This is a genomic window from Brevibacillus halotolerans (assembly GCF_026891775.1).
GTDB lineage: Bacteria > Bacillota > Bacilli > Brevibacillales > Brevibacillaceae > Brevibacillus_B > Brevibacillus_B halotolerans.
Window position 1 is genome coordinate 115,343 of sequence record NZ_JAPTNK010000006.1, and the last position, 57,671, is coordinate 173,013.

The 57,671-nt window shown below is 38.9% G+C and carries 57 protein-coding genes (2 of these 57 running past the window's edge); 20 read left to right on the plus strand and 37 right to left on the minus strand.

What is annotated here, in order from left to right; genetic code table 11:
- The 9 genes from O0550_RS10380 to O0550_RS10420 all read right to left on the minus strand — a co-directional run.
- Window positions 1–669, minus strand: the 5' portion of a protein-coding gene (locus O0550_RS10380; RefSeq protein WP_003337365.1) for a GTP pyrophosphokinase. 165 nt of this gene lie to the left of the window's left edge; the window shows 669 of its 834 coding nt (coding positions 1–669); the start codon lies at window positions 667–669; its stop codon lies beyond the left edge, outside the window.
- 140 nt (window positions 670–809) lie between these two features.
- The gene (cbiB, locus tag O0550_RS10385; RefSeq protein WP_258426251.1) at window positions 810–1,796 is read right to left on the minus strand and encodes an adenosylcobinamide-phosphate synthase CbiB; all 987 of its coding nucleotides are present in this window, start codon (window positions 1,794–1,796) and stop codon (window positions 810–812) included.
- A 2-nt stretch (window positions 1,797–1,798) separates the two neighbouring features.
- The gene (locus tag O0550_RS10390; protein WP_003337363.1) at window positions 1,799–2,494 is read right to left on the minus strand and encodes an adenosylcobinamide amidohydrolase; all 696 of its coding nucleotides are present in this window, start codon (window positions 2,492–2,494) and stop codon (window positions 1,799–1,801) included.
- Entirely contained in the window at window positions 2,482–3,120 is a 639-nt protein-coding gene (locus tag O0550_RS10395) for a histidine phosphatase family protein (RefSeq protein ID WP_068793378.1), read from the minus strand. The genes O0550_RS10390 and O0550_RS10395 overlap by 13 nt, the downstream gene beginning before the upstream one ends.
- Window positions 3,114–3,884 (minus strand): adenosylcobinamide-GDP ribazoletransferase, encoded by a 771-nt coding sequence (cobS, locus tag O0550_RS10400; RefSeq protein ID WP_003337361.1) that lies wholly within the window; start codon window positions 3,882–3,884, stop codon window positions 3,114–3,116. Before cobS ends, O0550_RS10395 begins: the two co-directional genes overlap by 7 nt.
- The gene (cobU, locus tag O0550_RS10405; protein WP_096885466.1) at window positions 3,881–4,477 is read right to left on the minus strand and encodes a bifunctional adenosylcobinamide kinase/adenosylcobinamide-phosphate guanylyltransferase; all 597 of its coding nucleotides are present in this window, start codon (window positions 4,475–4,477) and stop codon (window positions 3,881–3,883) included. Before cobU ends, cobS begins: the two co-directional genes overlap by 4 nt.
- Before the next feature lie 16 nt (window positions 4,478–4,493).
- Complete coding sequence (gene cobD / locus O0550_RS10410) at window positions 4,494–5,597, minus strand: threonine-phosphate decarboxylase CobD (protein ID WP_258426252.1); 1,104 nt, start codon at window positions 5,595–5,597, stop codon at window positions 4,494–4,496.
- A 59-nt stretch (window positions 5,598–5,656) separates the two neighbouring features.
- Window positions 5,657–6,721 (minus strand): nicotinate-nucleotide--dimethylbenzimidazole phosphoribosyltransferase, encoded by a 1,065-nt coding sequence (cobT, locus tag O0550_RS10415; RefSeq protein WP_003342155.1) that lies wholly within the window; start codon window positions 6,719–6,721, stop codon window positions 5,657–5,659.
- Window positions 6,722–6,854: 133 nt separating this feature from the next.
- On the minus strand, window positions 6,855–7,133 hold the full coding sequence (locus O0550_RS10420; RefSeq protein WP_003337357.1) for a hypothetical protein: 279 nt from the start codon (window positions 7,131–7,133) through the stop codon (window positions 6,855–6,857).
- Between the two features lie 237 nt (window positions 7,134–7,370).
- Between O0550_RS10420 and O0550_RS10425 the strand changes: the two genes are divergently transcribed.
- Complete coding sequence (locus tag O0550_RS10425; protein ID WP_258426253.1) at window positions 7,371–8,357, plus strand: hypothetical protein; 987 nt, start codon at window positions 7,371–7,373, stop codon at window positions 8,355–8,357.
- Between the two features lie 41 nt (window positions 8,358–8,398).
- Window positions 8,399–9,067 (plus strand): DUF2642 domain-containing protein, encoded by a 669-nt coding sequence (locus tag O0550_RS10430; protein ID WP_258426254.1) that lies wholly within the window; start codon window positions 8,399–8,401, stop codon window positions 9,065–9,067.
- 103 nt (window positions 9,068–9,170) lie between these two features.
- Here the strand turns inward: O0550_RS10430 and O0550_RS10435 are convergent, their stop codons facing one another.
- Window positions 9,171–9,368 (minus strand): alpha/beta-type small acid-soluble spore protein, encoded by a 198-nt coding sequence (locus O0550_RS10435; RefSeq protein WP_003337354.1) that lies wholly within the window; start codon window positions 9,366–9,368, stop codon window positions 9,171–9,173.
- Between the two features lie 264 nt (window positions 9,369–9,632).
- Here O0550_RS10435 and O0550_RS10440 point away from each other — a divergent pair, with 264 nt between their 5' ends.
- Entirely contained in the window at window positions 9,633–10,505 is an 873-nt protein-coding gene (locus O0550_RS10440) for a 5'-3' exonuclease (RefSeq protein ID WP_003337352.1), read from the plus strand.
- 91 nt (window positions 10,506–10,596) lie between these two features.
- Here the strand turns inward: O0550_RS10440 and O0550_RS10445 are convergent, their stop codons facing one another.
- Together O0550_RS10445 and O0550_RS10450 are read right to left on the minus strand one after the other, a co-directional pair.
- The gene (locus tag O0550_RS10445) at window positions 10,597–12,324 is read right to left on the minus strand and encodes a hypothetical protein (RefSeq protein ID WP_258426255.1); all 1,728 of its coding nucleotides are present in this window, start codon (window positions 12,322–12,324) and stop codon (window positions 10,597–10,599) included.
- A 15-nt stretch (window positions 12,325–12,339) separates the two neighbouring features.
- On the minus strand, window positions 12,340–13,644 hold the full coding sequence (locus O0550_RS10450) for an AAA family ATPase (RefSeq protein ID WP_181748515.1): 1,305 nt from the start codon (window positions 13,642–13,644) through the stop codon (window positions 12,340–12,342).
- A 141-nt stretch (window positions 13,645–13,785) separates the two neighbouring features.
- Between O0550_RS10450 and O0550_RS10455 the strand changes: the two genes are divergently transcribed.
- Window positions 13,786–13,989, plus strand: a complete 204-nt coding sequence (locus tag O0550_RS10455; RefSeq protein WP_003342165.1) for a hypothetical protein — start codon at window positions 13,786–13,788, stop codon at window positions 13,987–13,989.
- Window positions 13,990–14,169: 180 nt separating this feature from the next.
- Here O0550_RS10455 and O0550_RS10460 read toward each other — a convergent pair whose 3' ends face one another.
- Window positions 14,170–15,645, minus strand: a complete 1,476-nt coding sequence (locus O0550_RS10460; protein WP_101668153.1) for a protein adenylyltransferase SelO — start codon at window positions 15,643–15,645, stop codon at window positions 14,170–14,172.
- A 614-nt stretch (window positions 15,646–16,259) separates the two neighbouring features.
- On the opposite strand from O0550_RS10460, the gene O0550_RS10465 reads away from it, so the two are divergent.
- Window positions 16,260–16,427: a hypothetical protein gene (locus O0550_RS10465; protein ID WP_258426256.1), complete on the plus strand. Its 168-nt coding sequence runs from the start codon at window positions 16,260–16,262 to the stop codon at window positions 16,425–16,427.
- A 217-nt stretch (window positions 16,428–16,644) separates the two neighbouring features.
- Here the strand turns inward: O0550_RS10465 and O0550_RS10470 are convergent, their stop codons facing one another.
- From O0550_RS10470 to O0550_RS10495, 6 genes are all read right to left on the minus strand, one after another.
- On the minus strand, window positions 16,645–18,084 hold the full coding sequence (locus O0550_RS10470) for a glycoside hydrolase family 1 protein (RefSeq protein ID WP_258426257.1): 1,440 nt from the start codon (window positions 18,082–18,084) through the stop codon (window positions 16,645–16,647).
- 119 nt (window positions 18,085–18,203) lie between these two features.
- Window positions 18,204–19,640: a glycoside hydrolase family 1 protein gene (locus tag O0550_RS10475; RefSeq protein ID WP_258426258.1), complete on the minus strand. Its 1,437-nt coding sequence runs from the start codon at window positions 19,638–19,640 to the stop codon at window positions 18,204–18,206.
- Between the two features lie 2 nt (window positions 19,641–19,642).
- Window positions 19,643–19,996 carry a PTS lactose/cellobiose transporter subunit IIA gene (locus tag O0550_RS10480; RefSeq protein WP_003337344.1) on the minus strand — a complete coding sequence of 118 codons (354 nt, stop codon included), beginning with the start codon at window positions 19,994–19,996 and terminating at the stop codon, window positions 19,643–19,645.
- Window positions 19,997–20,038: 42 nt separating this feature from the next.
- A complete protein-coding gene (locus O0550_RS10485; protein ID WP_082457689.1) occupies window positions 20,039–21,289 on the minus strand; it encodes a PTS sugar transporter subunit IIC in 1,251 nt (416 codons plus the stop codon).
- 1 nt (window position 21,290) lies between these two features.
- Complete coding sequence (locus O0550_RS10490; RefSeq protein ID WP_003337342.1) at window positions 21,291–21,605, minus strand: PTS sugar transporter subunit IIB; 315 nt, start codon at window positions 21,603–21,605, stop codon at window positions 21,291–21,293.
- Window positions 21,606–21,764: 159 nt separating this feature from the next.
- Window positions 21,765–22,391: a YczE/YyaS/YitT family protein gene (locus O0550_RS10495; protein WP_258426259.1), complete on the minus strand. Its 627-nt coding sequence runs from the start codon at window positions 22,389–22,391 to the stop codon at window positions 21,765–21,767.
- Window positions 22,392–22,558: 167 nt separating this feature from the next.
- Here O0550_RS10495 and O0550_RS10500 point away from each other — a divergent pair, with 167 nt between their 5' ends.
- Window positions 22,559–24,460, plus strand: a complete 1,902-nt coding sequence (locus tag O0550_RS10500) for a BglG family transcription antiterminator (RefSeq protein WP_258426260.1) — start codon at window positions 22,559–22,561, stop codon at window positions 24,458–24,460.
- Window positions 24,461–25,057: 597 nt separating this feature from the next.
- Here O0550_RS10500 and scfB read toward each other — a convergent pair.
- From scfB to O0550_RS10515, 3 genes are all read right to left on the minus strand, one after another.
- Window positions 25,058–26,464, minus strand: a complete 1,407-nt coding sequence (gene scfB, locus O0550_RS10505) for a thioether cross-link-forming SCIFF peptide maturase (protein WP_181748507.1) — start codon at window positions 26,462–26,464, stop codon at window positions 25,058–25,060.
- Between the two features lie 77 nt (window positions 26,465–26,541).
- On the minus strand, window positions 26,542–26,691 hold the full coding sequence (gene scfA / locus O0550_RS10510; protein WP_003346275.1) for a six-cysteine ranthipeptide SCIFF: 150 nt from the start codon (window positions 26,689–26,691) through the stop codon (window positions 26,542–26,544).
- 315 nt (window positions 26,692–27,006) lie between these two features.
- Window positions 27,007–27,621 carry a hypothetical protein gene (locus O0550_RS10515; protein WP_258426261.1) on the minus strand — a complete coding sequence of 205 codons (615 nt, stop codon included), beginning with the start codon at window positions 27,619–27,621 and terminating at the stop codon, window positions 27,007–27,009.
- Window positions 27,622–27,956: 335 nt separating this feature from the next.
- On the opposite strand from O0550_RS10515, the gene O0550_RS10520 reads away from it, so the two are divergent.
- Window positions 27,957–28,556 carry a CPBP family intramembrane glutamic endopeptidase gene (locus O0550_RS10520; protein ID WP_258426262.1) on the plus strand — a complete coding sequence of 200 codons (600 nt, stop codon included), beginning with the start codon at window positions 27,957–27,959 and terminating at the stop codon, window positions 28,554–28,556.
- Between the two features lie 88 nt (window positions 28,557–28,644).
- Window positions 28,645–29,208 carry a hypothetical protein gene (locus O0550_RS10525; RefSeq protein WP_258426263.1) on the plus strand — a complete coding sequence of 188 codons (564 nt, stop codon included), beginning with the start codon at window positions 28,645–28,647 and terminating at the stop codon, window positions 29,206–29,208.
- Between the two features lie 295 nt (window positions 29,209–29,503).
- Here the strand turns inward: O0550_RS10525 and O0550_RS10530 are convergent, their stop codons facing one another.
- From O0550_RS10530 to O0550_RS10550, 5 genes are all read right to left on the minus strand, one after another.
- Window positions 29,504–30,154 carry a helix-turn-helix transcriptional regulator gene (locus tag O0550_RS10530; protein ID WP_003345494.1) on the minus strand — a complete coding sequence of 217 codons (651 nt, stop codon included), beginning with the start codon at window positions 30,152–30,154 and terminating at the stop codon, window positions 29,504–29,506.
- Between the two features lie 95 nt (window positions 30,155–30,249).
- A complete protein-coding gene (locus O0550_RS10535) occupies window positions 30,250–30,864 on the minus strand; it encodes a superoxide dismutase (RefSeq protein ID WP_258426264.1) in 615 nt (204 codons plus the stop codon).
- Window positions 30,865–31,484: 620 nt separating this feature from the next.
- Window positions 31,485–32,261: a nucleotidyltransferase domain-containing protein gene (locus O0550_RS10540; RefSeq protein WP_003345491.1), complete on the minus strand. Its 777-nt coding sequence runs from the start codon at window positions 32,259–32,261 to the stop codon at window positions 31,485–31,487.
- 93 nt (window positions 32,262–32,354) lie between these two features.
- Complete coding sequence (locus O0550_RS10545; protein ID WP_003337321.1) at window positions 32,355–32,927, minus strand: hypothetical protein; 573 nt, start codon at window positions 32,925–32,927, stop codon at window positions 32,355–32,357.
- Between the two features lie 298 nt (window positions 32,928–33,225).
- Window positions 33,226–35,199: an AraC family transcriptional regulator gene (locus O0550_RS10550; protein WP_258426265.1), complete on the minus strand. Its 1,974-nt coding sequence runs from the start codon at window positions 35,197–35,199 to the stop codon at window positions 33,226–33,228.
- A gap of 550 nt (window positions 35,200–35,749) precedes the next feature.
- Here O0550_RS10550 and O0550_RS10555 point away from each other — a divergent pair.
- On the plus strand, window positions 35,750–36,574 hold the full coding sequence (locus tag O0550_RS10555) for a CPBP family intramembrane glutamic endopeptidase (protein ID WP_258426266.1): 825 nt from the start codon (window positions 35,750–35,752) through the stop codon (window positions 36,572–36,574).
- Window positions 36,575–36,763: 189 nt separating this feature from the next.
- Here O0550_RS10555 and O0550_RS10560 read toward each other — a convergent pair whose 3' ends face one another.
- The 3 genes from O0550_RS10560 to O0550_RS10570 all read right to left on the minus strand — a co-directional run bounded on the left by O0550_RS10560 (window position 36,764) and on the right by O0550_RS10570 (window position 38,690).
- A complete protein-coding gene (locus O0550_RS10560; RefSeq protein ID WP_003345484.1) occupies window positions 36,764–37,351 on the minus strand; it encodes a hypothetical protein in 588 nt (195 codons plus the stop codon).
- A gap of 270 nt (window positions 37,352–37,621) precedes the next feature.
- Window positions 37,622–38,164, minus strand: coding sequence for an RNA 2'-phosphotransferase (locus O0550_RS10565; RefSeq protein ID WP_003337317.1), 543 nt, complete (start codon window positions 38,162–38,164; stop codon window positions 37,622–37,624).
- Between the two features lie 67 nt (window positions 38,165–38,231).
- The gene (locus O0550_RS10570) at window positions 38,232–38,690 is read right to left on the minus strand and encodes a hypothetical protein (protein WP_258426267.1); all 459 of its coding nucleotides are present in this window, start codon (window positions 38,688–38,690) and stop codon (window positions 38,232–38,234) included.
- Between the two features lie 346 nt (window positions 38,691–39,036).
- Here O0550_RS10570 and O0550_RS10575 point away from each other — a divergent pair, with 346 nt between their 5' ends.
- Window positions 39,037–39,399 (plus strand): hypothetical protein, encoded by a 363-nt coding sequence (locus O0550_RS10575; RefSeq protein ID WP_003345476.1) that lies wholly within the window; start codon window positions 39,037–39,039, stop codon window positions 39,397–39,399.
- Window positions 39,400–39,543: 144 nt separating this feature from the next.
- On the opposite strand, the gene gltS is transcribed toward O0550_RS10575, so the two are convergent.
- Window positions 39,544–40,731, minus strand: coding sequence for a sodium/glutamate symporter (gene gltS / locus O0550_RS10580; protein WP_003345473.1), 1,188 nt, complete (start codon window positions 40,729–40,731; stop codon window positions 39,544–39,546).
- On the minus strand, window positions 40,715–41,692 hold the full coding sequence (gene hutG, locus O0550_RS10585; protein WP_258426268.1) for a formimidoylglutamase: 978 nt from the start codon (window positions 41,690–41,692) through the stop codon (window positions 40,715–40,717). The genes gltS and hutG overlap by 17 nt, the downstream gene beginning before the upstream one ends.
- A 129-nt stretch (window positions 41,693–41,821) precedes the next feature.
- Between hutG and O0550_RS10590 the strand changes: the two genes are divergently transcribed.
- From O0550_RS10590 to O0550_RS10615, 6 genes are all read left to right on the plus strand, one after another.
- A complete protein-coding gene (locus O0550_RS10590; RefSeq protein WP_258426269.1) occupies window positions 41,822–42,706 on the plus strand; it encodes a LysR family transcriptional regulator in 885 nt (294 codons plus the stop codon).
- A gap of 515 nt (window positions 42,707–43,221) precedes the next feature.
- The gene (locus O0550_RS10595; RefSeq protein ID WP_258426270.1) at window positions 43,222–43,920 is read left to right on the plus strand and encodes a VOC family protein; all 699 of its coding nucleotides are present in this window, start codon (window positions 43,222–43,224) and stop codon (window positions 43,918–43,920) included.
- A gap of 263 nt (window positions 43,921–44,183) precedes the next feature.
- Entirely contained in the window at window positions 44,184–44,609 is a 426-nt protein-coding gene (locus O0550_RS10600) for a VOC family protein (protein WP_258426271.1), read from the plus strand.
- A gap of 627 nt (window positions 44,610–45,236) precedes the next feature.
- The gene (locus O0550_RS10605) at window positions 45,237–46,646 is read left to right on the plus strand and encodes a glycoside hydrolase family 1 protein (protein WP_258426272.1); all 1,410 of its coding nucleotides are present in this window, start codon (window positions 45,237–45,239) and stop codon (window positions 46,644–46,646) included.
- A 30-nt stretch (window positions 46,647–46,676) separates the two neighbouring features.
- A complete protein-coding gene (locus O0550_RS10610; protein WP_003337307.1) occupies window positions 46,677–47,384 on the plus strand; it encodes a GntR family transcriptional regulator in 708 nt (235 codons plus the stop codon).
- 594 nt (window positions 47,385–47,978) lie between these two features.
- Window positions 47,979–48,602 carry a class I SAM-dependent methyltransferase gene (locus O0550_RS10615; RefSeq protein ID WP_258426273.1) on the plus strand — a complete coding sequence of 208 codons (624 nt, stop codon included), beginning with the start codon at window positions 47,979–47,981 and terminating at the stop codon, window positions 48,600–48,602.
- A 396-nt stretch (window positions 48,603–48,998) separates the two neighbouring features.
- Here the strand turns inward: O0550_RS10615 and O0550_RS10620 are convergent, their stop codons facing one another.
- Together O0550_RS10620 and O0550_RS10625 are read right to left on the minus strand one after the other, a co-directional pair.
- A complete protein-coding gene (locus O0550_RS10620) occupies window positions 48,999–50,201 on the minus strand; it encodes a macrolide family glycosyltransferase (protein ID WP_258426274.1) in 1,203 nt (400 codons plus the stop codon).
- Window positions 50,202–50,784: 583 nt separating this feature from the next.
- Window positions 50,785–51,312: a YIEGIA domain-containing protein gene (locus O0550_RS10625; RefSeq protein ID WP_258426317.1), complete on the minus strand. Its 528-nt coding sequence runs from the start codon at window positions 51,310–51,312 to the stop codon at window positions 50,785–50,787.
- A 74-nt stretch (window positions 51,313–51,386) separates the two neighbouring features.
- Here O0550_RS10625 and O0550_RS10630 point away from each other — a divergent pair, with 74 nt between their 5' ends.
- From O0550_RS10630 to O0550_RS10640, 3 genes are all read left to right on the plus strand, one after another.
- Entirely contained in the window at window positions 51,387–52,019 is a 633-nt protein-coding gene (locus O0550_RS10630) for a nucleotidyltransferase family protein (protein ID WP_258426275.1), read from the plus strand.
- A 174-nt stretch (window positions 52,020–52,193) separates the two neighbouring features.
- A complete protein-coding gene (locus O0550_RS10635) occupies window positions 52,194–52,997 on the plus strand; it encodes a DUF2935 domain-containing protein (protein WP_258426318.1) in 804 nt (267 codons plus the stop codon).
- Between the two features lie 469 nt (window positions 52,998–53,466).
- Window positions 53,467–53,715 (plus strand): DUF1259 domain-containing protein, encoded by a 249-nt coding sequence (locus tag O0550_RS10640; protein WP_258426276.1) that lies wholly within the window; start codon window positions 53,467–53,469, stop codon window positions 53,713–53,715.
- 342 nt (window positions 53,716–54,057) lie between these two features.
- On the opposite strand, the gene O0550_RS10645 is transcribed toward O0550_RS10640, so the two are convergent.
- Window positions 54,058–54,378 carry a hypothetical protein gene (locus O0550_RS10645; RefSeq protein WP_258426277.1) on the minus strand — a complete coding sequence of 107 codons (321 nt, stop codon included), beginning with the start codon at window positions 54,376–54,378 and terminating at the stop codon, window positions 54,058–54,060.
- A gap of 311 nt (window positions 54,379–54,689) precedes the next feature.
- Here O0550_RS10645 and O0550_RS10650 point away from each other — a divergent pair, with 311 nt between their 5' ends.
- Window positions 54,690–55,484, plus strand: a complete 795-nt coding sequence (locus O0550_RS10650; protein ID WP_258426278.1) for a hypothetical protein — start codon at window positions 54,690–54,692, stop codon at window positions 55,482–55,484.
- A 313-nt stretch (window positions 55,485–55,797) separates the two neighbouring features.
- Here O0550_RS10650 and O0550_RS10655 read toward each other — a convergent pair whose 3' ends face one another.
- Both O0550_RS10655 and O0550_RS10660 read right to left on the minus strand, forming a co-directional pair.
- Window positions 55,798–56,352, minus strand: a complete 555-nt coding sequence (locus O0550_RS10655) for a GNAT family N-acetyltransferase (RefSeq protein WP_258426279.1) — start codon at window positions 56,350–56,352, stop codon at window positions 55,798–55,800.
- Window positions 56,353–56,634: 282 nt separating this feature from the next.
- Window positions 56,635–57,671: the 3' portion of an MFS transporter gene (locus tag O0550_RS10660; RefSeq protein ID WP_258426280.1), read on the minus strand. 145 nt of this gene lie beyond the right edge of the window; only the last 1,037 of its 1,182 coding nucleotides appear in the window; its start codon lies beyond the right edge, outside the window; its stop codon occupies window positions 56,635–56,637.

A 57,671-nucleotide genomic window follows, 5' to 3' on the forward strand; every position in this document is an offset into this window, starting at 1 on the left:
ATCAGTGTCAAGCTCTGGCGGGGTCATAATTTCCTGACGTAAACTGTTCATCAGCTCATCTAACTGGTTAGTGACAGTTGAAGCAATATGCAGTTGCTCTAATACGTCGGAAGGAATATTTCCGTCATATTTATAGCGTAATTCATGCTCATTTGTTGCCCAAAAGTTCATGCCCAACGTCCGGATTTGTACCTCACAAGGCAAGATTTTCTTTTCACTGCCATGATACACCGTATAATCACCAATCATATGAATACTACGATAGCCAGATTCTTTCGGATTGGTAATATAGTCTTTAACGTCATGTACCACAAAATCTTCCCGTTCCATCAACAGATTCTGCACTTCCCGCACATCATCAATATAGCGACAAACGACACGGATACCAGCGATGTCGGTAATTTCCTCACACAATCTTTTTTCCCAATCATCTTGGGCAAAATCAATGCCTCTAAGAAGGGCTTTTCGTATTAGACTATCTGTTTTCTTGACTCGCCCAACTACAAATTCAATTGGAGAGTAGCGTCCGCCTTTTAGAAAACCATATTTTATTCCTTTTACCTTTAGCTTTAATTCGTCAACAACCTGCTCATACGGATTTAAAATAGTGACGAGTCGGTTTAATACTTTTTTGGGTATGCGAGCTTTTATGTTTTTAATTTCGCTCATAGGTTAAGAACCCCCATCAATCTCGGATGACACGATAGTCTAGCATTTCTTTTATAGTATTTCGACGTAGCAGCAAGAAATCCTGCCGTTTTCGTGTCGAAATCCTGCAAACTCCAACCTTATTCGGACCGATCCTTCTTTTAGTATAAGAGCAAGCCTCTTAAAATGAAAGCGCATAAGGCATAGCAAAAAGTGGTTGCATACAGAATCTGAATGGTTTGTTTAATATGTTTTGCCTGAAGCTCCACCTTTGGTGTCCCCATAAGTGCACGGTGAGAAACAACCCCTTGATAGGTATTGGTTCCGCCTAATTGAATGTGTAGGGCACCGGCAACAGCCGCTTCACTCCAGCCACTATTTGGACTTGGGTGCTTGCTTGCATCACGAATTCCTGTTTTCCAGGCGTCTTTCCAATCCTTTCCCAGTAAGAACGCTGCTAGGATTAAAAAGATAAAGGTGATCCGAGCGGGAATATAGTTACAGATATCATCTAGCCGCGCGGAAGCCCAGCCAAGGTGTAAGTATTTCTCATTTTTATAGCCTACCATTGAATCTAGCGTATTAACCGCCCTATATGCCATAGCGAGCGGGGCCCCACCTAGCATGGCAAAAAATAAGGGGGAGGTTACTGCATCCACAATGTTTTCCGCTACTGTTTCCACAGTGCCACGTGAAATTTCTTTCTCATCCAACTGCTCTGTATCACGCCCTACTACCATGGACAATTGAAATCGAGCTTCTCCTAGATCGCCCTTCTGTAAAGCCGCATAAATCTTTTGCCCAGCCTGGGCCAGTCCTTTCGTAGCAATTGTGGTAGCAATCAACACAACCTCGGCGATATAAGACAGCCACGGATGAATGCTAGCGAGTCCCTTTAGCAAATAATAGGGAACTAAAAAAGCCAAGCCAACGACTACCACTGGAAACAAAAGACCCAGCAATCGACCTGAGAGAAAGGCCGAACGCCCGCGGTTGACAAGGGAATGATATACCGGTCGAATACGACGATCCAACCAGCTTATCACTTTTCCCATGCCAATCACGGGGTGTGGAATCCAACGTGGATCACCAATAACGAGATCTAATAGATAGGCACATAACAAGCTAGTTCCTAGCATTATTTCCATAATTATTCTGCACTCCTACGCTCTTTTCGATTTAGCTCATGGGTAAGCGCCATGCGAGTTGCATCCCTTACTGCACAAGCGATTGCATGGCCCAAGTTCGTAGCAGTTCCAGCATAGGGATGGACGGACTGATAATGTGATTGGTCACATGTAGCCGCTACTACAATAGCATCTGTGGTGGTTCCTGTCGCACCCCTGCCCTCTCCATCGCTAATTCCCATTTCTGCCAATGCAATCGTTTTGGCCTCTGTTGCTGTAATAACAGCATTTACAAGAGCCCCGTCTGTCAAATTCCCATCAATGAATACGACAGTATTAATCGTACCTGCTGCATAGGCATTGTAGCGCTGTTCTACGGTACCTGCTCTAGCTGCATTGCCGACACCGGTGGTCACAATTGCACAAAGTTCAAATTCGTCTCCCTTTAATGTAGAGACTCCTACATCCTCCACACAAGCTGCTGTCAACAATCCAATAGTTTGTTCAGGTATGGCTTGATTTTGCAATACAAACCTTCTAATATCCTCTTCGGGATTATCTGATAAGTAGCTCTTTCCCACATACTGGTTTAGGACCCACTTCGCCTCGCTAATTCCACCACCAAACACAGCACTAGAGCAGGCACGAAAGCCTTTCGGATAGTGAATAAGCACCCGTTTCTCGTTTACATCCAAATACCAATCTTTTATAAATTGCATGTTTCCCACTCTCCGTCTTCTCGACAACACGTAACCAGAAATTGCCCATGTCCAATGGACGAATCAAAATAACGACCTGGATCATTTTCTAATAAAAGAGCAGAAACCAAGCGCAGCATTCCACCATGAGTAACCACCAATAAAATTGGTTCTTTCTGAAGCCTCTCTTCAGTACCACTCGAATAACATTTTGTCTGGGTACAGTAAGGGCTGATTTCTTTATTTACGAATTGCTCTAGCCGCTTTTGTAATTCGAGTAATTTCTCCCCGCCAGGAGGGGCAACATTCCACGGGTTATCATAAAATTGATAAATTCTCTCCCGATCCATTCGCTCGATCTCCTGGTACGTCAACCCTTCCCATTCACCAAAAAACACCTCGCGTAAGTCACTACTGGTTCGGACCGGAAGCGTTGGATGAAATTCTGCCACGATCGCCGCTGTTTCCTTTGCTCTCATTAAATCACTTGAAAAAATAGCTGTGAGCGGTTGATTCGCTAAGAATTTTGCGACCTGCTGCGCCTGTGACACTCCTTTGTTCGATAAAGGTGCATCATAGTGTCCAATATATTGTTTTGCCAGATTTTCAGCCGTTACAGCATGACGTAACCAAATAACTTTTACCATCCGACAAAACCTCCGTGATACAGGTAGCTGACCGCCCCAAGAAGCAATACCATTTCAATGCATTCAATTTGTGCCCCATAGGTATCGCCCGTTAAGCCGCCCAGCTGTTTGACAATCATTCGGTTAAACAGATAGTGCGTGACCACCGTGAGTACGAAAAAAATGATCGCTAATTGGTATCCAACTAAAACGATAGCGACAAGACATGAGATAACGATTGAAATGATAATGTGCTTCATACACACATGCTCTCTAAATCCAGACGCCAATCCCTTTCCTTTATGCAAATAAGGCCAAAAATAAACGCATCCAAGCAAAGAAACACGAGCTGCAAATGGAATGATGATCAATAAGTAAATAAGTGACAGCAAAGGTACGCTAGTTGTGATCCAGTATAGAGACACCACCTTTACTGCCAATAAAAGAACACAAGCAAGGACTCCCATCGCTCCTACTCGGCTGTCTTTCATGATTTCTAGCATCCGTTCACGTGAACGAGCAGAACCGAGCCCATCTGCGGTATCCATCCAACCATCTAAATGCAAACCGCCAGTGATATAGACCCAAGAAGCTATCACTACAAGTGAAAGGAGAATATCAGGAAAAAGCCACTGCGTAATTCCTGCGATTCCCGCTAAAAAAATTCCTATTACCATTCCTACATAAGGATAATACTTTACGCTTTGATACCAATCCTGCTCTGTCGCTTGAAAGCGTACCGGAATGCGCGTAAGAAAGGTTAAGGCGCTCCAAAACGCATTCATTTGTCACTCGCCTCGCTCCCCTTGATCTTCATCGGGATACCAGCCACTACTAGATATACTTCATCAGCATATTGTGCTACGATCTGATTCGCAAAACCAGTAATATCCTGAAATGCCCTGCCTAATTTAGATAATGCTACCCCACCTAATCCCACTTCATCACTTACCACTATCCATGTCCGATCTAAGGAGCGCATAGCAGATACACAAGAGATGACTTGTTGTTGACAAGCTTGCCGGATGGCAGACTTACTTAGTTGATCTTCAGGCATCTGCATTAATATGTTCGCAATCCATCCTGAGAATGTGTCCAATAGAACAATCGATGACTCTGAAGCTGCTTCATGCGTATCGGCTTCAGCCATGGTCTGGATCGCCGACTCTAATTCATACGGCTCTTCCACCGTCTCCCAATTATTCACTCTTCGTTCCCTGTGCAAATGAATCCGATTCTGCATCTCTTCATCCCAAGCTTGCCCTGTTGCAAGATACACGAGGGTTCCTCCATGCTCCTGCTTCTGTTGTTGGGCCAGCCTTTCAGCAAAAGCACTTTTCCCCGATCGAACGCCACCTGTAATAAGAATGATCCTCATGATACCTTCGCTCCTTTTATCTCCTAGTTGACAGGATTTGTAGGGATTCACGGAACACGCTTACCATTCGTTCATTCTCTTCCTGTGTTTTTATCGCAAGTCGTATATATCCTTCACCTAAACCTGGATACATACTACAATTTCGAATTAAGATGCCTCTTTTCGCCATCTCTTCCTGAAGAAGATGAGATGGAGTAGAGTCTATATGAACTAATAAGTAATTGGTTTCGCTCCTAAAAGTTGTAACCCCCTGTAGTGCTTCAAGAGATTTTAGCAAGCTCTCTCTTTGCGCAGCAACATATTCCTGTGTTCGCAGTACGTAATCATGCTGCTGAAGTAAGAATTCACCTGCCACTTGGGCCAAATGGTTCACACTCCACGAGATTTGTTTAGCTTTTAGACATTCGATCACTTGCTCTTGCCCAATGACGTAACCGAGTCGCAGCCCTGCAATCGCGTACATTTTAGTCATAGAGCGAAATAGAAGCACATGGGGAAGCTTGTGTAAGTCAGTTACTAAAGAATGCTCCTCAGTATGATCTACAAAATCCAGAAATGCTTCGTCCACACAAAGGTAGGTATTGTGTTGTTCACAAGCAACAGCCACCTTTTGTAATTCGTTACGTGGTAAAAAATTCCCCGTTGGATTGTTAGGATGTCCAATAAACAGCATATCCACCTGTTGCACAAAGCCGCATAGCTCCTCAACATCAGGTAAAAACTGCTGTTCTTTCGTTGTAAATAACATGCGAATCTCACAGTCAGCTTGCTTGGCAATCGCTTCATATTCCGAGAAAGAGGGACAAATAATCCCTACAATCCGTGGCTTGAGAGCAGAAACCGCCAAGTGCAAGCACTCAGCAGCTCCATTCCCTACCAAAATATTTTCCGGTTGTATATGAGATCCAATCGAACTTGCTAACGCTTTGCGAAGATTACGGCATGTAGGATCAGGATATCGAAGGACCTGTGGTAGCGCTTGATTCAATATTGAAAAAAGCTGCTCAGGAGGTCCAAATGGATTAATATTTGAACTATAATCAAGAATACGATCCGCCTCTAGCCCAAAGGATTCTGCAGCCGTCCATATGTCGCCACCATGTCCAAAACGCTCTATCATAATCATGCTCCTCTTCTTTAATGCCTCACCTAATCTCAGTTGAACGATCTTTAGATCAATTACTCTGGATCAGGTAGACCTAAATCAGAGTAGGTAGCCATTTCTTGCAGTACACGACAAGCAGAATCCATCATTGGCATAAATAATGTAGCTCCAGTTCCTTCCCCTAAACGCATATTTAAGTGAAGAGATGGACGAATTCCTAAGTCTTCCAGAATATATTGATGGGCAGGTTCCACTGATAAATGAGTGGCCATAAGATAAGGAATAATTGCTGGTTGAAGACGTGCAGCTACCAATGCCGCCGCAGAAGCAATCACCCCATCTAATAGTACAGGAATGCGAGAAAGAGCAGCACCAAGCGTTACCCCAGCCATCCCGGCAATCTCTAAGCCACCTACCTTAGCAAGTACATCCAACGCATCGTCTGCCTGAGGCTTATTTACCTCAATACCGCGTTGAATTGCTTCACGTTTGATTAAAAGAGATTTGTCATTTATACCCGAACCTCGTCCTACCAGACCTTCTTCCAGCGGACGGCCTAATAATACACTGGTAATCGCCGCGCTAGGCGTTGTATTTCCGATTCCCATCTCACCAAGAGCGATGACATTACTACCCTTTTTCGCCAGCTCCTGCGCTGTTTCAATTCCAACCAAGATCGCCTGTGCAGCTTCTTCTCTACTCATTGCTGGGCCTTTAGCAAAGTTGTTTGTTCCTGCTTTCACTTTCTTATTGATTACATTCTCAGGTACTTCGAGTGCTTTAGAGCCAATGTCAACTACTGTTACCTCGGCACCCACTTGTCTAGCTAACACATTTACTGCTGCTCCAGCATTGATGAAGTTAACCATCATAAGTTGAGTTACTTCTTGAGGGAATGCGCTTACACCCTCGTCCACAATACCATGATCACCACACATGACCACGACATCCTTGCGCCCGATACGCGGTTTAGCTTGTCCTGTAATACCTGCTAACTGAACAACTATATCTTCTAAAACACCTAGACTTCCAACAGGTTTAGTCAAACGTTTTAGTTCTTTTTTTGCTTGTTCGGCTGCTACCAGATCTATGGCTGGTATCGTATGTATTACTCCAGATAATTTATCGCTAAAGCTCATGTCAAATTCCTCCTCAGATGTCTAGGTCGATTGCCCGTTTAGAATAAATATCTTACTTTTCTAGTATAGCAGAATAAAAGAAAAAAGGGTTGGCTTCCTCACCACCACCCCACAAAATCCACAAATTATTCACTTATATTTTTTTGTTATCTGAAATAACGTCTAAAATACTTTGCAAACTGGTCAGCTTCTCATTTACTTTACGTGTCTTTTCGGAAATACTTTGTAAATTAACAAGGGATGCGAGAGAGGTTCGCTGTTGTCTCTTTTTTTCTTTTTCCCATTGCTCTAAATATTTATCCATCGTCGCAGGATTGCTTAACACTCTGGCAACACGTGTTGGCTGTTGCTTTAGCCACGCTTCAAATTCAGGATAATCACGCAAAATTCGTTTCGCGGTACTTTTTTTCACTGACTATTTCCCCTCTCCTGTGCATGATTGAAAAGCACATGATTTCTCTACTAACATATGACTAGTCCGCTCTTGCCGTTTGTGTGAATAACCAGTGCAACAAGAAAGGGCTAAAATCTAGGGCAAATGTGGAATTATTCCAGAAAAGGGCTCTTGTTTACAGCAAGAATGTCAGGGGATACATATACATGCATTGTAAATATCCTGATTGGTCAAATGAAAGGGGCTATGTATAACATGTTCGATATCACCACTTTACAGTCTCTGGTCGGCAAGACTGTGCGCCTCTATAGAGGTAGAGCTGAAACAATACGTGGAATCCTACTGGCTACCAAATCAAACTACCTCGTTCAATTAACAGAAGATAGCCAAGTCTTGTATTATTATTTGCCGCCGCTCACTAGTATTGAAGAGGATTTTCGAAACCCGCCTTTTGAAATTAAAAAAGGAATCCCTCAGGAGGTTATCGAAGCTGAATCATACGAACAGCTATTAAAATCGCTAGTTAATAAAAGAGTACGAATTAATCGAACTGGGAAAGATTCATACACGGGAATACTTCGTTTCGCTGGCACTGACTATGTAGCCCTGCAAACCGAAAAAGGGACATTAGTATATTATCAGCTAAGTGAAATCAAGTGCATTGGTATTCAAGGCAAAACACATGGGCGTTCTCAAAAGGATGGAACTCATTCCAAAATTAGAACGAAAAGCCCTTTATATCAACTTCATGATGCACCTAATTTCTCCGCTTTATTAGACAAATTACGAAATACATTCGTTCACGTTCATTTCACTAGTTATGAACCCATCTCAGGAATTTTGACCGAAGCTGATCAAAATCAAATTGCCTTAGTCCATAATAAAGAACTCGTCTGGATTTCAAAAGCAACTATTGCTAGTTTAACAACAACAACATCATCTTCATCATCTTCATCATCTTCATCATCATCTTCATCTTCATCTGACACTGTCTCCCCTGCTAATCAGAATGCTAGACATGTAGGTAATCGAGAAGTTTTCTGTCTGCGTGTTAAAAAACGCGATAGACAGAAACAAAAGTACTTCTCCACACCGCCTGCAGTAAGAATTCATCCAAAAAAGAAGCCCTCAAAGCATCAAATTTCGTTAAAAACACCATATCCTTTCAATCAAAGAGGAAATTCGCTCCAATCGGTTACCATAAAATTGCCAGGTATGTCTTATCCAAAATGGAACAGATAGATGTTACTTTCCCGTTCTCCTAGGAAAGGAGGAAGCTCTACTTGGAACCCATCTCTCCTTTTTTAAATCAGTTTGTTGAAGTAACATTACCTGAGAATAATAACGTTGTAGGCCAAGTGATGGATCAGGGGATTGATATCCTCGTTCTATATGAAGGTACACGTTACATCTATGTACCCTGGATTCATGTAAAATCAATCAAACAGATAAGCTCCAATCTAGTCAATCCTTTTGAGCTACAAGAAAGTCCAATTCTTTTAAATAAAGAAGCTTTATCTTATCGGAATATTCTGAACAAAGCAAAGGGCTTGTTTCTAGAAATTAATGTAACAGGTTCACACTCTTTGCACGGATATGTGACGACTATACTAAACAATTATCTAGTGTTCTATTCCCCGGTCTTTAAGACTATGTTTATTTCCCTCCATCATGTAAAATGGCTGATCCCCTATAGCCGAAGCTTTACCCCCTTCTCTCTTAGTAATCATCATCTACAGATTAAAGCATCTCAAATTCCACTTTCTCGTTCTTTTGAAGAACAGATGAAACGGCTGGAAGGAGAACTTATTATCCTTGATACAGGTGATGATCCTCACAAGATTGGAATAGTTAGCCGTTTAGACAACAATTTGTTAGAACTTATCAATATGACGGGTGATCGAACCAATTGGAATGTACAGCATATTAAAACGATTCATCTTTCTTCCTAACATCTCTGCAAAAAGTAAAGGAGGATCGGTGCTTAAAGCAACCGACCCTCCTTTTCGTATGAGGGGGTTTCATCCCTCATCATCCACGTATGCTGTTGTTTAATTAGCGAGCTAGTTGTTGCTCAGCGAAAGAAACAAGGCGCTTCGTGATTTCTCCACCAACAGATCCGTTTTGGCGAGAAGTAGTGTCTGGTCCCAATTGTACGCCGAATTCAGTAGCGATTTCGTATTTCAATTGGTCAAGAGCTTGGTTAGCTTGAGGAACTAAAAGGTTGTTGCTAGAATTGTTGTTAGCTGCCATAACCTTTCATCTCCATTCTATTTGGATTTTTGCTGAGGCTAATGTTGCCTTCAGCATTCAACCGATCCACTTTGGATAGGCTCAATGCTGACGGCTACGCTATTTCTTTACTGTTTATGGAGGTGTATCTATATGATGTATCATTTCATTTTTTTCATTCCTGCTTTTTTTTACTATTTTCTAGAAATCAGCCAATCCCCGCCTTTCATGCTATAATAGCGAAACAGAGACAGTTGGCGTTTATTATGGGAGGAGTTATTTGCTTTGAAGAATAAAATTTTACTATTGGATGGCATGAGCTTTCTTTTCCGTGCATTTTATGCCTCCTCATGGACAGGCAGTATTCGTCAAACCAAAAGCGGATTGTACACGAATGCTGTCTATGGTTTTACCAAAATGATGCTTGATTATGCAGATCTCATTCAACCAACTCATCTGATCGTTGCTTGGGATGTTGCTTCACGCGAGTCCTTATTGCGTAGTCAATGGTACGATGGTTATAAATCGAATCGAGTCGAACCACCTGCCGAGTTAATTCCTCAGTTCTCGCTGGTGAAGGAGGTTACCCAGGCTTTCTCTATACCTAATGTAGGCTTGTCAGGTTATGAAGGGGACGATATCTTAGGTACGTTATCCAAACGATTTGCTGAAGAAGGTCATGAAGTAATCATATGCTCGGGTGACTATGACAGCCTACAGCTTGTCTGTGATCAGGTACATGTTAAAATTTTGAAAAACGGCGGGAAACATGAGCATTACTGCCCGCAGTCCTTACTCGAACAAAAAGGTATTACATCTGCTCAGGTTATTGATGTAAAAGCCCTGCAAGGAGATACCTCTGATTGTATCCCCGGTTGTCCTGGCATTGGGGAAAAAACAGCAGTGAAATTAATAACAGAGCATGGTACCCTAGATAATCTGTATGCTAATGTAGATTCGCTAACACCTAAAATGCGAGCCAAATTGACAGAGAATAAAGAACAGGTATATCTAAGTCAAAAATTAGCAACCATTCTATCTGATGCTCCTGTGGAGTTAATGTTAGAGGAAGCAAGCTGGGAATATGATCCAGTATTGGTTTTAGAAAAAATGAATGAATTAGAATTTAGTAAAACGATGCTTGCGCGGATTGGATAAGAAAAAAGAGCTGTGGAACCTAATCGGTCTACAGCTCTTTTCGATATATAGTTTTTTATTTTGGACATACTAATGAAACTGTAGCACTCCGCTATGGAGCAAACACATCGAGGAAGAGTCCGCTGTTCTGTGAGTCATTGGTTTCCCATGAGGTAGCAAAGCGTACCTGATGGGAAATCCCAATCAGGTCATAGGTCTGAATGAGATGCTGTCGTGCCGTTCCCATGATTAAGGAATGCAATTTAACCTGCTTATCCACAGCCATCTGGCCCAATAATTGACGCACCGGCGGAGATATTTCTCCAATCCCATCAGTTATCATAACGAAATCAGCAGCTTCGAACTTGGAATTCTCATACAATATCTGTATGCCCCGCTTTATTGGTTCATCGAAATTAGTGCCTCCACCAAAAGCCTGCTGAGCTAGCTCATAAAACCCCATCCAATCCGGCTTTTTGTAATACAAGGGTCGTTCAATAACCTCGCCCTTTGTGCCAAATAGCATAAGCATAAAATCACGTTTTTCCAATAAAGAGATAGCTGCAAAGGTCATAACAAAAATTTGGGCTAACCGAAGCTTTGCACCTCGCATAGAATGAGAACTGTCCAACATGCAAATTACAGGTCCACTAGGAGGCTCATCGCGCCAGCCTATCGTGTCGTATGTTAGTAATTTTTGTTCCAACGCCTTAACCATAAAATAGGTTTCTAAATCAGGATCAGCAAGTAACAATGCTTCACTCGCCAATAAATGAGACAAATCTCCACTCTGCCTTAAATCATCATATTCTTCCGGCATACGTCGTTCTTTACGCTTTTTTTTACGCATAGAAAATTCGTGAACATTACGTCCCACTTCCTGCAAAAAGTGTAGTAGGTCTGGATGCTTGGAAAGCTGCTCCACCCATTTTAAATACTTTTCATATGTTTCCCTTCTGAGTTTCCCCAGATCACTTCCCCACCGTCGATTCGAGAAACGTTGACTCGCCTCTACCAAGGCAAATAAATATGAGGTATCCTGCTCTTCTGTCTGTAATGACTTCTTTAAAGATTGCTGTAACCAGTCACCCAATTCCTGTTCTAGATGCTGTATTGCCGACTTTTCTTGCTTTATGAGACGCTCTACCTGCTTTTGTCTCTGCATCAATTCTGCTTCCAGCTTTTTTACCTTCTGCAACAGCTTGGGACGCTTTATATAATTCGTTTTCATCTCTTCTTGCATCTCTATGATTCGACTGCGCAGTAATTGCACCTCTTCTTCTGCCAGCGGACGAGCAGATTGAGATTCTTCCTTATCCTCTACCATTTGCTTCCCCTGCTGTAAGGTGTAGCCTACCAACCGTAATTGCTCCTGCTGTTTTTGGGTCAAGCGTTCTAGTAGCTGATCCGTTTGCTCAGGATCACTCGATTGCTGGTCAACACTTTCCCCTTGCTGTGATTGGTCTGAAACACCTAGTATCTTGTCCATTTTTTTACGCCGCTGTACCTCTTCTTCAAAGCTAGAGACTAGCCACATAAGTGCCTTACTCGCCGTTTTAAAGGAGGCGCTCTCGCTAGCTATGGTTCTTGGATGAATACTTTGGTAAAAATGCTGACGCAACAAAGAACGAACCATCCAACGATGAAAAGGAACAGCATCACTAACTTCATTTACCTCTGGCTGCTTCAAATAAAAAGCTAAGAAGAAATCAAACAACAGTGCCTCACTAAACCATGGCGATTTACGCATCGTTTCCTCGACCCATTCCTTTGCAATACGAGAAGAACGAAAATAAGCATCAAACACAAAGCGATCTACACGCTGATGTCGTACAAACATCTCCCGTCACCACCATTACAAGGTATAGTCGTACTCGACTCCGGGAAGTTCTCGGTCAAACAGCGTGCGATACAAGCCCTGTAGGATTTGCAAATGTCGTTCTCCCTCCAGACGCAGGTGCGCGAACTTCACCGTATAAGACTCCACATGTAATAGCATGAAATTTTTCTCCAAAAGATAACTAGGCAAGTCCGCCTCCTGCTTAAGCCAGTCCGTCAGCTTTTGCTGTAGATGACGTCCTGTTTCTTCCAGTTCTATCCGGCACTGCTCCAGCATTCTTTTTGCTTGCTCTGAAGCTTCCTTATTCATTTTGGAGCCAATTTCCTTTTTAAATTGGAAAGCATGAAGCTCATCCTCTTTTTCCATCCATTTGCTTGAAATCTGTTCATAATAGCGCAAGGGAAGCTCCTTCTCTAGCTCTACCTTCAAGGATTCCATAAATCTCTCTTGGTACAGCTCAGTCAGTACTGGTAAATCCTCAGGTACATCCCAAAGCATATGTGGAGTAAACACCGTATCCCAGAGAGAAACCTCATCCCGTCCATTCAATACAGCGGAGGTTTGCCATACTAGTGCAATTTTACGCAAACGACGATCAGAAATAACGAATTCTTTATCTTCCATCTGCTGCTTTAATCTGTATAAGAAGTAAACAAGTGATTCCGGTATATGCACCTTAGCAGCCGCCTCTTGTACATCTTTTACTTCGTACATGTTAAATAAGGTAGGAAGAGCTTCAAAATCAAGCTGAAACATCTTCTCATAACTGGAGGCAAGCCTCAAATAGCCAACTTCATACCGAATAAGAAACCGATCATATAACGCCGCTAATTGCTCCTGATCGTCAGGCAGCTCGTTAGAGGCCGCCATCACAAACAATAATGGTACTTCCTCCTTCTCTTGACCATTAAAGAATACGCGTTCATTCAAGATAGATAACAAGGCGTTTAAGATAGCGCTGTTTGCCTTAAAAATTTCATCCAAAAATGCAAATTGTGCCGTTGGTAAGTATCCTTTTGTTTTGCGCACATATTGATCCTGCTTTAATTGCTGTATGGAAATGGGACCGAATAATTCATCAGGTGTGCTAAAGCGTGTTAATAAATATTCAAACCAATGATTGGTACCAAATAATTGTGAGAAAGCACGAGCTAGCTGTGATTTTGCAGTTCCTGGCGGGCCTACTAACAGAGCATTCTCACCGCTCATGACCGCTAAAAACAGCAGACGAATCAATTCCTCCCGCTCTAAAAAACGCCCTTCCAATTGCGTAATAGCGCTTTGTATACCACGTTGCATAGCTTTCGTATTTGGCTTCATACATCTGCTGCTCCTCTCTGAAACAAACCTGCTTCCATGATGACATAAGGAAGAAAAAAAAGAAAGTTGAGCACTGATTAAAACCGCTGGTAGTAAGGTGACAATAAGGATACAACACATAAATTGGAAGGTGATTGCAACATGCCCCACGTGCATTTAAGCGAAGAAGAATATCAGGTCATGATGGATCGAATTTACAAAATTATTTCTCGTACAGAAGAATTGGATCACGTGACCCATCATCTTATCTTTGAAGTATGGAGAATTCTCCATTTCGGAAAAGTGGACAGCCGCTCTCCCATGCAAGCTTTACCAAAAGCTGAGTCCAAAAGCAATTCGTATTAACACAAAAAAGCTCGGTACTCCAAGAGGAAGCACGAGCTTTTTTTCATGAAATAATTCACATATCCTGACTGCCTAATGATTTACTTCAGCAAAGCTTCAATAAATAAAACAGGTGCTTGGTGAGCCAAGATTGTACAAACAATGGATGCAGTCATCTCATTCTCAAACGGCTCTATATAATCAGGTACCGCAATAGGTTCGGTAAGGAATAGCTGACTGCGGAGGGAGTGTACAATATTCAGCCTGTTCGGTAGAGTGAGTATAAGGATTGGAAAGAGCAATAAGAAGCCGCTCCATCACGCTGTAATCTCCTTGTTGTACTGCGCTTTCTAAAGCTTCTTCTACCCGATGATTCCGTGGAATTAGCGCAGGATTGCTGTTTTGCATCAATTGATACGAGGTTGATTTCGATCCCTGCTGTCTGCCTCGGCGAGCCTGCCACATTTCATGCCACTGGGCAAACTCTGGGGTTCCAGACAGAACCGTATCCTCTAGCCTACCAAAGGTTAATGCAAGGAAGGTATTGGTATAGTCCGCACGATACTTCTGCATTATAGTGAGGAGATCTTCAATAAGGGATTCATCCTGTTTCTCCTCATTACCGATTCCAAGCTTTGCTCTCATTCCCGCAATCCAATTACTGCGATATAACTCAGTAAAATCTGAAATGGCATCCTGGGCCAGTTTGACCGCCTGCTCATGATCGTCATGGAGCAGAGGCAGGAGGGTTTCAGCGAATCGCGAGAGATTCCATGCAGCAATACGTGGCTGGTTGCCATAGGCATAACGCCCCTGAATGTCTATGGAACTAAATACTGTTGCCGGATCATAGGCATCCATGAAAGCGCAAGGACCATAATCAATGGTTTCTCCACTAATGGCCATGTTATCGGTATTCATCACCCCGTGAATAAAGCCTACTAGTTGCCACTTAGCAATCAGTGAGGCCTGACGCTTGATGACTTCCTTAAGTAATGAAAGATAGGGATTATCACCAGCCTCAGCCTCTGGAAAATGTCTTTGCAATGTATAATCCGCTAGGACTCGGAGTTCATCAATCGTGCCCCATTTTAAAACGTATTGAAAGGTGCCGACACGAATATGACTGTCAGCCACTCGTGTTAGAATTGCACCAGGCAGGTCAGTTTCACGGATGACTGTCTCACCGGTTGTCACCACCGCTAGACTCCGGGTAGTAGGAATACCAAGCGCATGCATTGCTTCGCTGATGATATATTCACGTAGCATCGGCCCAAGTGCTGCTCGACCATCGCCCCGACGAGAGTATGCTGTTTTTCCTGAACCCTTTAGTTGTATATCAAAGCGTTTACCTAGAGGGGTGATCTGCTCTCCAAGCAGCAGAGCCCGTCCATCTCCTAGCATCGTAAAATGCCCAAATTGATGACCCGCATAAGCTTGAGCAATAGGAAAAGCACCTTCGGGGATTCGATTGCCAGCAAGCACTTCTACTCCATCTTCGCTTTGAAGTGCCTCCATGTTTAACCCAAGTGCTTCTGCCAGCTTTTTATTAAGAATAATCAGCTTTGGTGAGCGTACAGGGTTTAAGTTGAGACTTGAAAAAAATGATTCTGGCAAACGTGCATAACTGTTGTCAAAGTTCCATCCTGCTTCTTGCATTGCCTTTCTCTGCGTCATCGGATCTCCATTTCCCCTTTTCTTATTTATGATTTTTGTATCTTTACTTTTCCTTTACACAAAAATATTGATATTCTATGTACTTTTGGCTAGCTCTATCTCAATTCCAGTACTAGCCAATCCCTTTTAGTGTCTACTTTTGCCAATTTATTATACCCTTTCCACACTTATATGGCACACTTTCTCATCTAGTTTCGTTTTTTGAAAACAAGTAAATTCCTATTATACTAAGAGATAGGAAAGCAACTTTATGAAAAATAAAAAAGAGAGCTACTCCTGCCCTCCTTCAGACCATCATTCTTCAACCTATCCGCATTATAAAAATTGCTTTACAAGTAAGTCTTGAGCATATAAAAATATGCCCCATCCCACTCCTTAAGCAAATTTACATAATGTTTTGTATTCATTTTTTATCATAGCAAACTATGCACAGCTTAATGCTGTATTTCAATTCTTAATCGCCTCCATAACAGATTGTCACACATAGTCATTTCCACGAAAAGAACTATTTAAACGGCATACCATTTCTCAAAGACAATATGGACATTATCACCGATAATAAATAGATATCTGGTATTATTTTTAATATTCAAGCTAAAAGGAGAGATAATTATATGTCTAATATTGCAATGATAACATTAAGAATTATACTTTACGGAACGATGATTTATTTATTTAATATGTTCATTCCAAATAATATGATAGCAAATGGACTCGGTTTATTAGTTGCTGGATTTATTTTAGAACCTATATTCAAAAAAATAATTTTTTTAAAAAAATAAAACATAGTCCCCCAAAACCAACGTAGGAAAACGGTTTTTCCTACATGTTTTGAGGGAACTCGTTACAGTTTCCTGATCAGTAAATGAAACGACTCGCATGTAAAGCAGGTGGCATTTTCGTTCTTACATGTAAGGACATCGTTACATGCTTCACCGGTTAACCAATTATCTTTCGGGATTCGTAAAAATATCAGGTAAACTTTTTTGTAAGATTCTTTTATGACAACTCTTCTCCGTTCGACTGAACAACCCTCTGATACCAATAAAAGCTCTCTTTTTTCTTTCTTTCGAGTGTTCCATTGCCATAATCATCTTTTTCGACGTAGATGAAACCGTAGCGTTTAGACATTTCGGATGATGAGCAGCTGACAATATCGATTGGTCCCCACGGATAGTAGCCGATTACTTCCACACCGTCTTTAATTGCTTCTTTTATTTGTTCAATGTGGCGTTTAAGGAATTCAATGCGATACGGGTCATGAATTTCGCCGTTCTCATCAACCTTGTCATATGCACCAATACCGTTTTCAGTAATCATGATCGGTTTTTGGTAGCGATCATAGTACAGATTTAAAGCAGTTCTTAAACCGATCGGATCAATGGACCAGCCCCAATCGCTTGCTTTCAGCTCCGGATTTAAGTATGCAGAGTTAAGCTTCTTTGCACTTTCTGCATCAGAAATTCGCGTGTAGTAGTATGAGAAGCTAAAGAAATCTGCTGTATTTTTAAAATCTTCTTCATCATGTTCTCCGAATTGAATCGTAATATTATTCTCCTCAAAGAAGCGGAACGCATAATTTGGGTATTTACCACGCATGAGAATATCAGAGAAATAATACTCCATTTGGTTGCGTTTTACCGTTGCCAGTACATCTTCCGGCTTACATGTTGCGGGATGAGAAATTGCATCAAAGAGCATCATTCCGATTTGTATCTTAGGATTGATTTCTTTTGCTATTTTTGTTGCTCTCGCACAAGCAACAAGCTCATTGTGTGCACCTTGGTATTTGGCTTCCAACAAGTTTTCCACACGATCTGCCGGAATACCGAGGTGATTGAATGATTCAAACGTAATTAAGTTAATTTGGTTTACAAGAATCCAGTATCTCACTTTATCTTTATATCTGTTAAATAATACTTCACAGTATTGGACAAAAAAATCGATCATTTTTCGGTTATACCATCCATTATATTCGGTTGCTAAATGCAATGGCATTTCATAATGGGAAACGGTAATGAGAGGTTCCATTCCATTTTTAATAATCTCATCAATAAGATCATCGTAAAATCTCAATCCTTCTTCATTCGGTTCTGTCTCATCGCCTTTCGGAAAAATGCGTGCCCAGTTGATAGATGTACGAAACGAATTCATTCCCGTTTCTGCAAGCATTTTTAAATCTTCTTTATAACGGTGATAGAAATCAATCGATGACCGTTTTGGATAATGACCTTCTTTATCTTCTAGAGCAAACTGAATGTCTTTTGTTGTCAATTCATAATTGCCTTTTTCCTTAATACTCACGTCATCAGTAAACTTATTGATATCTGCTACACAAAGTCCTTTTCCGCCTTCTAAATAAGCACCCTCTGCTTGATTTGCCGCAATGGCGCCTCCCCATAAAAAGTTTTTAGGAAATGTAGCTGGATTTTTTCTCAAGTTGCTTGCCTCCCTTTATTGTCTTGTCAATACATTTTGCTGAATGTAGCATTTTTTATTTGTATACAAACTCTTCCAACTTTAACTGGTATGCACAGGTGATCCGATTGAATATTCCGTTAAATAAACTCTCCGTTCGTTTCAATCACTTTTTTATACCAGTAAAAGCTGTCTTTTTTAATACGTTTTCGCGAGCCATTCCCTTCATTGTCTATATCAACATAAATGAAGCCATAGCGTTTTTCCATTTCAGCCGAAGAACAGCTGACAATATCAATCGGTCCCCAAGCACAATACGCGAAAATTTCCACACCATCTTTAACAGCTTCCTTAACTTGGGTGATATGCTCAGATAGATACGTGATACGGTAATCATCATGAACCATCCCATCTTCCAGCTTGTCATACATGCCAAAACCGTTTTCAGCGATCATGATTGGCACTTGATAGCGATCATAATATTGGCATAATGCGTTATATAAGCCTTTAGGATCGACAGCCCAGCCCCATGGATTTGCTTTTAGATGCGGGTTTTTACTTAAATCAATGGGGTTCATACCATTCCTTTTTGCTGAAACCATGGAAGAATAGTAGTATGAGATGGCCAGAAAGTCCATAGTGTTTTGTTTTAAAATAGTTGCATCCTCTGGCTGTTCGTTAATTGAAATATCATTTTCATGAAAGAAACGTCTCATATAGCCAGGGTATTCGCCTCTAAATTGAACATCGGTAAAGTAATATTGTAGGCGATTTCTTTTCAGCGCCAGTACAATATCATCCGGATGGCAGCTCTCTGGATAGGCTGTACAATCGGCCAGCATAGTGCCCATTTGAAGAGAAGAACTCAATTCTCGCGCCTTTTTAACAATACGAGCCGATGCAACCATCTGATTGTGAATAGCCTGGTACTTAGCCTCGTCTAAATGATCCACCTGGTCTTTGCAAATCGCAATCGAGTTAAAGGATTCATGATACATTAAATTGATTTGATTGATCACAATCCAATATTTCACTTTGTCTTTGTAACGATCAAGCAATACTTCTCCATACCGGACGAAAAAATCAATTACTTTGCGATTATTCCATCCTCCATATTGAAGTGTAATGTTTAACGGTGTTTCGTAGTGAAGCATTGTAATAATTGGCTCCATACCAAGACTTCTGATTTCATCAATTAACTTATCATAGAAAGCAAGCCCTTCTTCGTTCGGCTCTTGGTCATCACCATTCGGAAAAATACGGGACCAATCAATAGATGTTCGAAAAGTTTTAAAGCCCATTTCGGCCAGAAGCTGTAAATCTTCTTTATAAGTGTGATAAAAGTCGATTCCATGTCTTTTCGGATAGTAACCGACTTTGTCTTCAATCGCTTCTTTCACTTTCGCAAGAGTCATATCAGAATCATGACTTGTAATATCTTGATCACTACGATACCGGTGAACATCAGCAAGGCTAAATCCTTTTCCGCCAATCCCAAAAGCACCTTCGCATTGGTTAGCCGCAACCGCACCGCCCCATAGAAAATCTTTTGGAAAAGTACCTTCATACGTTCTCATGGTTATGCCTTCTTTCCATCAATTTTTTCATCAATTCTTCTAAAAACGCGAACTAACCGTTTGGCAATTTCATATTCGCTCTTTACAGTCATTAACGTATCTTGGGCATGGGCAAACAGCAGTGAGAAAATGGCTTCCTCTCCCTGTGCTTCTTTTTGTACGGTTTCTGTTTGCAGCTTATGAGATGCAACGATATCTTTATTTGCTTTTTCTAATACTTTTTCAGCACGGTCGTATTCCTCCTCTTCGCAGCATTTTAACGCTTCCATGACATCATTGCGGGCATCACCTGCATGCAGGATCATTTGCATTGATATTAAATACAGCGCTTCTAGTTCTTGTTCTCTATCAATCATGGTACAATCTCCTTTATTGTTGTTTTGGAATGCTATAACGAATTACTGTTCATATTCGCTTACTTCTAATTCTTTCTTCCTCTCTTGAATATCGTAAGCTTTAAAGAACGGGAAGAAGATAATAAATGCTACGACAAATAATATCATTGCTAAAACAATAGCTCTCCAATCTTGAGTTGCCAAATATGATGAAATCGGCATTGGCAAATACCAAAGCATGAAAGTCTTCGTCGGGATACTTACCCAGCCTGCATGCAGCACCCAGTACGTAATACTCGGAATAACAATTGCAGTGATCCACATCGGAATCATTAAAAATGGGTTAAAGACTATTGGTGCCCCAAACATTAATGGTTCATTGATATTAAAGATAGAGGGAACGATCGTTGCCTGTCCAATAGCTTTCATACGCATCGACTTTCCCAGGAAGAACATCATGATAACGAGAGGCAAAGTCGTACCGATTCCACCCATGCTTGTAAAGGCATAAAGCGTTTCCATAACTGCGATATTGGTTGGGTCTCCGCCAGACGCTGCTACTTGCGCATTTTCGGCAAGACCTGATAAATAAACGGGATAAATAACTGGCATCATCACCCAGCCGCTAATACCAAACGTGTACAGAAACGCTGGAATGAAGACAGATAAAACAAATCCAGGATAGCTTTGAACAATACTTGATAAGGGTTTAAAGATCGCTAGGATTACTTCAAAGAAATCAATTTTTGCTTGAACACCAATCAGCCATCCAGTCAGCATAATCAGCGTAATCGGAATAAGTGTGTCAAACCAAACAACGATAAAGTCCGGAATTGATGAATCCTCTGAGAAAAACGAGAATTTGGAGAATTGAACAAGTACAAATCCAACAAACAAGCCGACTATCAATGACAGGAACATACCAGTTGCTCCAAATCGATCTAGCATGAACTGAATTTGTCCGTTCTCCAAGATGACTGGCGACAATAAGAACAGATAAAGAGCCAAACCTGTTGAGCCTGCTATTAGCTTTTTATTATCGAGTTTCTTTTTCTCCATAATGAAATATGGGATTAAGAAGGAAACGAATAAGCCCAGCAGACCGAATGTAAATGTATTAATTAAAGAAAAATCAGGGAGCCACGAAAATACACTATTTAATAGACTAACAATCGTAATTAGCGAACCGACAAGGATTAGAGGCAGAATAGTCATAACCGCATCCTGGATCGATGATACCCACGGGTTTTTCGTGATTTTATTAACCCTTGGACTAAACGATTCGTTCATAAAAGTCATTATTTTCTCCATCATGTTATTCACCCGATTCAAGTAGGTTAGTAATAAGGTCGCACGCTTTATTGCCATCTAAAGTGCCATAAATGATTTGCGGGATAACAGATACTTTAATCTGATAGTCTCTTACTTTCTCTTTCAATTCATCCTCCATATATTTCAAGTGAGGACCAATTAACAAAACATCGATTTCATTTAGATACTCCGATAATTGTGACTCGCTTCGTGCTTGTACAGACATTTCCATTCCTCTTTTTTTGCCTGCTTTACGAATAGCGTTTGCCATAAAGCCGCTTGAAGCACCTGCTCCACAGATTAACAATACTCTTGTCATTTCAAATTCCCCCTGAATCATTTTTTGGTTTCGCTTACATGCTTAGTATTGCATTGGTCGAATTTTAAAACCAACAATAAAAGTTCCTACCCATAGGAACGATAATTGACCTCATATTTCTATTCTCTACCTTTCAAAAAAGCAAATATACTATCCTTTCTACATAGATCGTTTTCCAACTTTTTTTGATAACGATGTGAAAACCTTTAATGAAAGTTCAATAACAGGTCCAACTAAAAAGATACAAAGAATGGTTCCGATACCGTATAAACCACCTAATAAAATCCCCGTAACGACTAAAATTCCATCAATGGTCATTCTTGTTACCTTTATGGTCACGTTTAATCGCGTGGAGAAAAAGAACATAAGGCCTTCTAACGGTCCCATTCCTGTTTTTGTAGATAAAAAGAGACCTGTTCCACATCCGTAAATCAAGATACCAATCAATGCAATGCATATACTTGGTATAGATTGCAGGAATAATGAAGTCATTCCATCCATTGCAAGAAATAAGTTAATAAAATAACCGCATCCAATACTGAAAATAAGACTTCCCATCCCGAAAAACTTTCGGTTAAGAAAATAATTAATGACTAAACAGGTCAGACTAAAGATCTGACTTGCTGTCCCAAATCGAATCGGAATAAAATGTAGTCCGCCCAATAAGAACGTACTAATCGGATCTACCCCTAATTCCGCAAGCAAAACCAGTGAAATCCCAAAGGCTGTCACAACTGTGCTAATGACAACAAGTGTATAATTCATCATTTTTTGACTCATTTTCATAGTTCCCTCATTTAGCGTTCATTTGTATGAAAGTATTTCATCTTTCCTCTGAAGGAACCAACTAAAAAAAGTTCCTATCTGTAGGAACTTTTTTTATTCGAATGCATATTATTCTTTTTTTATAATAAAATGAGGAACCCTATATCTTTCATATAAGGAGCTCTGTTATGAAAAATGATCGTAAAGAGGCTTTCATTCAATACCTAGCATCTAAAAATGATTGGTGTACAGCGACAAGCTTGGCGAATTATTTTAAAGTATCCACAAGAACCATCAGAAAATATGCTAACGAAATTAACCAGGATCAAATCATTATCGCTTCCTCTCCCCAAGGATATCAGCTTGTAAGTAGGAACCAAGTAAAAACAGACGATAATCCTACTTCTCCCATGGATCGTATGAAAGTCATATTGAAGGAATTAATTCTACACTCGGAAGGGGTAAATATCTTTGATCTTGGTGATAGACTTTTTTTAAGTGTTTCTTCAATCGAAAATGACATCGTTCATGCAAATAAAATTATTAAGCCCTATCAATTAAAAATCCGCCATAGAAAAGACATGCTCATTTTAACAGGTGAAGAGAGCGATAAGCGGAAATTAATGAGCTTTATTATTTCACAAGAAACCTCCAACGAATTTTTAAGCTTAAAAGCTGTTCAAGATTCCTTTCCGGATTATGATGTTTCTTTACTAAAAAATGAAATCGTTTCCATTCTGGGCGAACATAATTTGTATGTGAACGATTATATTATGAATAATATCCTTCTCCACCTTGTTATTACCGTGGACCGAATAAAAAATAACAACTCGGTTATTCAAGCAACTAATCTCCATAAATTAAAAAGCAATCTTGAAACAAAAGCAGCCAATAAAATCGCTGATTTTCTGGAAGCACAGTACAGTATCCGTTTTAACGAATCGGAGCGCTATAATTTTATTTTGCTTTTATCAAGTAAAACGACATTGCTTAATTATCAGTCATTGACGCCTAGCTCTTTAAATCATTATGTTGATGAGCATTATGTGAACCTCTCTAAAAAATTGCTAGAGAAGGTACATGAACGTTATTTTATTGAAATCCTTGATGATGAATTTTTTGTCAATTTCACGCTCCATATACGCAATTTAATTTTTCGGGCAAAAAATGAGCAAATGGCTAAAAATCCTTTAACGCATAAATTAAAGCATTCCTATCCTCTCATTTATGAATTGGCTGTCTTTATATCCAATCAAATTCAGTTGATGGAAAACATCCATATTAAGGAGGATGAGATTTCTTATATTGCTTTTCATATCGGGTCTTACTTTGAACGAAAGGTAAGCCTAGAAAAAAAGATTTTATGTGCAGTTATTTGTCCTAACTACTATGATATGCAAGTACAACTGATTCAAAAGCTAGAAAAGAAATTTCATGATTCTTTAGAGATTATTAAAGTTTCATCTGACTCCAGTGAGGTTGCTTTATTCGAGGAAATAGACTTAATCATCAGCACACTGCCTTTACAGAAGGAACAAGTCCCATCTGTATTTGTTCACCCTTACCTGACAGAAGAAGATTATGAATATATTCAAAGTCAAATAAACAAACTAAATAAGCAAAAAAAGATACGCAGCCTAAAGCAATATCTTGACTTATATTTTGATGAAGATTTATTTATGAAGAATGTATATCTTGACAGTGATGAAGCCTACATTGCATTCATGTCGAATCTGCTTTATGAGAAAGGCTATGTGTCCCAAGACTACGGAAAGTCTGTATTAGAGAGAGAGCGAATGTCCTCCACTGCCTTTAACAACAATGTAGCTGTTCCACATTCTATGCATATGGATGCTGAAAAGACAGGTATTTGCATTATGATTCTGGACCGCCCGGTAAATTGGGGAAAAGAGAAGGTGCAAGCCATTGTGATGATTTCAATCAACAAACATCAGCGCGAATTATTCAGCCCCTTTTTCGAAGGCGTAATCAATATTCTATCGGAATGGAAAAATGTCAATGAGCTAATTAAAGCCAAGGACTATGAGGATTTTATGGACAAGATGACGAGGCTTTTACATGAGAGCTAATTATTTAAAAGCTGCTATTTTCTTTTGTAAGACTATCACGGTATATCTGCAAAAACCTTTATAATGGAAGCAACTGACTTTATGAGCAGTTGCTTTTTTACATTCTTATAAACACTTATGATAAACTCAGCTTGTTAAACTAAGAAATGTTCTAGGTGATAAAAGGAGGCTCATTATGGGGTATCATTTGAAATTATTACACAAGAGCAAGCAGTAGAGATTGCATACCAATTTTCCTCCTCAACCATAAGCGGAATGACTTTACTAGCACAAGTATTAATCCCTTCGAATTACTCACTAGTTGCGGCGGCAGACTGATTCAAGCCAAAGATATCTTATACACGATATAAATACCTACAATGCAACTTGCAAGAACTAATGTGACATGGCAAGTAGCTTTTATCCTTCCAATCCCTATATCTAGAACACTGTTCCTCATTTGCATAAGGAAACCTCCCCACCTTTTCCTGTACCACTTCACATTTTATCCCTTAGTTACCACCTTACTATTGATGTATATAAAAAAGAGTCCCATATTACTAAAGGAACTCTTCTCTACTGACAACATATGGGTATTTATTTTTAAAACATTACACATTAGTGATCCCAGTCCACGACTTGCTCCTCCATAGCGCTGATCGATTCGGCTACCTTAACCATCATGGAACATTCAATTCTCTTCCGGAAAATATCACAACTGAAGTCGTAGGTTCCATTGAGGGAGCCTGTCACATGAAGCGCATTAGCAGGACAACCACCACTACAGTACAGTTTTGCCCAGCAGTCCTGACATTCCGGCTTCGAATAGCAGTTGCTTTCTTTAAACTTGTATTGCAACTCTGGTTTGGTAATCCCATCCCAAATGTTTCCCATACAATAATTCTCATCCCCTACAAATTGATGGCAAGGGAAAAGATCACCCCATGGAGTGACAGCAAGGTATTCGGTTCCTGAACCACAGCCAGCGATTCTTTTCTGAATACAAGGGCCTTCTGAGAGGTCAAGCATATAATGGTAGAAGGTAAACCCATTGCCCTTTTCCTTACGTTGAAGCATTTCCTTCGCGAGAATTTCATATTGGTTATAAATCTCTTGGAGGTCATTCTCGGTTAGCGCATAGGGCTCGCTTGGATCACAGATAACAGGCTCCATCGAGAGTTTATCAAATCCAAGGTCTGCAATATGAAAAATGTCATTGGTAAAATCGAGATTGTTCTGGGTGTAGGTTCCACGTACATAGTATTCTTTGTCTCCACGTTTCTTGACAAAATCCTGGAACTTCCGAACAATAAAATCGTAGCTTCCCTCTCCAGTGACTGTTTTACGAAGTCGATCATGAACCTCTTTTCTGCCATCAAGGCTTAATACAACATTATACATTTCTTGATTTAAGAAATCGGTAACCTCATCGTTAAGTAACATACCATTCGTAGTAAAGGTGAACCGAAAAGTCTTTTTGTATTCTTTTTCTTTACTTCTTGCGTAAGCGACTATCTGCTTGACAACCTTCCAAGCCATAAGCGGTTCTCCGCCGAAGAAATCGATATCGAGATTTCGGTGGTGACCCGAGTTTTCCAATAGGTAATCGATAGCTCTTTGCCCAACCTCATAGCTCATGATTGCTCTGTCTCCGTGGTATTTCCCCTGACTAGCAAAGCAATATTCACATGACAGATTACAGGTATGCGCAACATTGAAGCATAGAGCCTTTACATAGGTCTGACGATTTCTCAGATCAATAGAGAGATCCTTAAATTCATCCTCAGTAAAGAGTTGCCCGTCTTTTTTTAGCTCCTCGACATCTGCTATGGTTTCACGGATGTCCAACTCAGTAATAGCACAATCATGTGCATACTTTTCCAGCATCATTGCCACTATTATTTCTGTAGAAGTATTTTCGTAAAGTGCGATGATTTCATAAGCGAGGTCATCGACAACATGTACCGATCCACTGTAGGTGTCAAGCACAATGTTGTATCCGTTTAGTTTATATTGATGGATCATACTTGATAATCAAGCTCCTTTTGCCCATAAAAATTGCCGCCCATCCGCAAAGCAGTTGGGCGGTACATTTCCATTACCTATCTGTTCAATTTGTTTTCACATTGCTGATTAGCAATTCCACAGGAAGTTTTGCAAGCTGACTGACAGGATGTCTGGCATGCGCCACATCCACCAAACTTTGCGGTATCCTGCAATTTACGCGTACTCAATGTTACGATTCTTTTCATGATGTACAACCCCTTTTCACTATTTTGAAGCAATGAGAATCAATATCGTGATTTTTTTCACAATATTACCTAGATAATTTTAACAACGCCTCTGGTTGACGTCAATTATAGCTAATGTCTTATCTGTGAAACTTCACTTGATTTCGCTTATATAGATGTCTCATCTACCCTCAAAAACCAATTCATGGAAGAATATCATCTTTTTTTCGTAAAATGCTCGCTGTTTTTCTTTAGAAAAAATGTAAAAACCCTTGCCGTCATACCACGTTACCTGTTCATTTTAACAACTGGGGGAGTTAGCTCCCCCGCTGCGTTCTACTTCAATACATCTACTACGAATTTTGACCAGCTTTCTAATCTTCTATATATATCCGGCTGCAACAACTCCTCGATGGTTGTCCACTTACCTTCCAACTGATCAATTTCTCTTACACTCACAGTCGCATCTTCATCTAAATCAAGTGTTACAAGAAGTCCAATATGTACTTTACCTACTTCTTCTACGTCATCATTGATAAAGCCAATCGTGTTAAACTCTCGATCTGTTGCTTGTATGTCCAGCTCTTCTTCTAGCTCTCTAAGTAAGTTAATCTCTAAAACTTCCTCGAAGCTGCTGGTATTTTCGTCATTCATGTGACCTCCTGTACCTAATGACAGCTTGTCATGCAGGCGTACTTCTCCACCGCCTGATAGACGTTTGTACATGAACAGCTCATTGCCCTTGCGAATTACTACATATGGAATTGGTTGCTTAAAGCCCTGATTTTCCTCAGCATCTCCGCGTCTCATAACAGAATAATGAGATGAAATATTACTCATTAGCTTCGTGATTCTGTCAGGTTCCTTTTCAATTCCTTGGAAAGCCAACCGCTCATTATCAAATAGTTCCGTTCGTTTTACCACTAAAATTTGTTCATCCATTTTACCCATTGTTAATGCTCCCTTACGTAATATCAATTTCCTTATCACAAATCGAGTTATACCATTTGCTAATAGAAGTCTTTAGTATACCGTATATTTGTTAACAGATGTTTGTTTAGAAAATCGTAGGAAAATTGCTTCAATTCTTTTCGTATCTACAGCTACATACTGAAAGAAATTTTGATCTAGTTCCTCCTTCTGACTTTTTGTTTGCCTTTTTCTTTAGGCTGTTTTCTAAAAGATTGTTGCTTTTTACATCATTATTTATAGATATTATACCTTCTGATAAAATAGGAATATAAGGTATTTTCATTATTTTAAAGTCACAGAAAAGAAAGTAAGCTATGAAAGACAAAACCAAGAAAACAAAAAAGGATTTCAACCCAAAAGACGCTGTTTTCGTATTCTCTTCTTTTACATTCATTTGCGTGGCCATCATTTTTATTCTTATCGTTTATGATGTACTCACAATTCATAATTTCCTATCGTTCGAAAAACCAATCAGAATGATAATGCATATATGTAGTGCTTCGTTTGCTCTACTTTTGTTTGGTGTAATCTTAACGCTTTACATTCCCTCAAAATACATTGACGATACAAACAAGAGTTATCAAAATTATTCGCTGTTACCTATTTTTGTCTTTATGCTTTTAGGAGCGTTATTTGAAGAACTTTTGTTTAGAGGAATTATTCAAAATTTACTTTTCATCTTTATAGAGAACCAATGGATTGGAATTATAGCAACTACTTTATTTTTCTTAGGTTTTCATACTCAATACTTCAAAAAGCCTATCATGCTACTAAATATAAGCATACCAAGTTTTACTTTTGGCTGGTTATATTTTGAAACCAATAATATTTTAGTACCATTTGTTGTGCATTTTCTAATGAACTTAGGAATAACGCTATTATTCAAATACAATTTAATAAGGGTTAAAAAATAACTTAGTTTACTGATACTTCTACCTTAGTACTGCTTATGGTCCACATAGATACACATTAAAAGATTTTGGTTATTAGGAAGGAGTTAATATGTTTCATATTAATTATCAACTTGCTTTGTCTGAATCAGAAATTTCCTCCCTTACGCATGAAGAGCTTATAGAAGATTACGGTGATGATTTCTTAGGATTGATACTCTTTTCTTTTAATGAGCAGGAGTATGGATATTATTCTGAAGATGCGACGATCCATGAATTCAACTTTTTCCAAGAATGGATCATATCATGGTTTCAAATGCTAAATGAGGCTCTAATCATGTTAAAAAAGGAGGGGTATGCTGCTATTAAAACCATAGAAGAACCCGATAACTGGATCGTAATTAAAAATAGGAATGAAAATGTATTGATTGATTTCGTGCTGGCAACAGATAGGGTTCCTAAGGAATTTGTAACTCCCGTTCCGCTTTGTTCCATCTATGATGCTGGATGGGAAAATGAGATTATAAATAAAGCACAATTTCTTTCTGAACTTAAAACGAAAACAGGCGATTTCATTCAAAAGATAGAAAGATTGAATAACGATCTTGCAAAATCAAGTGTAAACTTTCAAAGTCTTAAAGAAACATACCTACTGGCACACTTTTTGTTATCATAGACAGACCTATCAGTTGTGGAAAATAAATCAACAGGACAAAAAGATTAAGCTACCTTTTTGTCCTGTTTTATATGATTACGTATCAAACTCAATAGATTGTAATTCTCCTTTTCAAACATTGACTTTAAAAACCGTTCTTCTTATGTAAGGATATATTTTATACCAAGTTTAGTATTGACTCCCCAACCATAAATAGAAACGTTGCTAATGCAAAGCCCTGACTCTCTCCTCCCTATACTATACATTGATCATTTCCGTTTTCAGCTGCGATTCATCTTCTTCTCCCCCACTAGCCTTAGCTCTTGCCCCTCTCCTTTATCAAATAACGACATCTCACATTCCCGTCCGCAATACATTCCGTACGCTGCACATCGGCGTCAAGTAGCGCTGCGAATAGAGCAACCTCACATTGACATGCTTGGCGATTGCGGATTGCAACTTCTACAACAGGACAGTTTGCTTCATCCAATAAGTATGTATCATCTTGTTTTTTTTCTAATTTGACCATGTATCCCTCTTGATCCTGAATTTTGGCCAAGGTTGCTACTCTTTCCTCAAAGTTTTGTCCTGACATCGCTTCACGGTACTTTTTCTCGATCTTTGCCATTCTCCGTTCAAATAAGCTATTCACTAACGATTCCCCGAACATGTCATTGATCTCCTGAATCAATTCCATGGCCAGACTATCGTATTCATTCGGAAATAATTCTTCGGATAAAACCGTAAGTCGATAGGAATAAGTTGGTCTTCCTACACGCTGACGCAGAATACTAGATTGGATATAACTGTCCTTCTCTAACGCATATAAATGCTTGCGAACAGACATCCTCGTTACTCCCAAATGCTCCGACATTTCCTGGACACTTACTGAACCACGCTTCTTGAGCAACAGCAATATCTCATTTCTTGTTGATTGTTCTCGTAATCGAACCGCGTGTTTGTTCATGGACACCCTTCCTCTCTGAGCAAGATAAGAGATTTATAGTAAAAAACTTTGCAGAAGCATATCTGTCTCTTCTGCAAAGCTTAGAAAATTCAAAATTAACGAATCGCTTCGTTATAACGACGATTAACTTCCTCCCAGTTAACGACATTCCACCAGGAGGAGACAAAATCCGGCCTTTTATTCTGATACTGTAAATAATAAGCATGCTCCCAAACATCGACGACCAGAATCGGCGTTTTATTTTCCATAAAAGGAGTATCCTGATTGGGCGTACTGGTAACTTCCAACTTGTCCCCATTGACAACCAACCATCCCCATCCCGCTCCGAATCGGCTTACAGCAGCTTTTGTTAGCTCATCCTTCATCTGTGCAAAGCTACCAAAATGCTTTTCAATTCCCTTCGCTATACCACCATCAGGATTCCCGCCCCCAGTTGGGCTCATGATGGACCAGTACAGGCTATGACTATAATGTCCACCTCCATGATTTCGAACCGCTGTACGAATTTCTTCCGGTACATCGTTCAAATTGCTGATCAATTCTTCTACAGTAGCATTCTTGAACTGGGGATAGTTCTCGATTGCCTTGTTCAAATTCGTCACATAAGTTGCATGGTGCTTACCATGATGGATTTCCATGGTTCTGGCATCGAGATAAGGTTCCAACTCGTCATAATTGTATTGCAGCTTCGGTAAAGAAAATGGCTCCATTCAATTATTTCCTCCTATCTTGATTGATTACATCCTTAGTTTACACGATATAAAATATTTTGTACACAACCAAATATTTTTACCCTACGCAACTTATTTGGTATATATTTCAAAAGAAATATCCACGCATGACTTTGAACAATTTTGCCTCCCCAAAAATCCTTATAACTTCCCTTCTTAATGGGACATATATCCATCATTTCGCTCCATCTGAAAGATCGTGTTTGATTTCGAAAATAAGGTCAAATTCCACCAAAAAAGAACGCTATATGCATAATAGCGTTCCTTTAATAGAAAGCTGATCAATGCCCTGGATCAGCGTTGATTGCGCTTATTAATAAATTTTTGTAAGAAAAATATACAGCGTACTTATTGCCCCCACCTAGTTTCAGGCAATTATGCTCCATCATTCAGAAATGTAAAAATAGCCGACCATTAAGGCCGGCTATTCAAATTATTCAAACTTGTCCTAGTAAAGTAATTTGAATGTAGTGTCTGAAATCATCACAAGAGTAACAAGAATCAATTCTATTATGTATCCCTAAACGAAAAAATGATCGAGATCAGATGTCTGTAAACAATCAGTCACCCGATGAAAAAGAGACGCTTCGATTAATCTCTTATTTGAAATCCCAGACTAGCCTTAGGTATTTACGATATACATCATCAAGCTGGGCAGTTGGATCGTTCATTTCACGACTATACGTAGGCGAAATGTCGCTAAGATGTGCAAACCCCTCTTCAATAAAGTCATTTAACACATCAATACGCTTTTCAAGAGCAATTTCTTTTCCAGCCATTTTGCTTTTAAGCAGCTTCTCAATTGCGCTTTTTACCGCTGCATCAGCTACTAATTTATTTACCAATTCTTGAAACAGTATGGGTGGATTCACCTTGTATCTCTCAATCCACATGCAAGCTAGCAAAGGCCGAAGAACATAGAAGTATTTTTTTATTTTTACCTGTTCTCCCTTGAGGTAATCTCTATAATTCCCCTTCGCCATGCCAAGATAGTGATGAATCGAAATTTTTGGAGAAAAAACACGCTCCCTCAGCTTTATCATCTCATCCTTAAATCCATAAGCATCGTGGTAAACGATTTCCGAACTCAGCCATTCCATCAAGGAAGGATTTGACTTTCTAAACAGCCTGAGCGCCTTTTTAATATCCCATCCGTTAATGTCTAGTAAATTAGTAATGGGTACTTCAATTACATCGCGTTTTTCATCGATTGAAAGATACCATTCAGGACGTCTGATATAGACAAAGCGCACGTCATAATCGCTATCTTGTGATGGGAATCCCCATGCCCGGCTTCCGGATTCTACGGCAAATAAAATTCTGATATTGTGTTCTTGTTCCAATTTTTTGATTTCATATTGTATAGCTTCTTTCATCTTTTTCTCCCACTATGAAGTTTATCTATAAATTTTGGTCATATCCTATTTTATCATAAGTTGTAAGATATCCTGCTAGTTTTGGGAGAAATGTTAGCTTGAGTAATCGTAATAGTCTCCTGCTCGATAAAAATTCCCATGTGAATCTCTGTTGGGAAATCCATCTTTATGTGCTGATTTTATTGGCATTTTACTTCCACAGGCATGACACCAGGTCTCAGTCGAATTCTTGTAAATATAATGAACGCCCTTATTCATGCAAATGGGACATTCATATCTTAATTTGTAGCGTTTTGTTCCGTTTGCATCTTCTTTAATTCCTGTTGTAAGATAATCTGCAACATGAACAACATTTTCATGACTTTCATTTGACTTCTTATCCTCCAGCAAATCCGCACTTACTTGTTCTTGGTTCTCATCGTTATTGTCTAGATGCTGTTCTATCTTCTGCTCCTCTTCTTGCTGCATATTTTCAAAGAAATTACTATAGGCCTTACCTATCTTTTCGAACTCGTTTACTGTTTTTAGAATATCCTTGTCCACACCAAAAAGATTAAATACGTTCTGAATAATCACTAATTTAGCTAAATAGTCGTTTTCCTGAAGCTCGATTCCAGCTTCTTTGCCCTTATCATCTTTAATGGAAATTTTGACTAATAATGACATTTTAGACCACCTCGAAAATGATTATAAGCAATAAATGGATAGAAAGCAATTAGGATAACGTATTATAAGCATTCTTTTCGTAAATAACGGGAAATTCCTCTTTCATAATTATAACGAGTTACATTGTGAAATATGAAACAAGAACATCCATAAAGCTCATATCTAGCAAAACAGTGAAGCATCCTCTTACATCGACTTCGGAAAAGCTCTAGGCTACCTAACATGTATACGGGACACTTCACTGAGTGATTGCTTTGTTTATTCAAATTTCATTTATAGATAATGTTTCTATACACACTTAGCGCTGACCTGCCAGCCAATCCGCGATTTCCTCTGTTTGTGACAATACTGCGATTGGGTCAAAGTACCAGGATCGCTCTTCTTTCCATATGTATACACGATTGTTTTTGACTGCATCAAGAGAAGCCCAGATCGGGTCGGCTTTCAAGTCCTCTAAGGTACGGTCGTCAGAGGTCAGGATGATATAATCGCCTGCATATTGTTGTAGTAACTCATTAGACAGCTCAACCCACTGTTTTTTACTAATTTCGGCTGCTATCGGTGCTGGAGGCTTGAATCCCAATGCTTGATATACAGCTTGACCACCTCGTCCAAAATTGTCCCCGTAAGCATAGGTCCCCTTGGGTGTAAGCTCAAATATAGAAAAGGTAGCATTAGAAGGCACTGCTTTCCTTGCTTTTTCTCTTGCTACAGAAATACGATGATCGTACTCCGCAAGCCATTTTTCAGCTTCTTTTTCCTTACCTAGTAGCTTGCCAAAGTAAGTCAGCTCTTCATGGGCATTTTTTAATTCGCCATAAGGAATTGATATGGTAGGGGCAATCTTGGATAATTGCTGATATCTGCTATGATCTTCTGCCGACCCTGTTACGATCAGGTCTGGTTGTAAATCAATCACCTTTTCCAATGAACCCTCCACATCACCAATATCCTCCACTTCCTTGAGTGCTTCGGCAAAATACGGATTTTTCCGGTGCAGTCCGGGAGTTCCAATGGGGGTAATACCAAGCGCAATAAAACTGCCCAGATACTGGTCAGCTATAATCCTTTGGGGGTTAACGGGAATTCGTATGTCACCGCTAACCGTCGATATTATTTTGGTTGGTGCGCTTTCAGAAGCCTGACCGGAATTCGTTTGAGTAGAATTGTGCGATACTGAGCCAGCAGATGACGATTGATTTCCCGAAGTTGCTGTATTCGTGTTTGAAGTGCCAACAGAACACGCACTGAGAAGTAACGCAAAGCAAAGGAATAATGTTGCCGTAGTAGTTGACCTAGATTGTTTGTACATCGGTGTAAGTCCCTCTCTCTTATATTGATAATGAATATCACCCTCAATATAACGTGAGCCCTTTTGAACTTCAATGGAGGATTGAATGAAGTTAGAAGGACTTTCTTCTGTTTGATGCTGTAGCTCTCTAACTCTATAACGGGCAGGCGAAACACCCTTGTACTTTTTGAATAGACGCCCAAAATAATACGGGTCCTCATAACCCACACTGACAGCTATTTCTCGTAATGTTGCATCCGTTTCTACTAGTAGACTTGCTGCCTTATCCATTCTTATCCGGATTAGATAATGAATCAGACTGTGCCCGGTCTCCTTTTTAAACAGAGCGGATAAGTGGGGAACACTGTAATTCAAAGTCTCTGCAAGGGATTCGAGAGTGATCGATTCCGAGTAATGCTTTTGCATATACATAATCACTTGTATAGCAATTCCCGGCTCTTTCACAACAATCTCTTGATCTTGGAGCTGCCGCAGAATACTGTAGACAAATGGATAAAACTCTGATTTAACATAAAAACGTTCAATTGACCTTGGTTGTTTCCATTCTTGATTCATAGCTTTCACTTTATGGAATAGTGAGATTGGGTCATTTGGTGAAAAGCTGTACTGTATTTGAAAAGGATTGCTAGTTTCCAACAGCTCTAGAATGTCCTGGCTACATGGACGTGGAAGTGTAGCCTTATATAGAATCATATAGTATTCAAACTCGTCTTCTATCCCTATAATTTCTAAGCATGTCCCCTTCCCGCTATGGAGTACATGGAATCTCTCTGATCGATGAACTTCCCCGCCAAGCAGTATTTGAGCACCACCACGAGTTGCATACAAAAAACAGCTTGTGGGGAGTCGATATGAGCCAAGCTCTTCTCCTACCCTCAGGATCGCATGACGGATATCCAACACCCGAATGAAAGCATGATTCCACAACACAAAATAGTCGTTCATTTGCATATCTGTCATTCATCTCCTTAAAGCACGCTACATATCACGACTACCTGAACAAACTATGAGCCCCCCTTGCCATCATGCAAAAATTATGACATCAAGTTACTTGATGTTGTGTCGCATCAAGTTGTCAGGCAGCACTGCCGCACACCGCATACAATTCCACCGGATGGTTACCGATAGGATTGTTGCTTTCATCATCCTAGCTTGTATCATTATGCATCCTTCATTATATATGATAATAGTTATCATTATCAATAAATGCACTGTACGATGAGTTATCTACCATTCATCAAAGATGTTAACGATGCCTTCCATTGTTTCATGCAATTTCGCATGAGCAGCCTCTTCCTCTTCTTCTAGCAATGGTACTAGTTGCTCCCTGCTTCTTAATGTAGAATAATCACGTTATGGATCAGTCATTTGGCAGCAGTAGCTTTATATGAAAATGATTCAATCGAGTGGTGGAATATTTGTGAAAATAAGGTAATGAGTCTTTCATATACTCATCCAATCGCTTAAAATGGAAAGATATGATAGGTAAAAGATCTAGGAGGCCTCTTCAATGAAAACCATCGTACTCTCCCTACAAGTCATCGCAAAAATAGCACTTACAATCCTTATAGGCTTCCTCATTTCATTTCTCCTCCATGCACTATTGCCTGCCTCACTCAAATATTTGTCTCAAATAGGAATGCTGATTGGCGTATGGATTACCTATCGGCTATTTGAAAGAAAATCTCTTTGGCCTCTAGGATTTGGAAGAGAGGAAAGCTGGAAGCAGCTTACAATGGGTATTGGAATAGGAGCCTGCACAATTTTCCTTTCCTGTGCACTTATTTGGTTATTCGGTGGGGTACAGCTTACAAGCGTACAAATAGATGTCTATCTTCTGGCGGCTATTCTGTCTACCATTCCCAAGTGGATAGTGGTTGCCATCGTTGAAGAAGGACTGGTGAGAGGATACATTCAGGGACTTGTAAAGGAGTCATTTGGCATGAAAGCTTCAATTCTGCTTACCTCTCTTTTGTTTGCATCTATTCATTTGTTTAACACAGGTTCTACCGAGTCACTTCTCCCAATGCTGTTCCTCTTTCTCGATGGCTTGTTTCTAGGTGTAATGAGAGAGATGACTGGCAAGCTATGGCTTCCTATTGGTGCTCATTTTATATGGAATTTCTTACAATCTGCTTTTGGATTTGCAGTTTCGGGTGGCGAATCAGGGGCGCCTTCCCTTGTAAAGGTTCAACCGATCGGGGATGCCATGCTTTCTGGAGGAGCTTTTGGTGCTGAGGGGAGCTATCTAACTGCTTGCATATTACTGATTACGCTGTTTATTACATGGAAAATATATCGTAAACAAAATGTCAGAGCCATTAGTAACCTGTAAAATACTTGTTTTATGATGTTTTCACTGCTTATACTGGCATAATCCTAGTATTTGCCTACTAGCAGCAAAAAGCCGACTGAAAACCAAGACTTCATTAAACCCCCAGAAACCTTCTGGGGGTCATCAGATTCATGTCACTTTTATACATCTCTTCCAAAGTAATCTCGATTCAACTATGAGTAATCACTGTTAACAGGTGTAATCATAGTAATCTCCTGCTCGATAAAAATTCCCGTGTGAATCTCTATTTGGGAATCCATCCTTGTGTGCTGCTTTGATAGGCATCTTACTTCCACAGGAATGGCACCATGTCTCAGTCGAATTTTTGTAAATATAATGTACGCCCTTATTCATACAGATTGGACATTCATATCTTAGTTTATAGCGTTTTTTGCCATTTGAGTCTTCCTTGATACCTGTAGTTAAGTAATCTGAATCATCAACTGGCTTAGCTTCAGCCTCTTTCGTCTCTTCGATCTCCTGAAAGCTTTTGATCATTTGTTCCCTAATTTGTTCATTATTAACAATGCGTTTTTCCCTTATATCCTTTTCTTCCAACTGCTCTTCTTCTTGTTTCATATTGTCAAAAAAATGACTGTAAGCCTTGCCAATCTTTTCAAATTCGTTCACTGTGTCCAGTATATCTTTATCAACACCAAATAAGTTAAATACATTTTGAACAATAACTAATTTTGCTAGATTATCCGTTTCTTGTAGCTCTATTTCAGCTTCTTTTCCTTTGTCGTCCTTTATGGTAATTTTAACTGTTAATGACATATATTAACCACCTCGCTGATGATTATAAGCAATAAAAGGACACAACGCAATGTAGAATTGCATATTTATACACCTAGTCCATTACATGAACTTTTTTTGACCCTCCTTTCCTTGTTTATAGGGGTAATTCTCCCTTACCAATTCCGCTAATTTCTGTAAAAAACAGCTTCCTTACAGCATTTTGAAGCCTACTTCCAAATGATCCACCTAAAAGTATACTTATCTTTCAAGTCCAAAAAAACGGAATAACAGTATCCTTCTATTTACTCCTTATTCAAGGATCGAAATATACTGCCTATCTATTTTATCAGCCAGCCAAACCATTTCGTTTCCATGATAAAAGGTAACTTTATTCGCCCATGCTTTTTTTGCCTCTATCTTTAAAATAGTTGGATGCGTATCTCTTCTTTTCCCCACTTGTTTTGCAGTCTGAATTTCTTCTGATAGATGAACATATTGTCTTCCTTTAGGTAATAGCCCTTGTTCCAATATCAATGAAACAAATCGTTTTGGTGTACCATGATAAAGAAACTCTGGCGGCTCACTTTCCTCTTTCAAAACTCTTTTCGCTGTTGAGTGGCCATAGAGGGCTCTCATTTTTCCATTTTCCATTTCAAATCGTTTCTTATCAAATTGTGAAATCATAACTTGCAGGTCCTTTTCACTCACATTACGCCATACTGGTTGTTCATGTAGGGAATGCAATAATTGCTCAGTTTGAACCCATCCATATTCATCTAATTCTAATTCATATTCATGTGGTGCATGACGCAAAGCATATGAAATTTCTTTACTCAATTTTTGATAATTCATATTCTACACTTCCTATTTCAATGTTTGTCATCGTTTTATGTAAAGAAGCTTTTGGTCCCTACTATTTTCAATATCCAGTTTCTTCTTCAATAATGTCACAGTCAAAAATGTGAAGTAAGAATCGAAGAGCATCAGCGCTTCCATACGGAAATGCCCATGGGTCATATTCAAATTTCCCTCTATTTTGAGCTATACGTTCACAGCTTATAAGCGTATATTCAGCACTGGCGATCGCATCTAACCATGATTCAAAATCCCAAGGTACTTTTAATCTAAGATCTGTATTTCTCTCGTCAACGGATAACGAATTATACAGGCTCCAATGCTCATCCAATTCCTGCTGGGACGGGTTCCAAAACTTTACCAATTGCTCTTTCTTAAAAAATGACTTCCAAAGTACATAGTCACCGTCATGCAGTTTACCAGATTCTTTTGCTGTTTTTAGTTTATGGAACAAGCTTTTTAATTCGTTAAAGGAATCATCATTAGTTATTTTACAGGTGAAATAAAGGAATTCTTGTTTCATTATATCTCCCTATTAGGCTTTATCTGTCGTTGATGTATTGGAACCATTTTTTCATGCTACATGTAAGCATATTATATCAGTTTGGTCCGATATTCAGATAGTGATTATTTAGAAAAATCTCTAATCGGAATCTACGAAATGGGAAGAAGTAATTTATTCATTTATGCTCGTGTTATTCTTGTTAATAGCCGCCTAAAATTAATTGTTTGTTCGACTTCTGTTCTGTATGTACAAATGGTAAAAAATGTATATAATTCAAACATAACCCTTTGTGTAGCAGTATTCATATTCAAAAAATACATATTATTGATTCTCATTGTGGGTGCCTAAATTTGAAGGAGTGGTAATGATGAAGAAAGTAAACATTCTTGCTTCCTCACTAATAGCAGTTTCTTTGATGTTTGGAGCACAAGCTGTTAGTGCACACTCTACTCTTGAACGATCCCCTGATCCAGCACATGCAATTCAACCAAGCATTGTGTATCCTGGTTATAGCATCGTTACGAAAAACCTTGTAGTTGACAATCATCTTTATATTCCAAATACAGGATTTTTTGTAGAAGGAGCACCAGGTACGATTCGACTTGAACCGGATATTGCAAATAACCGAACAAAAGTTATAGCTCTTAATCCTACCCCATTTGAGCCTGCGTTAATTCATGATCATAAAAGTAAAACGACTTATAGGATCCATATAACTTGGTTCTAATTCACAAACAGACCGTGGGCTCCCCCTCTCACGGTCTGATTTTTGCTTAAAATTAATCTGAACCATATATGACCATACTTGAAATAATCTGAAATACCGCAATTTTTATGCATCTGAATAAGATAAGGATCATTCTTCATCCTGTTATTTAAATAAATTTATTGTTGTAATAATGATCGGCATACCAAACACATCAATGAGAAAGGCACCGACAACTGGAACGACCAGGTAGGCTTTACGCGAAGGTCCAAATCGCTCAGTCACTGCAGCCATATTCGCCATTGCATTTGGTGTAGCGCCAAGGCCATGACCTGTAAAACCTGCGACCATTACTGCGGCATCATAGTTTTTACCAAGCAATCGGAACAAAATGAAAATCCCAAACAGGACGATAAATACAACTTGTACAAACACGATTAAAAGCATTGGAAGTGCAAGATCAGCTACTTCCCATAATTTTATGCTCATGAGTGCCATAGACAGGAAGATTCCGAGTGTCACATCACTAATCAGGTTGATACTCTTCATGTCAATTGCATTCGGATTCCATTTATCTACAATGTTGCGGGCAATAACTGCCACGAACATGGCTCCTACATAACTAGGTAGAACAAAGCCTGTTGCTGATGTGAACAGCTCACCTAAATACGTACCAACCGCCATACAAAATGTAATGAGCAAGACCTGGATGAAGAAGGTGTTTGTCGTAATGGGCTGTACTTTTTCTTCAACTGTCTCTATCTCATCTTCTATTTCAGTCGGTTTTAGATCGTATTTTGAAATTAAATATTTTACAGTCGGTCCGCCAACTAAGCCCCCCGCCACAAGACCAAAGGTGGCCGCCGCGATCCCAATGGCCAACGCTGATTGAATTCCCATATCTTCAAGGGTTTGTCCAAATGCGCCTGCCGCTCCATGTCCACCTTCCATAGATACTGAGCCTGCCATCATACCAATTAGCGGATGAATCCCGAACAATGAAGCCAAGGAAACCCCAATCACATTTTGTGCTAAAGCCAAGAATCCGCATGCAATCCAGTAAATGATAAGCAGCTTGCCGCCTAGCTTGATGAGTTTAAAGCTTGCTCCCAATCCTACAGTTGTGAAGAAGGTGAGCATGAACAAGCTTTGAAGTGAGGTATCCAATGTAATTTCCAAAAGTCCCATCGCTTTTACGGTCGTTGCAATGATTGCAAACAATAGCCCTCCAACAACTGGTGCCGGGATATAAAATTTTTGCAGAAACCCTGCTTTTTTTACTAGGTATGATCCTACTACTAGTAATGCAACCGCGAGAAAAATCGTATTTACCTGATTAAGTGCTAAAGTCATAGTTGTCTCCTCCTAGAAATCTCATGATAGCTTCATTCGTCAAATAAGCACCTAACTTTACGGTTCTTCCGTTTTCATCTAAGACAGGATTCACTTCACAAACATCAAAAGAAAGCGTTTTCTTGTGAGCTGTCACTCTGCGAATCAAGGTACGAACAACCATTGGTGTTAATCCAAATGGAGATGGCGCACTGACTCCTGGGGCAAATGCCGCATTTAAAACATCTGTACAAAGCGTAAGCATGACATAATCCTGCTTCTCGATGAATTCGTCTAATGCAGTAATGATGTCATCCATCCGTTCTTCAGTCATATCTTCTTCATAAATATACTGGGCACCGAGTTCGTCCGCTTTATCAAATAATTCCTGCGTATTCCCGAAACGTTGGATACCAAGTACAAAATATTGGCTATTTTGGTCATTTTCTAATATTTGTCGAAACATCGTACCAGATGAAGGCTGATTTTCATACGAACGTAAATCGAAATGAGCATCAATATTGATGATGCCAAGCGAAGCATCGTTGCCTATATGTTTTCGGACACCTAAATAATGTCCATACAACGTTTCGTGTCCTCCTCCTAAAATAATAGGAGTAGCCGATTTTGAAAAAATTCTCGAGACTGCCAGACCCAATTCTTCCTGAGCATCTTCGAGTTTTTCGTTTTGGCACTGAATATTGCCCACATCGATAATACGTTTACCTTCCTCCAGTTTCCAAGGAAGACTCGCAAGCGCTTGCCTAATAGCATTTGGAGCTTTGGCTGCACCTAATCGGCCTTGATTGCGTCTAACTCCTTCTTCACATTCAAAGCCAATAATTGCACATGTGCTATCCTTGGAGGGCTGCAAATTCTCCAAGTCTACCAATTCCACAATTTGATGATAGCGAAAGCTGCTTCTTCTTTCCGTATGATCAGTACGCCCGGTCCATAAATCAGCTAGAATATTCGTTGCCAATTTATTCACCCTTTCTGAAATTTCTGAAGTAGATTTGTTTTTTGATTATATAATGACAAACTTATTATTTCTAATATATAATTCAAATAATTTAATAGTTTTAAGCTATAAATAAGGAGGGGGTTTCTTTTGGACATCAAACAATTGCATTATTTTGTGACGGTTTCCAATCACTTGAGTTACTCCAAAGCCGCACAAAAACTGCATATTTCACAGCCTTCGTTAAGCAATGCTATTAAAAATTTGGAACAAGAGATTGGCTCCCCACTCCTTGAGCGAAATACAAGAAAAGTAGAATTAACTGACGCTGGTAAAATTTTATATAAAAAATCAATTCTCCTCCTTTCTCAAATGAACATGTTGAAAAAAGAGATGGAGGAGGTAAAACTGACCGGCAGTGGTGATCTAATCATCGGCATCATTGAGTCAGTGAAACATTGGATTCCAAAAGTGATCCGTAAGTATCAGGATCGTTTTCCTACCATAAACATTAAGCTGATCGAAGTCCTGAGTGGAAAAGCTGTGAAGGAATCATTGAGGAAGTATGATACACATCTACTCATTACAAATCAGTATATAAATGAACCGGATATTGAATCATTGCCTTTATACGATGAAAGATTAGTGCTTGTGCTACACAGAGATCACCCTCTGGCACAGAAGCGGGGATCTATTCTTTTAGAAGAGTTAGAAAGAGAGCCTTTTATCATTAGTACGGAAGGTTTTCAGACCAGAGAAGATATTTTAACAGCCTTTACACTTGAACAAATAACACCGAAAATCAAATTTGAAATTGAACGCTTTGAAACAGCCTTAACACTAGTCAGAGAAAATCTAGGAATTACGATTATCCCCGAAAATTATTTATCTGAGCCAATTGATGAGTGCATCGTATCAAAAACGATTGATTCATCAGCATTGGAGAGGACTGTTTATTTAACGTTTATGAAAAATCGTTATTTGTCTCCCGCGGTCCAAGCCTTTTTGGAAGATATTCGACGGTACTTTGATTGACAAGTGAACCTCAATATATAAAAACTCTATGGAGATTATACTCATTACAAAAAGGAATTCAGGTGTAGCTACCAGAACTATCAAAACCCGCTTCAATACGGGAACAACATTATAGCCCTGCATGGCACTTGTCTCCTTTTTCTGATAAATATTAGCTAAGCGATATTCGACGATGTTACGTAATGATCCTGCTTTGTTGAGCTAAAGGTTGAAATTACAGCGATCTTAACAAAAAGAACCTACATAAAAAAAACCACCTTAATCAGCAGAGGTAAAAAGTACAAAACAAGTAACTAAAATGGTAGTCCTGCTCTTTTGTGAGAGTAGACTACCTTGTCACATCTTTTCAATCATAAAGCATCCTGAGAAAACGATGATTGATCTACAAATATTATCATTCATGGATCTGGAAGTATTCTGGGAATTCGAAAAAGATATGAAAAACGATGCGAATCGATTAAACTTGAATCAGATTAGCCTTCCAAAGACACAAACCCAAAAAAGGATGTGTTTGCATGCGAATCATGGAAATCGTACTACAATCGAATCGATTAGACGAAATGAAGTCTTTTTATAGTGAATTGCTAGGTTTTTGTATCAAACAAGCATCTGGTGAAGCATTTACTATTGCAACTGGTGAGTCTAAAATAACATTTCAAAAAAACGTTACTGATCTAGGTGCCTATTATCATTTTGCTTTTACGATCCCTTCAAATAAACTGACTGAATCAATACAATGGCTTCAACACAAAGGAATCTCCTGCTTTTCTACTGACAGACAGAATCAGTTCTTTTTCCCTGCCTGGAACGCAACTGCAGCGTACTTTTATGATCCAGACGGTAATCTAGTCGAGTTTATTGCACATCACTCCTTACACAACCCCTCCGAGACTCCATTCAGTGAAAACAGTATCCTTTATATCAGTGAAATTGGACTGCCTGTTCCTCATGTTGCCGAAAGCTCCAAGCATATCTGTGAAGCGTTTGAACAGGAAATATGGCGAAAGGATGAGAAACAATTTGCTGCCGTTGGGGATGTAGAAGGATTATTTATCCTCATTGAAACAAGCCGCCTGTGGTTTCCAGATGAAAGAATACCAGGTGTGTTTCCAACTCAAGTAACAATTCAAGGCGAATTAGACAATCAAGTACAGCTTACTGGTTTGCCATATCAGCTATGGAGTACCGCGAAAGTGCCTATGGAGCAAATATAGGAACATGTTAACCTACTACTCACTTTCCCCCCTGTTGAGCTGAAATTTACTTCCGATTTTTCCGAAATGATCTAACCGCAGCATTTTCATTCTCACGTCTAATTCAGAAACGTATGTTCTTTGTTTTATAATCACATTAATGTTAATAATGAGATATAGGGTTGGTTTCTCTGGTTAACAGCACTCAGAAAAAAGCCTGATCAAAGCAGCAAGCAGCATTGTAGAAACGATCAAACATGTAACACCAAAGGAGCTGGTTCGAAATGACATTGAAGTTGATCCCTTATCTAGTGATGGACGGGAATGCCAAGGAGGCTATCCAATTTTATGAAAAAGCTTTACATGCGAAAGTCCTTTTTAACCAAACGTTTGGTGAGATGCCCGAGAATCCTGAATTCCCTATCCCTGCAAATGCAAAAGATCGTGTGGCACATGCGATGGTTAAAGTTGGCGAAACTGACCTGATGTTTTCAGATACATTTCCAGGTCAACCGCATCAGAAAGGTAATCAAGTTACTATCTGTATTGCAACAAGTAATGAGGAAGAGTCTACACAAATTTATGAAGCTCTGCAGGAGGGTGGCCAAGTGAATATGCCACTGCAGGAAACTCATTTTAGTCCTGCTTACGGTATCATAACAGATAAGTTTGGAGTTACCTTCCAAATATATACAGAGGGCAAGCAATAATTTATTGCTAGTCTCCCCTCTCCCCTTTGATCCAAAATTTCTTGACAGTTCCACTTCCTACTCATCTGTAGCCTATAAATCTCGTGTCTACAAGTACAAGTCTCTTCAATCATTTTTTAATTTCCCTAAGTTGTCTATGTTCATCTTGTGGAACAATGAATCAAACGGCTCTGTCTACATCAGAGCCGTTTCGCTTTTTTACTCAACCGTTTGCTAGCCGTTAGCCGCTTATCATACACCTGCTTAATCGTAACTGAAGCCTATTAGAAGACGCATTTACCTATAAACACGTCACTTCTGCTCTCACGTTTACAATAGATGGCGGTCTATCCTAAATCTCATTTACGATCATGTTTTTCTTTTAAAACGTTTAAATCTCCATATTTTATACCATCCTGCATAATAATCTACCTACGCTCTTCATGTAGCCCTGACTTGGTTTGATTTTTTTGTAGTAATTCAGTTTCACTTATGAATTCATGCAAAATTATAAGCCTTGGTTCATTCATGATCTTATCTAGAAATAGGTTGTCGTTTAGAGTATAATTTTGATTAGATATTTGTACCTACCAATCTAATAAGTAGATATAAACGCAATTCATCATGATAAAAATGGAGGTATATACATTGAAATTTCCACATGATTTTTTGTTTGGAGCTGCTTCAGCATCCTATCAAATAGAAGGTGCTTGGAATGAAGACGGAAAAGGCGTTACCAATTGGGATGTTTTTTCAAAAATTCCTGGTAAAACATACAATCAGACTAATGGTGATGTAGCTATTGATCATTATCATCGCTTTGAAGAAGATATCCGATTAATGGCTGAAATGGGATTAGAATCATATCGTTTTTCCATTTCGTGGGCACGTATTTTACCAACCGGGGATGGTGAAATAAACGAAAAAGGCATTGAATTTTATAATCGAGTCATTGATGAATGCTTACAATATGGGATCGTTCCGTTTGTTACTTTGTACCATTGGGACTTACCATTAACACTAGAAGAAGATGATGGATGGACGAATAAGCGAACCGCCGAGGCATTTGTAAAGTATGCCGAAATTTGTTTTCATGCATTTGGTGATCGAGTAAAGCATTGGATTACATTTAATGAGACAGTTATGTTTTGCGGATTAGGTTATGTAAAAGGAGCCCATCCACCGGGCATTCAGAATGATGTTCCACGTTATTTTCAGGCTACTCATTATGTGTTTTATGCCCATGCTAAAACAGTTCAATTGTACAAACAGTTAAAGCAATATGGAGAAATTGGCATTACCCATGTTTTTTTACCTGCCTATAGCGTAGATGATCAGCCAAGTAATAAACTGGCGGAACGCCATGCGAATGAATATGAGACATTCTGGTTTTATGACCCAGTTCTGAAGGGAGAATATCCTTCTTATGTAATCGAGCAATTAAAAGAAAAGGGATGGATGCCTAACTGGACGAGTGAAGAATTAGAGATGATCAAACAAAACGCTGAAAAAAACGATTTTATCGGTTTAAACTATTACCAGCCTATACGAGTAGAACGATATGATAAGGATATCAGAAATGAAAAGCATTCTAGAGAAACATCTACTCTTGCTCCAGGCAATCCTTCTTTTGATGGATTTTATCGAACAGTGCGTATGGAAGACAAAACCTACACAAAATGGGGATGGGAAATATCTCCGAAAGGTTTTTTAGATGGATTGCATCTGTTAAAAGAAAGATATGGTAACATTAAAATGTATGTAACGGAAAACGGGCTTGGTGATGAAGATCCAATCATTGATGGAGAAATTGTAGATGTTCCGCGAATTAAATATATTGAAGAACATTTAAAAGCTGTAAAGCGCGCGATCCAGGAAGGAATTCACCTAAAAGGATACTATGCATGGTCTGTGATTGACCTGTTAAGTTGGTTAAATGGTTATAAAAAACAATATGGTTTTATTTTTGTCGACCATAATGATAATTTAAAGCGTAAAAAGAAGCTTTCGTTTCACTGGTATAAGCACATCATTGAAACGAGGGGTGAAGAATTATAATGAGGAAAAGATAATTTTAGGAGACGTACTATGAGTGTAAAGTATAAAAAAATTGCCGACATCTTAGAAAAAGATATCCGAGATGGGAAATTCAATGAGACAAAAAAGCTACCAACGGAAGAAGAGCTGATGAATATCTTCCAAGTTAGCCGCAATACCATACGTAAGGTTGTAAGTCAGCTTGTCAATCGAGGATATATTTTTCAAGTGCAGGGCAGTGGAATGTTTTTACGCGAAGCCCCTATTACCGATTATATTAATTTAGCAAGTCTACGAGGGTTAACGAAAGATCTTGCTTCCCAAAATATTGAAACCAAGGTAGTAGATCTACATGTAATGGAAGCCGACGAGACATTAGCAGAACGAATGCAATGTCAGGCAGGGACGAAACTATATTTTGTGAAACGATTACGAATTGTAGATGGGAAAGCATTTTCAATTGAAATAAGCCACTTTAAAAAAGACGTTGTTCCCTATTTAAATAACGAAATAGCAGCGAGCTCCATCTATAGTTATTTAATTGAGGACTTACAGCTCCATATCGGTTTTGCAGATAAGGTGATTCATTGTGAAAAGATAGATAAAGAAAGTGCACAATTATTAGAAGTACATGAACACGATCCAGCCCTTCTTATTGAAAATACTGTATACCTTGTAAATGGAACAATATTTGAGCTGTCTCAATCGATGTTTCATTATCAAAAGGCGAGGCTTTTAAATCGTATTACTTTTAAATAAAGTGAGGTTTCTCTAGAAGCTTATTTCGAGGATAAGTATCGGGTATAAAATTTATTAGGATTCAGGGAATGATGACACGTTACCAAGTCAGATGAGAAATGGTTCACTTATCGTTTGTTAACGAAATTAAGTCAATAAGTCGTTAACAACTCCTTTCTATATTCATTTATGTCTTTTAAAGTTGGTTTGCAAAAAGTCGTTTCCTACATGTTAGGAGACGACTTTCTTCATGAAAGTTAGATATCAACCTTCACTACATCCTCAATAGGCATCCATCAGAAATCCTTATTTCTACAAGATAAAAATTTAAATGTTATTTCCTTTATTAATCTCTAAACCAAGCCTCCTGTTTATGTACAGAAGGCTTGGTTTTATTTATTTTGGGTAGCTTGCCCACTAGCCACCCTTCTAAGGAGGATATTATTATTACTTTTGCTTTCATTTTTCTCCAAAATAAACAATAAAGCTCTCATCTGTCTTCTGTTTTATTCTTCTTCATTTCGACCTAACTTTCATAATATAACGATTGTTTGAATAGTAATTTTATTCTATAATGAAAACAATCAAATAAACGTTTGAATATAGAGGTGAGGAATGAACAACGTATGGAACAAAATTATTTATAAAGTAGGAGCACCTTTCTATGATGTCTTTTTTAACTCCGGTATCTTTCTGAACGCAAGAAAAAAGGTGTTTGAAGACCTTGTCTTACCCAAGAAGCAGCATGTCCTATTTGTTGGTATCGGTACAGGTGCTGACTTATGCTTTTTTACTGAACAGGACATTCAAATAACTGCCATAGATATATCTCCCTCAATGCTTTCTAAAGCCAAAGAAAAAACAAACAAAAAAATGAATATTCAATTTCTAGAAATGGATGCCCAGCATTTAGCATTCTTTGACCAATCATTTGATATGGTGGTAGCTAATCTTATTCTTTCTGTAGTGCCTGATGCAAATCAATGTATGAAGGAGATGATACGAGTAACCAAAGAGCGTGGTACGATCATCATTTTTGATAAATTTGAACCTACAAATAAAAAGCTTTCTTTAAAGAAAAGACTGCTCCGTCCAGTTATCTCTTTACTTGGTACTGATATTGGACGTAACTTTGAAGTAATTGTTAAGCCGTACAAGGAGCAGATCATAGTACAAGGAGACATCCCGATCTTATTTAGGGATATGTACAGAAAAATTACCATGAAAAAGGTATACTAAGGTCCTATTCCTCCTCATACAGCAAAAGAAATGGAGCATAGGTTAATGCAGGGTAGATGAGAATCACATTATGTTTCTGGACCAAGTCAAAGTTGGTCAGATGAATTGAATTATTCCATTAAACTACCTAATTGGTAACCAAAAAGTTAAACATTCTTCTTCAACTCTCCTGCTTCGTTAGTTAAAGAAGAAATTTGAACCCGTTCCCCTATTGCTCCTATAACTCTTTATAAACATCTGCGTAAGCTACTTTTAGTTGTTCTCTTGATCCCGTGTTACTTTAAGTATTTAGTATACAATCTTTCTTTTATAATAAATCCTATTCCATTCCTTCATTACAAAAGAAGTTGCAGTAACCACTGGGAAAAAGTCAACAATATAGTAGCGAAAAAATATTTAGATATGATATTGACTTTTAAATTCGAAAATCTCATCAACAGCTTGATGATATCCACCTGATTTTCGAAAGGCTTCCCTAATATTTGCAACAGCTTTCTTGAAAGATGAGAGGCTTAACACATGATCTACGGCTTCACGTAGTTGATTTGCAGTCAAGCTTTGCATTTGTAATGTAATGCCTGCTCCAATATTGGCGACTTGCTCCGCGATTATCGGCTGGTCCGCGCTTTGTGGGATTACAATGAGCGGAACACCGAAATAGAGACCTTCATTGGTACTGTTCATTCCACCATGTGTAATAAATAATTTAGTGTATTGCAGTACATCAGTTTGTGGAACATAATTTTTTACGATGAAGTTTTTAGGAATATCCCCTAAATCAGAAATTTGGACTTTATTCCCAATAGACATGACAATCGTATGATCAGTGTTCCTAAATGCCTCAAAACATAGCTTATAGAAATCAATTGCTTGGTTTAAGACAGTACCCAGTGAAATGTAAATGGGGTTTTTCCCCTTGATTGCAGTAAGGTCGAAGTTTTCCTGCGTTAATCGTGAAGAGATGGATGGACCTACAAATTTGTAAGTTTGGTCAAATGCTTCTCCAAAAGGTTGAAACTCCCTAGTTATACACACGATTGTAAGTGGTGCAGGATTACAAAAAACTTCATAAGGAGAATGGATCTCCACATCATATTTTTCCTTCACCATGTTCGTCAGTCTTTGAAATTCATCTTGAATTCGTTTACTTATTTCTGTAGGAATTTTTTTAGAAACCTGTGCCAACATTTTATCGAATGATGCTTTTGTCTGCGCAAAAGAAGTACAAGAATTGATTGCGGGAAGCTTAAGGATCTGGGCCAGTAACCGTCCACAACCAAACATGGAATCGTGGATAATGTAATCAAAATGCTCGCCTTTGATCTGTTCAAGAACGCTAGGTATGACGATATCTGCCGTAAGTAAAAGACCGTTGATTCTTTCGAGTAAATAATCTCTTCCACCTGAGATAAAGGCTTTTATAAATTTTTGATCGTCAAATGTTCGTACAGTAGCGCCCGTCTTCTCAATACGCTCCCGAAAAGCTTCTATAGAGAAGTACACTACCTCTTCTCCACGCGAAATAAGCTCTTGCACAACTCCAATAGTTGGATTGATATGTCCCTCTGATCCACCATTAATAAATAAAACACGCGCCATTTCTGCCACTCCTTAGGTATACTGTTCTCTAAATTATGTAAGGTAAGGGGGCACTGTCCCATACCAGCCTGATCCAAGCCAAAGTAATAACAAAATCTGTAAATCAGCTTGTTCCACGTGGCTGAGTCGACAATGTTGCTCACTCCTCACAATTGCTTCATGGGCATGTACTTTTTTGGCCCCTATCTCGATGATAGCAAAACACTCTGACTCGAGTGTAAATTTACTCTCCCCTTCCCCCTCCTATGTAGAGCGATAAAACGTGTGTTTGTTGTATAAAGTACGGCAAGTGGGCGTTATACTCTTAAAAAACGCTAATAGCTGTAATCAGCAACAAACGTCCAAGGGATTCGGACACTTACATAATGCTTATATTGCTCAATTTATAGGCCTGATATAACGGTTTCCGTGTTAGTACGTCAGATGATTTAGCTGAATCAAATGACACTGTAAAAAACATGCCACGTTCCTAAATCATGGACGTGTGAAACTTGTCTGTTTAGCAAGAAGTCACTCCTTTCCACTATATTCAAATCATTCAACAAAAAGGCGTGCAGACCTCCATACCTTTCGGTTATTTGGTCTACACGCTGGAATCCATTAATGATGGATTTTTCTTAACCGACTCAAGCAAAGGTGTATTTTTAACTGCATGTAAAAGCTTATCTATGTTTCGGATCAGTGGGACGATCACAATGATTGTTTTACCACTTTTAAAATCCTTACAAGTATAATGATATCGTTTGACACCGATAGAACGTGTGGCTTCAAAAAGAATAGCTTTTCTTTGCCCATAATTGTCTAAAATAATGCGTAAATACTCTTCATTTGGCTCAATTGTCACTGCAAAAGCCTCTTCTAGAATTACATTTTGCACATTGGCTGTTCCAATTATGGTGCTTACAAAAACACCATCGACGAATAATCCAGATTCCCTTATTTCAATTTTTCCTTTTTTTACGATTGCGATATCTCCAACTTGTTTCCCTTTTGAAAATCGTTTTATGAAGAGTAGAATAACAAGACCCGTGATGACTCCTATTCCTACATTTACTATCAACATAAGGGATTTAAAAACATACATGACAGTAGCCGTAGAAATAGAGACCACTAATAATAGCAATTAGTATTATAGCTGAGATCATTCAAGCGAAACATAAAAGAATGAGAATCTGGTGTTAACTTATGAGCGAATCCTTAAAGACGGTTGGGATCTATTTGGCTGCAGGAACCAGTTCAAGGATGGGGGTAGATAAACGGTATTTGCCATTAGGAAATCTGCCATTAGGAAGCTGGGCACTTCACGAAGCTCTGCATTCTATGCTGGAGAACGTTGTGGTCGTAGGAAGAAGCAATGATTCGTTTGAATGGTTGTCTCCCAAGTACGAGAATAAATCAAAGTTGCATATCGCACGTACTTTTTCACATACCATCTGTCAATCACATTCACTTCAAACTGGATTGGACAAGGCAATTTCTTTACAAGCTCAGGCAGTTTTAGTTATGCTTGCTGATCAACCTTTTGTAACTAGAAAACATATCAATCAAATAATTAAAGTGTTTCACTACACATACACTAAAAAACCTCTTTTCATCGCTTCAAAATATCAAGATATCACAATACCTCCAATACTTCTTACCAAATCCTTGTTTCCTGAGATAAAACTTCTTACAGGTGACCAAGGGGCAAAAACAATACTTAAGAGCCAAAAAGGATTGTTTATTCTTTTTAATGATTCCTTATGGACAATAGATGTAGATACTCCCGAAATTTACAACCTAGTGTGTAAGAGACACTTTGCTTATCCTCCCTTTTGAATCAGTTCTTCTATTCTAATCCACCTTGAATTCACCTCTCTACTTATAGTGGGCTTTCGTATGAAAAAAAGCCTATCCGACAAGGAATAGGCTTGAAGTTACATCTATTGAATCCCCTAGCATACCTCTCGTTTTACACACATATTCTGGACGTATAAGGGAGGGAACGACGTGATGAAAACTTCTTGCGATGATATTCTTTTTGAAAACCGTTTCTGGCTTCAAATCCTGGGAGATCATTCCCGATTTATTTTTGAATCATTGGCTCCAAAAGAGCAAACAGAAATCGAGCAGGCTAACTATTTCATTCATACATTTGACAAGTTATTAGATTATGCACGCAGGAATTTGTCAGCTGAAGAAATTCATACACTCAACCAAAAAGCAAATACCGAGGTACAAAATCTGCGCCAGTTTAAGCTACATCTTTTAGAACGACATCTTATTGGTAAGATTTCCATTAACCTTCCTCCAACTTTTATAAACCATATGATTAATGAGCTAGAAGAATATGAACGAATCTTGGAGACCTGTTTATCTGGTAATTGGCCCCCATCCTATCATCCCCTACATTTGCATCTGGTATGGCTCTCTGATGCTGTTGGCCATGCTGAATCCATCTCTTCTAATCTGGATATGGTGGAAAATGACTATAAACAAAAAAGCATGCACTTTTCGAAACAATTTCAGCACTTTTATCTAAAAGCAATTGAATTAGCTGGTTACCTACGAACAAATTTGCCTGACTTTCCAGCACTCAATCGTTTTAATCATCAAGCTGAAATGGAAATTAAATTATTTCAGAGCTTTTTGCATGAACTTGAGGATCTACGATTAAAGGATGAGTTATTAGGAACGTTATCTCCACTTATGGCAGATCATATGTCACGGGAAGAGTGTTATTATTTGATGAAGCTATCTGAAGTGTCCGATGTGAAATCCCCGGATTGTTATCCAACCAGACCCCGGATTGAATAAAATTTAGGAAGGTAGACCTTGATGCTGAAGTTCTCTCATACTAGACTTCCCCATTTACGAATCGTGTGTTGTATGAATTACTCATCTAAAAACGTTAGATCATCTTCGAGTTCACGAATTTGTATCCATAACCCGATTCATACCGTTTTCTTCAGCCCAATCGAATAGTTCATTCAGAACCATGTGCGGTGGTTTTTGTCCATCATCCCCCCCATTGCGGCACACGCTTTCTTATCTTTGAATGGTTTGTTCATTGTAAAATGGGCATACCTTGTGCTTTAAAAATCCTTAGCTTGATCGTATAGATTTTTTATTGTGTCAGCCCTACTCATCAATCCCACTCCATAATTCCCGTTTTGAAATGGGCTATATCACCTAAAGGCACTTTTATTCCACAGAAGTACACTATAATAAAAACTTTAGGAGGAGACGAATTCAATGGCTATAGATCCACTTTCTAACAATACCGATGATGTTTTCATTTGAATCAATGGATCAAAATGGGAAGGCGCTTTGTTTGGGAGAAACAGTAATTCTCCCAGAAGAAATTAACCCATTCATTTCTGCTCTTCGACATTACGATATACTGGTTACCGCCCTTCACAATCACTGGCTTTTTAACAACCCTGGCATCATGTTTATACACTTTGAATCAATTGACGATCCCGTCCAATTTGCCTATAAAGTTCGTCACGCCATTTCAGTCCTAAAACCTTAATCTTTGCCCCTTTATGGGGTATTTTTTATAAATAGGCATTGTACATAGCTCACTGACGAGATTTTCCTTCCTAACTATTTTGTTAAGCTGATTTCAAATAGCCCAATTCAATTGCAAATTTTTGTATGGCTTCCTTCCTTCAATAGAGTATTATAATTTTGACTTATTATATTTCCATAAATAAAAATAAAGTTGGTCGTTAGCATCCACATACCTAGTACAAGCAGCTCATGAGAATTTTTTTCTTCGCATAAAGAATGAAAATTGTATATCTATACACCTTACTGAATGGTTTTAATGTTCCACCTAAAAAACCTCCCCCATCACCATTAATCCCAATCATTATTGTGGTTTCAGTAATTTCTGGCAGGAACAATTGAACACTCTCCCTTTCATTTCTTTTTCTGCTTCCCTTCCCCAATCCATAATATCTTTAACTTTGTTTGATTTTGCTTTGTCTCCATATAATTCTTTCAGGAATGCCATTGCTTTTTGTTTTGCTGTTTCATCTGAAGGAAGGGATTTTAAAGGAGTTTGAATAGTAACTAACGATTTCAATTTACCGGTTTTTTGATCAATAAATATACTAGCCCCCCATTTTTTCTCATATCCCTGATGAAAGTAAAATCTCAAAAGAACTAATCGAATAATGATAACTGACATTCATAACCGGGAATTTTTTAAGACTAGGAATGAGAGAAATAATTTTGTCATAGGTTGCTTTAGCTGGCTTAGAGAAAGAATCATTCTTTATCTCGCGCTTTTTTATATCAGCTGCATACCACTTATTAGAGAAAGTCGGCTTCGTTACATGAAGAGATGATACAGCGAAAAATAATGAATAAAATTGTATTACGACAAATTTATGGAAAAGTCTAGAAAAAACCCAAAAATTAGTATATTGTTAAATCGTTAATTGGGATTTTTTTCTAATCAGGCGGTTGTAAGTATTGAAATGAACTGGGAGGACTATTATGTTCAAGAAAATAACAAGTTTAATGATGGTTTTTGCGCTAATTTTCAGCATGTTCGGCATTCAAAATATTCAATCGGCAAGGGCTGAATCAAGCGATTTGGTTTATGATGAAAAAACCCCGATACTAGATATTGAAGGCAATGAAATCGGAGAAGAAATGGAAAAGGTTTATAGGGAAGTAACAAAAGATTCAGAAGAAACCTTAGTAAAGTTGATAACAATAACAGAAAACAAATACTATCATGAGGAACATGAAAACACTACGGACCGAAAAGTTACCGAGATTAAGATAACTAGTGATAAAAAGTTTTTTATTGATGGTGAACAATTATCTCAAGACTTTTTAAGTCAACCTGTTACAGCAAGTGAAGATAAGGCTTCCTTTGCAAAAGCCTTTAAAGGTGAGAGTGGCGGTCGTCCGGGAGTAGTCACTTACGATGAGATTAATGACGACTATTATTATCTTAAGGCTTTTCCAAAGGTAAATGATTTTTTAGAGGAGCCTAAAGGTAAAAGGTTAACAAAATATAGCAAAGGTAATAAAAACGTATCCAAATTCATTAGATATGCAGACAAAGTTGAGAGTAAACACGGAGATGTAATAGATGCACAAGTCGCAATTGCATCAATGCTAGGTGCGGCTTTGGTAACTTGGGAAACCATCATTTTGCTACTTCCTGAAGCAGGCGTAGCAGGTTATAATGCCGTCAAACTTTACAATGCCTCAAAGGCAGGTAAAGAAGCTCTTGCAGATGCGTATGACCTACTAAAAAATAAAATTACACCTTATTAAGGATTAACTATGTTAGATATTATTATCTGCTTACTTATACTAGCCTCAAGTATATATGCTTTGGTTAAGGTGTGGGAAAATAAAAAAGCAAGAGGAATAGCAGTGATATTGTTGGCTATAACCATTAAAATGGTATATCAAGCAATAAAAGCTTATCTTAGCCAATAAAACATTTACTCCGAACTGCCTGATTAGAGTAAATCCCAATGGTTTTGTTATTTCCCCTTTCATATAGAACGCTTTTAACAATAATTAAGTTCGACCACGTTTTATGGAAAGGGGACTCTCTTATTGGATTATTCCCCCTTTTACTTCACTGCTCCATTATTCCCTTCAAGGATTGGGCCAATTCAATCCTGACCTCCTTTTTCTCAATGTCCTGGTTTGAATAGCTCATGACATTCAATCCGATAAACGTAAACCCACAGGCTAAATAAAATTGAATAGCTGGATGATTAGAAGTCTGAGTTTCTAGAGTAATCATGCGACTATTGAGTTCCTTGGCTCGTTTACAAGCAAAACGAATTAATTCTCTGCCTATCCCCTGTCTCTTGCACTCTTCATTTACATACAAATCCCAAATAACACAGCTCTGATTCCAGCTTGCATAAGCAATTGTGATAATCCCCACTTCTCTGTTATCTCGCAGGGCAGCATAGCACTCAAGCTCATCTTTATCATCATCAAAGAGATTGCCAAGCTCCTTTTTTTGAAACGTTTTCTCGAATTTTTCTACGCAGAGGTCTACACTCCATCCCCTCTCACTAGATATCATCCGCACATCGTAATAATAATCTGATTGATATTGATATGTAATGACTTTCCCATTAGGGTAATCTTCTTTATTCAATTTTACAATTTGAAGCATACGTCCACCCCTTTGTTATTACATTGGTTCATTTTGGTAATTGAACCTTATCGCGTAGTCTCTCAATACAGCTTTCTCTAGTTGTTGAACTTTTCTCTAACCTACAAAGCCTCCCTTTACGAATATCGTCTATAGTTAAGCTTACCTCCATTTTAAATGTTTTGAATTATACCACAAACCAAGAATAAGCTTTACTATTTTTTCCGATACAAAAAAACTCCGAGAGCCAGTAAATCTTCATGCTCCCGAAGTTCATTCATCTATTTTTCCGCTTTTTTCCTGCTATACAGAAACCCTTGCACGATGTCTTTTTCTAAATAAAGAAAGTCCTGACAAACAAATCAAAAGTACACAAAACGAGAATGGTAGCACCTTATTGCTTGTATACAGCAGCGTACCGATAACAGGCCCAAAGAACGAGCCTCCCCCTTGCAGTGCAGCAATAAAGGAAGCAACACTTCTTTGTTCATAGTCCTCAACAGCTAGGGAAGCTCCCGAGCTATATCCTAATAAGGTAAACCCTATTCCAATTCCTAAAATAGCAAAATCAATGTATGCAAAGCGTATGAACAACAAAAATCCTACTAAACCTAAAGTCACACATGAAAGACCTACTCGCAGCACTTTTGCAGGTTCCCATTTCAAATACTTACTGATGAGAACTTGAGAAGCAACAACCATAATACCCGAAATAGCTAACCCTAGTCCGATAAGCTGTGTCGCTTTTTGAGCATTGTAGCCCAAGGTATCTTGGATATAAAATCCAATCGTAACCTGAACGATATTAAGTGCAGCAGATAAAACAAATCCAATCCACAGATAAAGGCGGATTCGTGAATCATTTGGGGAGATCGTGGCTGTTGTTCGACGAATCTCACTTTCCTGTTCATCTGGAATGGATAACAGGAAAATAACGGCAATCACCAACATAAGAATAGCTACCGCATACATCGGTACGGTCAGACTAATCACTGCTAATCCGCCACTCATCGCTGGTCCCAGCACGAAACCAAGACCATTTGCCGCACCGAATAGTGCCATCCCCCATGTGCGTGTTTCCTGCGTTGTCCAGCCCATTACATATGCTTGAGCTTTAGCAGGAATACCCCCAAAGAAAAAGCCTGCAATGGCTCGTAAAATCAAGAATATCCAAAATAAACTAGCGGAACCAGCACCCAGCGTATTACTCTTGGCATTGTCCGCGAGCAAAGCAAATACGATTAGGGTGACTAAATAGACAAACATAATAGAAGCTAGTAATTTTTTTCTACTTTTGGCTGGTCTTCGTTCCCAATAGTAACCACCTAGTAACCAACAAA

Coding starts and splice junctions, on each gene's coding strand:
- cbiB (WP_258426251.1), bottom strand. CDS start 1,796: ATGGAAATAATGCTAGGAACTAGCTTGTTATGTGCCTATCTATTAGAT.
- O0550_RS10390 (WP_003337363.1), bottom strand. CDS start 2,494: ATGCAATTTATAAAAGATTGGTATTTGGATGTAAACGAGAAACGGGTG.
- O0550_RS10395 (WP_068793378.1), bottom strand. CDS start 3,120: ATGGTAAAAGTTATTTGGTTACGTCATGCTGTAACGGCTGAAAATCTG.
- cobS (WP_003337361.1), bottom strand. CDS start 3,884: ATGAATGCGTTTTGGAGCGCCTTAACCTTTCTTACGCGCATTCCGGTA.
- cobU (WP_096885466.1), bottom strand. CDS start 4,477: ATGAGGATCATTCTTATTACAGGTGGCGTTCGATCGGGGAAAAGTGCT.
- cobD (WP_258426252.1), bottom strand. CDS start 5,597: ATGATAGAGCGTTTTGGACATGGTGGCGACATATGGACGGCTGCAGAA.
- cobT (WP_003342155.1), bottom strand. CDS start 6,721: ATGAGCTTTAGCGATAAATTATCTGGAGTAATACATACGATACCAGCC.
- O0550_RS10425 (WP_258426253.1), top strand. CDS start 7,371: ATGTTCGATATCACCACTTTACAGTCTCTGGTCGGCAAGACTGTGCGC.
- O0550_RS10435 (WP_003337354.1), bottom strand. CDS start 9,368: ATGGCAGCTAACAACAATTCTAGCAACAACCTTTTAGTTCCTCAAGCT.
- O0550_RS10445 (WP_258426255.1), bottom strand. CDS start 12,324: ATGTTTGTACGACATCAGCGTGTAGATCGCTTTGTGTTTGATGCTTAT.
- O0550_RS10450 (WP_181748515.1), bottom strand. CDS start 13,644: ATGAAGCCAAATACGAAAGCTATGCAACGTGGTATACAAAGCGCTATT.
- O0550_RS10455 (WP_003342165.1), top strand. CDS start 13,786: ATGCCCCACGTGCATTTAAGCGAAGAAGAATATCAGGTCATGATGGAT.
- O0550_RS10460 (WP_101668153.1), bottom strand. CDS start 15,645: ATGACGCAGAGAAAGGCAATGCAAGAAGCAGGATGGAACTTTGACAAC.
- O0550_RS10465 (WP_258426256.1), top strand. CDS start 16,260: ATGTCTAATATTGCAATGATAACATTAAGAATTATACTTTACGGAACG.
- O0550_RS10475 (WP_258426258.1), bottom strand. CDS start 19,640: ATGAGAACGTATGAAGGTACTTTTCCAAAAGATTTTCTATGGGGCGGT.
- O0550_RS10480 (WP_003337344.1), bottom strand. CDS start 19,996: ATGATTGATAGAGAACAAGAACTAGAAGCGCTGTATTTAATATCAATG.
- O0550_RS10485 (WP_082457689.1), bottom strand. CDS start 21,289: ATGATGGAGAAAATAATGACTTTTATGAACGAATCGTTTAGTCCAAGG.
- O0550_RS10490 (WP_003337342.1), bottom strand. CDS start 21,605: ATGACAAGAGTATTGTTAATCTGTGGAGCAGGTGCTTCAAGCGGCTTT.
- O0550_RS10495 (WP_258426259.1), bottom strand. CDS start 22,391: ATGAAAATGAGTCAAAAAATGATGAATTATACACTTGTTGTCATTAGC.
- O0550_RS10500 (WP_258426260.1), top strand. CDS start 22,559: ATGAAAAATGATCGTAAAGAGGCTTTCATTCAATACCTAGCATCTAAA.
- scfB (WP_181748507.1), bottom strand. CDS start 26,464: ATGATCCATCAATATAAACTAAACGGATACAACATTGTGCTTGACACC.
- scfA (WP_003346275.1), bottom strand. CDS start 26,691: ATGAAAAGAATCGTAACATTGAGTACGCGTAAATTGCAGGATACCGCA.
- O0550_RS10515 (WP_258426261.1), bottom strand. CDS start 27,621: ATGGGTAAAATGGATGAACAAATTTTAGTGGTAAAACGAACGGAACTA.
- O0550_RS10520 (WP_258426262.1), top strand. CDS start 27,957: ATGAAAGACAAAACCAAGAAAACAAAAAAGGATTTCAACCCAAAAGAC.
- O0550_RS10525 (WP_258426263.1), top strand. CDS start 28,645: ATGTTTCATATTAATTATCAACTTGCTTTGTCTGAATCAGAAATTTCC.
- O0550_RS10530 (WP_003345494.1), bottom strand. CDS start 30,154: ATGAACAAACACGCGGTTCGATTACGAGAACAATCAACAAGAAATGAG.
- O0550_RS10535 (WP_258426264.1), bottom strand. CDS start 30,864: ATGGAGCCATTTTCTTTACCGAAGCTGCAATACAATTATGACGAGTTG.
- O0550_RS10540 (WP_003345491.1), bottom strand. CDS start 32,261: ATGAAAGAAGCTATACAATATGAAATCAAAAAATTGGAACAAGAACAC.
- O0550_RS10545 (WP_003337321.1), bottom strand. CDS start 32,927: ATGTCATTATTAGTCAAAATTTCCATTAAAGATGATAAGGGCAAAGAA.
- O0550_RS10550 (WP_258426265.1), bottom strand. CDS start 35,199: ATGACAGATATGCAAATGAACGACTATTTTGTGTTGTGGAATCATGCT.
- O0550_RS10555 (WP_258426266.1), top strand. CDS start 35,750: ATGAAAACCATCGTACTCTCCCTACAAGTCATCGCAAAAATAGCACTT.
- O0550_RS10560 (WP_003345484.1), bottom strand. CDS start 37,351: ATGTCATTAACAGTTAAAATTACCATAAAGGACGACAAAGGAAAAGAA.
- O0550_RS10565 (WP_003337317.1), bottom strand. CDS start 38,164: ATGAATTATCAAAAATTGAGTAAAGAAATTTCATATGCTTTGCGTCAT.
- O0550_RS10570 (WP_258426267.1), bottom strand. CDS start 38,690: ATGAAACAAGAATTCCTTTATTTCACCTGTAAAATAACTAATGATGAT.
- O0550_RS10575 (WP_003345476.1), top strand. CDS start 39,037: ATGATGAAGAAAGTAAACATTCTTGCTTCCTCACTAATAGCAGTTTCT.
- gltS (WP_003345473.1), bottom strand. CDS start 40,731: ATGACTTTAGCACTTAATCAGGTAAATACGATTTTTCTCGCGGTTGCA.
- O0550_RS10595 (WP_258426270.1), top strand. CDS start 43,222: ATGCGAATCATGGAAATCGTACTACAATCGAATCGATTAGACGAAATG.
- O0550_RS10600 (WP_258426271.1), top strand. CDS start 44,184: ATGACATTGAAGTTGATCCCTTATCTAGTGATGGACGGGAATGCCAAG.
- O0550_RS10610 (WP_003337307.1), top strand. CDS start 46,677: ATGAGTGTAAAGTATAAAAAAATTGCCGACATCTTAGAAAAAGATATC.
- O0550_RS10615 (WP_258426273.1), top strand. CDS start 47,979: ATGAACAACGTATGGAACAAAATTATTTATAAAGTAGGAGCACCTTTC.
- O0550_RS10620 (WP_258426274.1), bottom strand. CDS start 50,201: ATGGCGCGTGTTTTATTTATTAATGGTGGATCAGAGGGACATATCAAT.
- O0550_RS10630 (WP_258426275.1), top strand. CDS start 51,387: ATGAGCGAATCCTTAAAGACGGTTGGGATCTATTTGGCTGCAGGAACC.
- O0550_RS10635 (WP_258426318.1), top strand. CDS start 52,194: ATGAAAACTTCTTGCGATGATATTCTTTTTGAAAACCGTTTCTGGCTT.
- O0550_RS10640 (WP_258426276.1), top strand. CDS start 53,467: ATGATGTTTTCATTTGAATCAATGGATCAAAATGGGAAGGCGCTTTGT.
- O0550_RS10645 (WP_258426277.1), bottom strand. CDS start 54,378: ATGTCAGTTATCATTATTCGATTAGTTCTTTTGAGATTTTACTTTCAT.
- O0550_RS10650 (WP_258426278.1), top strand. CDS start 54,690: ATGTTCAAGAAAATAACAAGTTTAATGATGGTTTTTGCGCTAATTTTC.
- O0550_RS10655 (WP_258426279.1), bottom strand. CDS start 56,352: ATGCTTCAAATTGTAAAATTGAATAAAGAAGATTACCCTAATGGGAAA.